The 56370-nt window shown below is 69.1% G+C and carries 55 protein-coding genes (2 of these 55 only partly in view); 30 read left to right on the plus strand and 25 right to left on the minus strand.

Going from position 1 to position 56370, the window contains the following annotated elements; translation table 11 throughout:
* From RIN18_RS05025 to RIN18_RS05050, 6 genes are all read right to left on the minus strand, one after another.
* Positions 1–584, minus strand: partial view of a GMP synthase gene (locus RIN18_RS05025; RefSeq protein WP_309102854.1) — the 5' portion only. Its footprint begins 133 nt before the window's first position; the window shows 584 of its 717 coding nt (coding positions 1–584); the start codon lies at positions 582–584; its stop codon lies beyond the left edge, outside the window.
* A gap of 62 nt (positions 585–646) precedes the next feature.
* Positions 647–1384, minus strand: a complete 738-nt coding sequence (locus tag RIN18_RS05030; RefSeq protein ID WP_309102855.1) for a LysR substrate-binding domain-containing protein — start codon at positions 1382–1384, stop codon at positions 647–649.
* Positions 1385–1414: 30 nt separating this feature from the next.
* Positions 1415–1822: a DapH/DapD/GlmU-related protein gene (locus RIN18_RS05035; protein WP_309102856.1), complete on the minus strand. Its 408-nt coding sequence runs from the start codon at positions 1820–1822 to the stop codon at positions 1415–1417.
* 80 nt (positions 1823–1902) lie between these two features.
* On the minus strand, positions 1903–2676 hold the full coding sequence (locus RIN18_RS05040; RefSeq protein WP_309102857.1) for a DNA-formamidopyrimidine glycosylase family protein: 774 nt from the start codon (positions 2674–2676) through the stop codon (positions 1903–1905).
* Entirely contained in the window at positions 2676–3479 is an 804-nt protein-coding gene (locus tag RIN18_RS05045) for an EI24 domain-containing protein (protein WP_309102858.1), read from the minus strand. The genes RIN18_RS05040 and RIN18_RS05045 overlap by 1 nt, the downstream gene beginning before the upstream one ends.
* Positions 3480–3498: 19 nt before the next feature.
* Complete coding sequence (locus RIN18_RS05050) at positions 3499–8097, minus strand: ATP-dependent helicase (protein ID WP_309102859.1); 4599 nt, start codon at positions 8095–8097, stop codon at positions 3499–3501.
* Between the two features lie 69 nt (positions 8098–8166).
* On the opposite strand from RIN18_RS05050, the gene RIN18_RS05055 reads away from it, so the two are divergent.
* The gene (locus RIN18_RS05055) at positions 8167–8577 is read left to right on the plus strand and encodes a DUF6157 family protein (protein WP_309102860.1); all 411 of its coding nucleotides are present in this window, start codon (positions 8167–8169) and stop codon (positions 8575–8577) included.
* Between the two features lie 16 nt (positions 8578–8593).
* Here RIN18_RS05055 and RIN18_RS05060 read toward each other — a convergent pair whose 3' ends face one another.
* Positions 8594–10285 (minus strand): ABC-F family ATP-binding cassette domain-containing protein, encoded by a 1692-nt coding sequence (locus RIN18_RS05060; RefSeq protein WP_309102861.1) that lies wholly within the window; start codon positions 10283–10285, stop codon positions 8594–8596.
* Between the two features lie 325 nt (positions 10286–10610).
* Between RIN18_RS05060 and RIN18_RS05065 the strand changes: the two genes are divergently transcribed.
* Complete coding sequence (locus RIN18_RS05065) at positions 10611–11093, plus strand: hypothetical protein (RefSeq protein ID WP_309102862.1); 483 nt, start codon at positions 10611–10613, stop codon at positions 11091–11093.
* Here the strand turns inward: RIN18_RS05065 and RIN18_RS05070 are convergent, their stop codons facing one another.
* The gene (locus tag RIN18_RS05070) at positions 11094–11759 is read right to left on the minus strand and encodes an alpha/beta fold hydrolase (protein ID WP_309102863.1); all 666 of its coding nucleotides are present in this window, start codon (positions 11757–11759) and stop codon (positions 11094–11096) included. It abuts the gene before it with no gap.
* A 96-nt stretch (positions 11760–11855) separates the two neighbouring features.
* Between RIN18_RS05070 and RIN18_RS05075 the strand changes: the two genes are divergently transcribed.
* Positions 11856–12455, plus strand: coding sequence for an NUDIX hydrolase family protein (locus RIN18_RS05075; protein WP_309102864.1), 600 nt, complete (start codon positions 11856–11858; stop codon positions 12453–12455).
* Here the strand turns inward: RIN18_RS05075 and RIN18_RS05080 are convergent.
* Both RIN18_RS05080 and RIN18_RS05085 read right to left on the minus strand, forming a co-directional pair.
* Entirely contained in the window at positions 12452–13201 is a 750-nt protein-coding gene (locus RIN18_RS05080; protein WP_309102865.1) for a tyrosine-protein phosphatase, read from the minus strand. The genes RIN18_RS05075 and RIN18_RS05080 overlap by 4 nt on opposite strands.
* 2 nt (positions 13202–13203) lie before the next feature.
* Positions 13204–14271 (minus strand): low specificity L-threonine aldolase, encoded by a 1068-nt coding sequence (locus RIN18_RS05085; RefSeq protein WP_309102866.1) that lies wholly within the window; start codon positions 14269–14271, stop codon positions 13204–13206.
* A 223-nt stretch (positions 14272–14494) separates the two neighbouring features.
* Between RIN18_RS05085 and RIN18_RS05090 the strand changes: the two genes are divergently transcribed.
* Complete coding sequence (locus RIN18_RS05090; protein WP_375163491.1) at positions 14495–16036, plus strand: MFS transporter; 1542 nt, start codon at positions 14495–14497, stop codon at positions 16034–16036.
* Between the two features lie 22 nt (positions 16037–16058).
* Here RIN18_RS05090 and RIN18_RS05095 read toward each other — a convergent pair whose 3' ends face one another.
* The gene (locus tag RIN18_RS05095; protein WP_309102867.1) at positions 16059–16700 is read right to left on the minus strand and encodes an SDR family oxidoreductase; all 642 of its coding nucleotides are present in this window, start codon (positions 16698–16700) and stop codon (positions 16059–16061) included.
* Positions 16701–16797: 97 nt separating this feature from the next.
* Positions 16798–18249: a DUF6421 family protein gene (locus RIN18_RS05100; RefSeq protein ID WP_309102868.1), complete on the minus strand. Its 1452-nt coding sequence runs from the start codon at positions 18247–18249 to the stop codon at positions 16798–16800.
* Positions 18250–18321: 72 nt separating this feature from the next.
* On the opposite strand from RIN18_RS05100, the gene RIN18_RS05105 reads away from it, so the two are divergent.
* Positions 18322–18771, plus strand: coding sequence for an Lrp/AsnC family transcriptional regulator (locus RIN18_RS05105; RefSeq protein WP_375163492.1), 450 nt, complete (start codon positions 18322–18324; stop codon positions 18769–18771).
* Between the two features lie 9 nt (positions 18772–18780).
* On the opposite strand, the gene RIN18_RS05110 is transcribed toward RIN18_RS05105, so the two are convergent.
* Positions 18781–19806 carry a DUF5937 family protein gene (locus RIN18_RS05110; protein ID WP_309102869.1) on the minus strand — a complete coding sequence of 342 codons (1026 nt, stop codon included), beginning with the start codon at positions 19804–19806 and terminating at the stop codon, positions 18781–18783.
* 93 nt (positions 19807–19899) lie between these two features.
* Between RIN18_RS05110 and RIN18_RS05115 the strand changes: the two genes are divergently transcribed.
* The 3 genes from RIN18_RS05115 to RIN18_RS05125 are packed head-to-tail and all read left to right on the plus strand — an operon-like array spanning position 19900 to position 21613.
* On the plus strand, positions 19900–20262 hold the full coding sequence (locus tag RIN18_RS05115; RefSeq protein ID WP_309102870.1) for a cupin domain-containing protein: 363 nt from the start codon (positions 19900–19902) through the stop codon (positions 20260–20262).
* A 39-nt stretch (positions 20263–20301) separates the two neighbouring features.
* Entirely contained in the window at positions 20302–20592 is a 291-nt protein-coding gene (locus RIN18_RS05120) for a DUF4287 domain-containing protein (protein ID WP_309102871.1), read from the plus strand.
* A 52-nt stretch (positions 20593–20644) separates the two neighbouring features.
* Complete coding sequence (locus RIN18_RS05125; RefSeq protein WP_309102872.1) at positions 20645–21613, plus strand: 1,4-dihydroxy-2-naphthoate polyprenyltransferase; 969 nt, start codon at positions 20645–20647, stop codon at positions 21611–21613.
* Positions 21614–21637: 24 nt separating this feature from the next.
* Here the strand turns inward: RIN18_RS05125 and RIN18_RS05130 are convergent, their stop codons facing one another.
* Entirely contained in the window at positions 21638–21919 is a 282-nt protein-coding gene (locus RIN18_RS05130) for a DUF4229 domain-containing protein (protein WP_309102873.1), read from the minus strand.
* Between the two features lie 9 nt (positions 21920–21928).
* Complete coding sequence (locus RIN18_RS05135; RefSeq protein WP_309102874.1) at positions 21929–22834, minus strand: hypothetical protein; 906 nt, start codon at positions 22832–22834, stop codon at positions 21929–21931.
* Positions 22835–22955: 121 nt separating this feature from the next.
* Here RIN18_RS05135 and RIN18_RS05140 point away from each other — a divergent pair, with 121 nt between their 5' ends.
* The 5 genes from RIN18_RS05140 (at position 22956) to RIN18_RS05160 (ending at position 28851) form a co-directional block, all read left to right on the plus strand.
* Complete coding sequence (locus RIN18_RS05140; protein WP_309102875.1) at positions 22956–23936, plus strand: glycosyltransferase; 981 nt, start codon at positions 22956–22958, stop codon at positions 23934–23936.
* Complete coding sequence (locus RIN18_RS05145; protein WP_309102876.1) at positions 23933–25306, plus strand: polysialyltransferase family glycosyltransferase; 1374 nt, start codon at positions 23933–23935, stop codon at positions 25304–25306. The genes RIN18_RS05140 and RIN18_RS05145 overlap by 4 nt, the downstream gene beginning before the upstream one ends.
* Before the next feature lie 2 nt (positions 25307–25308).
* Entirely contained in the window at positions 25309–26469 is a 1161-nt protein-coding gene (locus tag RIN18_RS05150; protein WP_375163493.1) for a cytidylyltransferase domain-containing protein, read from the plus strand.
* 94 nt (positions 26470–26563) lie between these two features.
* Positions 26564–27436, plus strand: coding sequence for an N-acetylneuraminate synthase family protein (locus tag RIN18_RS05155; RefSeq protein WP_309102878.1), 873 nt, complete (start codon positions 26564–26566; stop codon positions 27434–27436).
* Positions 27433–28851 carry a DUF6716 putative glycosyltransferase gene (locus RIN18_RS05160; protein ID WP_309102879.1) on the plus strand — a complete coding sequence of 473 codons (1419 nt, stop codon included), beginning with the start codon at positions 27433–27435 and terminating at the stop codon, positions 28849–28851. The genes RIN18_RS05155 and RIN18_RS05160 overlap by 4 nt, the downstream gene beginning before the upstream one ends.
* 144 nt (positions 28852–28995) lie before the next feature.
* On the opposite strand, the gene RIN18_RS05165 is transcribed toward RIN18_RS05160, so the two are convergent.
* Both RIN18_RS05165 and RIN18_RS05170 read right to left on the minus strand, forming a co-directional pair.
* The gene (locus RIN18_RS05165) at positions 28996–29775 is read right to left on the minus strand and encodes an ABC transporter permease (RefSeq protein ID WP_309102880.1); all 780 of its coding nucleotides are present in this window, start codon (positions 29773–29775) and stop codon (positions 28996–28998) included.
* Positions 29772–30815, minus strand: a complete 1044-nt coding sequence (locus RIN18_RS05170; RefSeq protein WP_309102881.1) for an ATP-binding cassette domain-containing protein — start codon at positions 30813–30815, stop codon at positions 29772–29774. Before RIN18_RS05170 ends, RIN18_RS05165 begins: the two co-directional genes overlap by 4 nt.
* Before the next feature lie 61 nt (positions 30816–30876).
* Here RIN18_RS05170 and RIN18_RS05175 point away from each other — a divergent pair, with 61 nt between their 5' ends.
* Complete coding sequence (locus RIN18_RS05175) at positions 30877–31887, plus strand: WYL domain-containing protein (protein ID WP_309102882.1); 1011 nt, start codon at positions 30877–30879, stop codon at positions 31885–31887.
* Between the two features lie 132 nt (positions 31888–32019).
* Here RIN18_RS05175 and RIN18_RS05180 read toward each other — a convergent pair whose 3' ends face one another.
* A complete protein-coding gene (locus RIN18_RS05180; protein ID WP_309102883.1) occupies positions 32020–32628 on the minus strand; it encodes a response regulator transcription factor in 609 nt (202 codons plus the stop codon).
* Complete coding sequence (locus RIN18_RS05185) at positions 32625–33773, minus strand: histidine kinase (RefSeq protein WP_309102884.1); 1149 nt, start codon at positions 33771–33773, stop codon at positions 32625–32627. Before RIN18_RS05185 ends, RIN18_RS05180 begins: the two co-directional genes overlap by 4 nt.
* A 109-nt stretch (positions 33774–33882) precedes the next feature.
* On the opposite strand from RIN18_RS05185, the gene RIN18_RS05190 reads away from it, so the two are divergent.
* The gene (locus RIN18_RS05190) at positions 33883–34773 is read left to right on the plus strand and encodes a hypothetical protein (RefSeq protein ID WP_309102885.1); all 891 of its coding nucleotides are present in this window, start codon (positions 33883–33885) and stop codon (positions 34771–34773) included.
* A 27-nt stretch (positions 34774–34800) separates the two neighbouring features.
* Here RIN18_RS05190 and RIN18_RS05195 read toward each other — a convergent pair whose 3' ends face one another.
* Positions 34801–35745: a phosphotransferase gene (locus tag RIN18_RS05195; RefSeq protein WP_309102886.1), complete on the minus strand. Its 945-nt coding sequence runs from the start codon at positions 35743–35745 to the stop codon at positions 34801–34803.
* Between the two features lie 8 nt (positions 35746–35753).
* A complete protein-coding gene (locus RIN18_RS05200; protein WP_309102887.1) occupies positions 35754–36224 on the minus strand; it encodes a helix-turn-helix domain-containing protein in 471 nt (156 codons plus the stop codon).
* 95 nt (positions 36225–36319) lie between these two features.
* Here RIN18_RS05200 and RIN18_RS05205 point away from each other — a divergent pair, with 95 nt between their 5' ends.
* The 3 genes from RIN18_RS05205 (at position 36320) to RIN18_RS05215 (ending at position 39166) form a co-directional block, all read left to right on the plus strand.
* Positions 36320–37291 carry an NAD(P)/FAD-dependent oxidoreductase gene (locus tag RIN18_RS05205; protein WP_309102888.1) on the plus strand — a complete coding sequence of 324 codons (972 nt, stop codon included), beginning with the start codon at positions 36320–36322 and terminating at the stop codon, positions 37289–37291.
* A 52-nt stretch (positions 37292–37343) separates the two neighbouring features.
* The gene (locus RIN18_RS05210) at positions 37344–37778 is read left to right on the plus strand and encodes an SRPBCC domain-containing protein (RefSeq protein ID WP_309102889.1); all 435 of its coding nucleotides are present in this window, start codon (positions 37344–37346) and stop codon (positions 37776–37778) included.
* A gap of 80 nt (positions 37779–37858) precedes the next feature.
* Positions 37859–39166 carry an MFS transporter gene (locus tag RIN18_RS05215; RefSeq protein WP_309102890.1) on the plus strand — a complete coding sequence of 436 codons (1308 nt, stop codon included), beginning with the start codon at positions 37859–37861 and terminating at the stop codon, positions 39164–39166.
* Positions 39167–39270: 104 nt separating this feature from the next.
* Here RIN18_RS05215 and RIN18_RS05220 read toward each other — a convergent pair whose 3' ends face one another.
* Positions 39271–40653 (minus strand): hypothetical protein, encoded by a 1383-nt coding sequence (locus RIN18_RS05220; RefSeq protein WP_309102891.1) that lies wholly within the window; start codon positions 40651–40653, stop codon positions 39271–39273.
* A 209-nt stretch (positions 40654–40862) separates the two neighbouring features.
* Between RIN18_RS05220 and arfB the strand changes: the two genes are divergently transcribed.
* The 4 genes from arfB (at position 40863) to RIN18_RS05240 (ending at position 44304) form a co-directional block, all read left to right on the plus strand.
* Entirely contained in the window at positions 40863–41303 is a 441-nt protein-coding gene (gene arfB, locus RIN18_RS05225; protein WP_309102892.1) for an alternative ribosome rescue aminoacyl-tRNA hydrolase ArfB, read from the plus strand.
* A gap of 81 nt (positions 41304–41384) precedes the next feature.
* Positions 41385–41735, plus strand: coding sequence for a PLD nuclease N-terminal domain-containing protein (locus RIN18_RS05230; RefSeq protein ID WP_309102893.1), 351 nt, complete (start codon positions 41385–41387; stop codon positions 41733–41735).
* Positions 41732–43396 (plus strand): 2-succinyl-5-enolpyruvyl-6-hydroxy-3-cyclohexene-1-carboxylic-acid synthase, encoded by a 1665-nt coding sequence (menD, locus tag RIN18_RS05235; protein WP_309102894.1) that lies wholly within the window; start codon positions 41732–41734, stop codon positions 43394–43396. Before RIN18_RS05230 ends, menD begins: the two co-directional genes overlap by 4 nt.
* 53 nt (positions 43397–43449) lie before the next feature.
* Positions 43450–44304 carry a PPK2 family polyphosphate kinase gene (locus RIN18_RS05240; RefSeq protein WP_309102895.1) on the plus strand — a complete coding sequence of 285 codons (855 nt, stop codon included), beginning with the start codon at positions 43450–43452 and terminating at the stop codon, positions 44302–44304.
* 19 nt (positions 44305–44323) lie between these two features.
* On the opposite strand, the gene RIN18_RS05245 is transcribed toward RIN18_RS05240, so the two are convergent.
* Complete coding sequence (locus RIN18_RS05245; RefSeq protein ID WP_309102916.1) at positions 44324–45592, minus strand: isochorismate synthase; 1269 nt, start codon at positions 45590–45592, stop codon at positions 44324–44326.
* Between the two features lie 361 nt (positions 45593–45953).
* Here RIN18_RS05245 and RIN18_RS05250 point away from each other — a divergent pair, with 361 nt between their 5' ends.
* The 6 genes from RIN18_RS05250 (at position 45954) to RIN18_RS05275 (ending at position 51911) form a co-directional block, all read left to right on the plus strand.
* Positions 45954–46523 carry a hypothetical protein gene (locus tag RIN18_RS05250; RefSeq protein WP_309102896.1) on the plus strand — a complete coding sequence of 190 codons (570 nt, stop codon included), beginning with the start codon at positions 45954–45956 and terminating at the stop codon, positions 46521–46523.
* On the plus strand, positions 46520–47254 hold the full coding sequence (locus RIN18_RS05255) for a class I SAM-dependent methyltransferase (RefSeq protein WP_309102897.1): 735 nt from the start codon (positions 46520–46522) through the stop codon (positions 47252–47254). Before RIN18_RS05250 ends, RIN18_RS05255 begins: the two co-directional genes overlap by 4 nt.
* Positions 47255–47300: 46 nt before the next feature.
* On the plus strand, positions 47301–48362 hold the full coding sequence (locus tag RIN18_RS05260; RefSeq protein ID WP_309102898.1) for a polyprenyl synthetase family protein: 1062 nt from the start codon (positions 47301–47303) through the stop codon (positions 48360–48362).
* A 24-nt stretch (positions 48363–48386) separates the two neighbouring features.
* Positions 48387–49760 (plus strand): FAD-dependent oxidoreductase, encoded by a 1374-nt coding sequence (locus RIN18_RS05265; RefSeq protein ID WP_309102899.1) that lies wholly within the window; start codon positions 48387–48389, stop codon positions 49758–49760.
* 69 nt (positions 49761–49829) lie between these two features.
* Complete coding sequence (locus RIN18_RS05270; protein WP_309102900.1) at positions 49830–50882, plus strand: hypothetical protein; 1053 nt, start codon at positions 49830–49832, stop codon at positions 50880–50882.
* 21 nt (positions 50883–50903) lie between these two features.
* Positions 50904–51911, plus strand: a complete 1008-nt coding sequence (locus RIN18_RS05275; RefSeq protein ID WP_309102901.1) for an alpha/beta hydrolase — start codon at positions 50904–50906, stop codon at positions 51909–51911.
* A gap of 4 nt (positions 51912–51915) precedes the next feature.
* Here RIN18_RS05275 and RIN18_RS05280 read toward each other — a convergent pair whose 3' ends face one another.
* Positions 51916–52545 (minus strand): GntR family transcriptional regulator, encoded by a 630-nt coding sequence (locus tag RIN18_RS05280; protein ID WP_309102902.1) that lies wholly within the window; start codon positions 52543–52545, stop codon positions 51916–51918.
* A 528-nt stretch (positions 52546–53073) separates the two neighbouring features.
* Here RIN18_RS05280 and aspS point away from each other — a divergent pair.
* Positions 53074–54375: an aspartate--tRNA(Asn) ligase gene (gene aspS, locus RIN18_RS05285; protein ID WP_309102903.1), complete on the plus strand. Its 1302-nt coding sequence runs from the start codon at positions 53074–53076 to the stop codon at positions 54373–54375.
* 58 nt (positions 54376–54433) lie between these two features.
* Here the strand turns inward: aspS and RIN18_RS05290 are convergent, their stop codons facing one another.
* On the minus strand, positions 54434–54922 hold the full coding sequence (locus tag RIN18_RS05290; RefSeq protein WP_309102904.1) for a YajQ family cyclic di-GMP-binding protein: 489 nt from the start codon (positions 54920–54922) through the stop codon (positions 54434–54436).
* 213 nt (positions 54923–55135) lie between these two features.
* Here RIN18_RS05290 and RIN18_RS05295 point away from each other — a divergent pair, with 213 nt between their 5' ends.
* Positions 55136–56370 carry the 5' portion of a maltose ABC transporter substrate-binding protein gene (locus tag RIN18_RS05295; RefSeq protein WP_309102905.1) on the plus strand. The gene runs 4 nt beyond the window's last position, so only the first 1235 of its 1239 coding nucleotides appear in the window; the start codon lies at positions 55136–55138; the stop codon falls past the right edge of the window.

The following is a 56370-nucleotide window of genomic DNA, read 5'->3' on the forward strand; positions in this document are numbered from 1 at the left end:
TCGGCGAAGTCGCGCGGCGTCGGCTCGGGGTGGAACTGCACCGCGTACAGGTGCGTTCCGACGCGATACGCCTGCACGGGGCACACCGCGTTGGACGCGAGCAGCACCGCCCCCGGAGGAACGGCGACGGCGCTCTCCTTATGGGCCGTGAGCACGGTCAGCGCAGGGGCGCTCGGACCGAACACAGGGTCGCTCGCTGCCGCCGGAGTCGTCTGGATCGCAGTGGCGCTCGTACTCTCGGGTGTGGCAGTGGTCACCTCGCCCCCCAGCATCCGCGTGATGACGCCGATGCCGTAGCAGGTGAAGAACGCGGCCGTCTCGCCGGCGATCGCCGCGCGCGCGATCTGCTCGAGGTCCGATTCAACGGCTCGCTGCACCGGGGTCTTGGCGCCGTCGGTCACATTGAAGGGCGACCCGCCGACGACGATGGCGCTGTAGTGCCCCAGGCGCGCCGGGTCGAGTCGCTCGGAAAGCAGGTCGAGCCGGTCCACGACGTCGACGCCCAGAGCACGCCGGAAGGAGGCATGTTCGGCATCGGCCGCTCCTCGTTCCGGGCGCACGCAGACGTAGAGAAGCGAGGCCACCCGGCGATTCTAACGAGCGCGGCTGGCAGGCGCCCATTCGGCGACGCATGAGGACGCGGCCGTCAGCGGGACGAGTTGGCCGTCCGCCCGCGCACGATCCCGATGAACGTCTCGACATCGGCGGTGGTGCCCTCGCGCCGCCACGCCAGGGCCACGGTCGAGACGGGCCCGTCGATGAGGGGCCGGTGATCGGCATCCTTTCGCTGATGCAGTCGTGCGAGCGACATCGGCACGACGACGAAGCCGACGCCGGCGGCCACGGTGGCGATCGCGTCGGCCGTCGTCGGCAGCGCGGGGAAGGCCGGGCTGAGCGTCCCCGGCAGATCGAGTAGCGCCAGCGTGTCGTCCATCGGGGTGATCTGGACCTCACCCGCGAGGTCGGCGGCTGTCAGTTCGTCGACAGCCATCAAATGCGAGTCGGAGGACGCGACGACGACCGGCATCTCGTCGTAGAGCGTGATGACATGCGCATCGGCGTCATCGAGCGGCAGACGGACGAGGGCGGCGTCGACGCTGTCGATCGCGGAGCGCTGGTCGGCGACCTCGATGGGGACGAGTTCGACGGGCACATCCGGCATCCGCTGCTTCCAGGCGTCGACCCACTTGCCGGGTGTCGCGCCCGGGATCACGCCGAGCCGGAAGGTCCGGGGCGCCTCGGCGACGGGATCGGCGTCGAAGACGACCTTCGACCGCTTCGCCTCGCGTGGCTTGGCTTGGCCACGCGGACCGCCATTCGAGGCGCGCTTGGCACCACGTCGGGGAACGGGCTTGCGACCCGCTGCCCCGCCTGGTTTCGCCATGCGTCCAGGGTACTCGCGGACCGGCGTCGATCAGGCGGCGAGCCAGAGACCCTTCTGATCGGTCGCGACGGTGAGCCCGGCCGCGACCGTCTCATCGTCGCCGATCTTGGCACCTCGCGCGATCCGCGCACCGGCCCCGACATCCGTCCGGACGCCGATGTGGGCGTTGTCGCCGACCGCGGCGCCCTCACCGATGTGCGCATGAGCATCGATGTGCGCGCCTTCGCCGATCACGGCATCCGGTTCGATCCACGCGCCCCGGGCGATGGTGGCCCCGGCGCCGACGCGTGCGCCGGGTTCGATGTACGCCCCGGCTTCGATGACCGCTTTCGGATGCACCTTCGCGCCGTGCGCGACGAGACCTCGGCCATTGGCGTGCTTGCGATAGCGCAGAGTCGCTCCGTGGTCGTTCTCGATGTCGACGTAGTTCTTGCCCACGATTCCTCCCGTGCCCGGAGTTGTCCGGATATATCAATAACCGCAGGTGGACTCGATTCATTCCCGCCGGGAGATGGGTTTCACCGCTGACAGAAAGGGCACCAGAACGTGATCCGCTCGCGGGTGGGATCGGCCCCCAGTTCGCCGCGACGGATGGGGGTTCCGCAGCGTCGGCACGGGCGACCGGCACGTCCGTACACCCACGTCGCCTGTCCAGGGCGGTTGATTCCGGTGAAGGTCCGGTTGGAGCGTTCGAGGTTCGCGCGGATCGTGCGCACGCCCAGGTCGAGGAGGGCAGGCACATCCACCTCGGGCGTCGGCGTCGTCGGCAGTACGCCGCGCAGAAACAGCAGTTCGGCCGCGTACTCGTTGCCGAAACCGGCGACGTTGCGCTGGTCGAGGAGCGAGACATGGATGCTGCGCGCATCAGCGCTCAGCCGCCGGACGGCCTCCACCGCATCCCAGTCATCTCCCAGTGGGTCCGGGCCCAGGTATCCCACGAGCTCGTCCTCCTCGCGCGTCGGCACGATCTCGACCTCGGCCAAGTCGATCCCGACAGCTTCGCGCTCTCGGGTGCCGACGATCGCACGCACCTTGAACGCCGGATGGCGCCACTTCTCTCCGGGCCGATAGATGAGCCAGGCGCCATCCATCCGCAGGTGCGAATGCAGCGTGCTGTCGCCGATGCGCAGCAGCAGGTGCTTGCCGCGCGCCACCGCACCGTGAATCGGCTGGCCGCGGAGATCGACGGTCGCGGCGCGCGGGACGCGGATGTCGAAACGCGCGGTCTCGTGACCGGCGAGCGCTTCGTCGAGACGCCGAGCGGTGCGGTGAGCGGTGTCGCCCTCCGGCATCACGCCCGCCTGGCGGAGGGTGGCGGAGGGGGAGGCGTCGCGCCGGCGGGCGGCGCCGTCGGCGCCGCGCGGCGGGAGCGTTCCATCATCGTGCGCGCCAGCATGGTGGATCCTGCGACGGCCGCCGGCATGACGGCGATGGCGCCTCCGGGGACGAGGAAGAACAGTTGCGTGGCGACGCCGAAACCGAGCACCCGAGCCCTGCTGCCGGCGAACAGAGCGGCGCGATCGGCGGGGCTGAGGTCTCTGGCATCGAAGGCGCGGCCGGTGAGCTCGCGCGCGAGCAGTCGTCCGTTGAGCAGCACCCCGGTGCAGGCGCCGAGAATCCCGCCGATGAGCGGGACGAACCCGGCGAGCAGCACGATCACGGCGATGAGGATGCCGAGGACGACGAGCCGGAGTCCCTCGGCGACGCTCGTCCAGAACCCACCACCACCGGGCGGCGGAGGGTCACCGAGGTCCTTCTCGACGGCGTCCCAGATCCGCTGGTAGAAGGGGTCGCCGATCGTCAGGGTGAGTGCGGTGAACACGGTGCTGGCCAGAGCGATCGCCGCGACGACGATGACGACCGCGACGGCGCCGCGCAGCAGCTCCTTCCAAGGCGCCGGCCACTCCTCGGCGAACGGCGTCACCCAGGCGCTGATGTGGCCGATGCCGAGCAGCAGCGGGATCAGCGCCGCCGCCAGCACGACGAGTGAGATGACCGCGGGCAGGAGTCCGAGAGCCATCAGGCCGCGCCGAGTGCGCCACAGCGCGAACCCCTGCAGCAGGATGCGAACGCCGGCACCGAACTCGCGAAACATGTGTCCAGCGTAGAGGGCGCTACAGCGCCTTCCGCAGCGTGTAGCCGCGCGGTGTCACGACGAATCCCGACTCCTGCAGTGCCGTGGCGATCTCGGTGCCGTAGACGCCTTCGCCGTTGACCTTCTCGACCGTGAGCGTGTCGAGGCGTCGGGACCGGGCGGTGTCGGCAAGATCCGCGGCGGCCGCGCGGAGCACGTCGCCGTCGTCGGAGAACGACAGCACCGTGCGGCCGCCGCGCTCAAGGTACAGCACCAGCTCTCCGTCGACGAGCACGACCAGCCCGCCGGCCTTCCGCCCCGGACGATGCGTCACGCCCTCCCGCCGCGGCCAGCCGAGGGCTGCGCCGTACGGGTTCGCCGGGTCCGTCGCGGCGAGGGTGACCGCCTTTCGCGGCGGCGGGTCGGAGAGCGCCGCGAAGGTGCGCAGCCGGTCGACCGTGGCGGAGGCGGCGAACTGCGCGGCTCCGAGCTTCTCGATGACGTAGCCGCGGCGGCAGTGCCCCGCCTCCTCGAAGCCCGCCAGCACACGGTACGCCTGGGCGAAACCGCCGGGCACACCCTCGGCCTGCACCGCACCGCGGGTGACGACCCCGTAGCGGTCGAGGAGGAGACCTGCCGTCACGGTGGCCCGGCGGGCGGCATCGGTCTCGGCCGTCGGCAGGAGCGACCAGCGTCCGCCGACGGAGGCCGGACGCGGTGTGGATCGAGCGAGGGACATGCCGCGATACGTCTTGGTGCGAGGCGCTCGCCGGGTGACGCGGTGCGCCTGCGATCCGCCGCCCAGCAGGCTGCGGACCGGGGCGAAGGTGTCGTTCGTCACGCGGCCGGCCCACGTCAACGACCAGAGCGCCTCGAGGACCGACTGTTCGTTCTCGGCACCGGCCATTTCTCTGAGCTGGCCCGCGAAGTACGCACCGCCCGCGCCGAGAGCCTCGAGCAATCGCTCCTCGAGCGAGTCTGGCGCCGGTTCGTCGTCGGGCTCGGGGAGCGTGAAGGGGGCGAGGTCAGCCGGATGCAGGGAGACCCAGCCGTCGCGCCCCGGAAGCGTTCCGTGGCCCGACCAGATGACCTCGCCGCTGGTGGTGAGTTCATCGAGGAGCCCCGGCGTGTAGTCGCGGACGCGCGACGGCAGGATCAATGACTCCCACGCGCTGGCGGGGATGGGGACACCCGCGAGTTGTTCGATGACGGACATCACGCCGTCGAGCCCCTCCTGCGGCCGAGCCAGGTGCTGCCACTCCGGCAGGAATCGCGCGTACGCCGCCGGAGGCACCGGTTCCACGCTCCCGCGGATCGCGGCGAGAGAGCGCATCCGCAGGCGCCGCAGCACCTCGGTGTCGCACCACTCGATGTCGGAACCGCTTCCCGATGCCTCCGGCAGGAAGTACCCGCTGGTGATGCGTCCGGCGTGCTCGAGCCGCTGGAGCGTGTGGCGGGCGACGGCCGCTCCGATTCCGAAGCGGGTAGCGACGGCATCCGTGGTGAACGGCCCATGCGTGCGGGCGTGCCGCGCGACGAGATCCCCCAGGGGGTCGGCGACCGGCTCGAGAAACGCGACGGGAATGCCCGTCGGCAGCGCGACGCCGAGAGCGTCGCGCAGGCGCCCGGCATCCTCGATGGCGGCGACGCGGGCGACGCCGGCGATCGTGACCGGCACGGCCCGCCGCGCGGCGACGAGTGCGTCGAGGTGACCGGTCGCAACGGATGCGTCCGCGTTGTCGGCCAGCCGGGCGGCGACCTCGGTGGCATCCAGCGGTCCGAGCATGCGGAGCAGGTCGGCTGTTCCCTCGAGCCCACGCGCGCGACGCTCCGGATCGAGGCGCTGAGCCTCCTGCTCGAACTGGGTGATGACTGCCGGGTCGAGCAGTTCTCGCAGCTCGACGGTTCCGAGAAGCTCCCCCAGGAGAGCGGGATCGACAGACAGCGCCGCCGCCCGTCGTTCCGCGAGCGGAGAGTCGCCCTCGTACATGAACGCGCCGACGTAGCCGAACAGCAGATCGCGCGCATAAGGTGACGGCTGTGACGGCTGCGTCTCGACGAGGCGGATCCGCCGCTCTGCGATCGAGGTGGCGAGCTGGCGCAGCGAGGGCAGATCGTAGACATCCTGCAGCACCTCGCGCAGGGTCTCCAGGATCACCGGGAACGTCGGATGCCGTCGCGCGACCTCGAGCAACTGGGCCGAGCGCTGGCGCTGCTGCCAGAGCGGGGAGCGGCGGTTCGGGTTGGTGCGGGGCATGAGGAGGGCGCGGGCGGCGCACTCCCGGAACCGCGAGGCGAAGAGGGCGGAGCCCCCCACCTCCTCCGTGACGAGATGCTCGAGCTCTTCCGGATCGAACACGAACAGCTCGGCACCCGGGGGCTCGGCCTCGGCATCCGGGATCCGCACGATGATGCCGTCGTCGCTCGCCACCGCCGATCCCTCGACGCCCAAGCGCTCGCGTACCCGGGCGTTGATCGCCAGAGCCCAGGGCGCGTGCACCTTCATTCCGTAGGGGGAGTGCAGGATCACCCGCCAGTCGCCGACCTCGTCGCGCCCGCGCTCGACCGTGAGTGTGCGGTCGGTGGGGAGGGTGCCGGTCGCCTCTCGCTGTTCGGACAGGTGTGCGAGCAGGTTCATTCGCGCCTGCTCGTCGAGGCCGGCGTCGATGAGGCGCTTCGCCGCCTTCTCAGGGGTGGCCGCCGACACCTCTCGGGAGAACGCCCCGAGCGCCTCACCGAGCTCGAACGGCCGGCCGATGCCGTCGCCGTGCCAGAAGGGAACCTTGCCCGGCTGGCCGTACGCCGGGATGACGTTCACCCGGTCGTGGGTGATCTCGGCGATCCGCCAGCTCGTCGTGCCGAGGGTGAACACGTCTCCGACGCGGGACTCGTACACCATCTCCTCGTCGAGCTCTCCGACCCGAGCGCCCGTCGTCTCGCCGGCGACGAACACGCCGAACAGCCCGCGGTCGGGGATCGTGCCGCCGCTGGTCACCGCGATGCGCTGTGCGCCGGGCCGTCCGGTCAACGTGCCGGCATCCCGGTCCCAGACCAGTCGTGGGCGGAGCTCTGCGAACTCGTCGGAAGGGAAGCGGCCCGCGAGCAGGTCCAGGGTCGCTTCATACGCCGAGCGGGGGAGTGCCTGGAACGGCGCGCTGCGCCGAAGCGTCTCGAACCACTCCTCGACACTGATCGGACCGAGCGCGCACGCGGCGACCGTCTGCTGGGCGAGGATGTCGAGCGGGTTGCGCGGCACCCGGATCGCCTCGATCTTGCCCGCCAGCATCCGTTCGGTGACGATCGCCGTGTGCAGCACGTCGCCGCGGTGCTTCGGGAAGAGGGCGGCGCGGCTGATCTCGCCGACCTGGTGCCCGGCACGCCCGACGCGCTGCAAGCCGGATGCTGCGGACGGCGGCGCCTCGACCTGGATCACGAGGTCGACCGCGCCCATGTCGATGCCGAGTTCCAGGCTGCTGGTCGCGACGACGCAGCGCAGCACGCCCGACTTCAGTTCCTCCTCGACGACGGCGCGCTGCTCTTTCGACACCGAGCCGTGATGCGCTTTGGCGAGTACCGGATCGGCGCCCGCAGTCGATCCGGCCTGCGCCATCATCTGCGCCGGCGGCCCTGCGGGCTCGGGAATCGCCACGCCCGTCCGCTCGGAGTAGATCTCGTTGAGGCGGCCGGTGAGACGCTCGGCGAGCCGCCGCGAATTGGCGAACACGATGGTGGAGTTGTTCTGCAGGATGCGATCGACGATCGCTTCCTCGACGTGAGGCCAGATGGATCCCGTGACCTCGGTGTACTCGGCATCGGCGGTCTCGCCGGGCACACCGGGCGGCGGAGGAGGGTTGGTCATGTCGTCCATCGGGACGACCACCGAGAGTTCGAAGGTCTTCGAGGCGGGCGGAGCCACGATCTCGACGGGCGCGGACCCGCCGAGGAACCGGGCGACCTCGTCGATCGGCCGCACCGTGGCGGAGAGTCCGATGCGCTGGGCGGCTGTCTCGGCGCCCTCCGCGCGGCGCAGGGCATCCAGCCGCTCCAGGCTGACGGCGAGGTGCGCCCCGCGCTTGGTCGCCGCGACCGCATGCACCTCGTCGATGATGACGGTGTGCACGCCTCGAAGCGTCTCTCCGGCACGGCTCGTGAGCATGAGGTACAGCGACTCGGGCGTGGTGATGAGGATGTCGGGCGGGTCCGAGACGAGCTTGCGCCGATCGCTCGAGGTGGTGTCGCCGGAGCGGACGCCGACGGTGACGACGGGCGCGGCGAGCCCCAGGCGCCGGGCGGACTGACCGATGCCGACGAGCGGCGAGCGCAGGTTGCGCTCGACGTCGACGCCGAGGGCTTTGAGCGGGGAGATGTAGAGGATGCGCGTGCGCGGCTGGCCCTTCGGCTGCTTCGCGCCGTCGGCACCGGCTGCGGTCGCTGTCTCGAGACGTTCCCGGAAGACGCTGTCGATGGCCCAGAGGAAGGCGGACAGCGTCTTGCCCGACCCCGTCGGAGCCACGACGAGCGCGTGCTTGCCCGCCGAGATCGCGTCCCACGCACCCGCCTGAGCCGGCGTGGGCGCGTCGAAGGCACCTCGGAACCAGTCCTGCGTGGCCGGGGTGAAGCGGTCGAGCACGTCGCTCATCCCTCCATCTTCGCCGAGGCCGCCGACATCGGCTGGACGGATGTCTGCGGCGGGGTGGATGCTGGTGCCATGGCGCAGCACACGACGAACTACCGAAGCACTTTCATCGAGGTGGCGGAGGACTGCCCGATCGGTCATGCGGTCGAACCGCCGGTGACGGACACGCCGTCGATCGCGGCGCTGCATCACCGGCTGATCGCCGAAGAGCCGTACGCCCGTACCTCGGACGACGTGATCTTCGAGACCTATGCCCTTCGAAACGGCATCGCCGTCGACGATGCCGCGGCACGCGAGGCCTTCTTCTCGAAGGGACAGCCGTGCCTGCGCTCGTCACCCCTCGGGAAGCGCTACGGATGGGGAACCCATCATGACGCCGAGGGCCGCGTCGCGCTGGTGCCGCGCGACTCCGAGGAGTACGCGGTGCTGGCGGCCGACCCCGACCTCTCGCACACGAAGGCGATGCGCAGCCGGCGGGCCTGAGCCCGCCGGCTGAGCGTCACACGACCACCTCGGTCAGCGCCCCCTCCGCATCGATCTCGAGCGTGCGCGCGAGATCGAGCCGCCGCAGGAACGCATCGTCGTGGCTGACGACGAGCACCGCGCCCCGATAGGCGAGCAGCGCCTCGACGAGCTGGTCGACCGTGTCGAGGTCGAGATTGTTCGTCGGCTCATCGAGCACCACCAGGTGCGGAGCGGGATCAGCGAGCAGCACCCGGGCGAGGGCCACCCGGAAGCGCTCGCCGCCGGACAGGCTCGACACGGGCCGATCCGCGGTGCCTCCCCGGATCAGAAAGCGCGCCATGCGGTTGCGCAGCTCCTTCTCCGGCACACGAGGGGCGGCGTCGGCGATGTTCGCGAACACCGACCGGGTCTCGTCGAGCCCGTCGATGCGCTGCGGCAGGTAGCCGATCCGGTCCGTGTGGGCTTCTGCCGCAAGGCGAGGCCGGTCAGAGTTCAGGAGATCTGCGCCGGATCCTGCGGAATCCGGCCTTTCTGCCGATGTCCGGCTGATTCTTCCTGAATCATCGACCGCACCCTGCGCGCTCTCCACGAGCCGCCGCAGCAGTGTCGTCTTCCCGGCACCGTTGGGTCCGATCAGCGCCGTGCGCTCCGGTCCCTGGATGATCCAGGAGCGGTTCTCGTCGGCGATGGTGGCGATGCGGCGACTGCGCGAGACCTGCGGATCGGGCAGCTCGATCTTCATCGAGTCGTCATCGCGTATGCGTCGGCCGGCCTCGTCGAGAGCTGCGCGGGCGGCATCCTCTTTCTCGCCCATCTCGACGCGAAGTCGGCCGGCTGACACCTGGGCCTCGCTCCTGCGGCCGTGCGCGATGATCTTCGGAACGCGTTTCTCCACCTCGGCCTTGTGCGCGGTGCGAGCTCGATGGGCGAGCTTGACCTCAGCCTCGATGCGCTGCCGCTTCTCCTTGCGCATGGCCTGGGCGGCATCGCGCTCGGCTTGCCGGGCCGCATCCTGCTCGGCATCCAGCCAGGCGCGCCATTCGGAATACGGACCGCCGAACACGCTCAGGGTGTGAGCGTACAGCTCGGCGGTGTCATCCATGAGTTCGAGCAGCGAGAGGTCATGACTGACCACAATGAGGGCGCCCTTCCATGAGCGGATCATCGCGGCGAGCGTGGCGCGGGCACCTCGGTCGAGATTGTTCGTCGGCTCATCGAGAAGTGTGATCGGAGCCCGGCGGAGGCGGATGCCGGCGATCGCGACCAGGACAGCCTCGCCGCCGGAGAGCTCTCCGACCCTGCGGTCGAGAAACGTCGGGTCGAGGCCGGCTTCGGCGAGCGATGCTTCGGTGCGCGCCTCGATGTCCCAGTCATCGCCCACCGCGTCGAAGCGCGCGGGGTCGACGTCGCCTGCAGCGATCGCCCGTACCGCGTCGAGCGGTTCGGCGACGCCGAGCAGTTCGGCCACGCGACGATCGACGTCGAGAGTCAATTGCTGAGGCAGGTAGGCGACGTCGCCGCTGGCGAGAACCGCGCCGGCGGTCGGGCGGAGTTCCCCCGCCATCAGACGGAGGAGCGTGGATTTGCCCGAGCCGTTGCGGCCGACCAGGCCCGTGCGGCCGGTGCCGAACGAACCGGAGACGCCGTCGAGTGCGACGGAGCCGTCCGGCCAGGTGAACGAGAGGCGGTCGAGGGTGACCGATGCGTTGAGGGTCGGTGTTGACATGAGTGTCTCCCGGAGGTGTGCGGGTGCACTGACGCCGGGCATCCGGTTACGGAGGCGTCGGAAACCGACGCCGGAAGAGGCGGATGCGGGCCGTGTGAGTCGGCGATCGTCGGGTCAGCGCGCGGAAAGAGGAGCGCGGAGGCGACGAATCAGATCAAAGGACTTCCAGACACGGCGGACAGGACCACACGACTGTACCCGGGCGTGTCGGGTTCCCGCAACCCCGGGCGTGTCGCTGCTGTGCTCGATATCCGCCACGCGGCGCTTGCTCGATATCCGCCACGCGGGGGATGCGGCACCACCCCTCCCCGCGTAGCGTCGGAGCATGGCCGACGACAGGATGAGCAGCAGCGAAGCGCGGATGCGGACGGGGTGGGGCGTGGGGATCGCTCTCGGCATGGGCGTCGGAGTCGCCCTCGGCGTCTCGCTGGACAACATCGCCATGGGCATCGCACTGGGCCTCGCCGTCGGCATCGCCTTCGCCGCGGCGTTCAGCGCGAAGCCCGCCGCCGAAGACGGCGAGGAAAAGGACCCGGCGTCGGATCCCAGCAGCGGTACGGATGCTTCGGCTGAAGCCGATCCGGCGCTGGAGGTGGAAGCGGACGCGCCGCTGAAGGTCGAAGCCGATCCGGCGCTGGAGGTCGAGGCGGATGCTCCGCTGGCCGTCGAAGCGGATGCTGTGCGGGACGTCGAGGCGGACCCCCGGCTGGAGGTCGAAGCGGATGCTCCGCTGGGCGTTGAGGTGGATGGCACGACGGAATCGGATGCCACCACGAAACCGGAACCCGGCGACCGCCCCGCCCCCTGATCAGCCCGACGCTGCGACGTCTTCCGGCCGATCCCGCCATTTCTCCAGGAACAACCGCACGTCGGCGAGCTCCTCGTGAGAGATGCTGTGGGTGAGCCCCGGGTAGACGCGACCGGACAGTTCGGCGTGATCCGGCAGCCACTGCGCCGTCTGATCGATGAGCGCAGGGGGGATGACGTCGTCGTGCGATCCGCGTCCCCAGAACACCGGGGGCCTGCGCTCGCGCAACTCTTCGTCGCGCGGCAGCTCGCCCTGAGCCGCGTATCCGCTGAGGGCGACGACGGCGCCGAAGCGGCGCGGATCCAGCCGCATGGCCTGCAGCGACACCGCCGCACCCTGCGAGAAGCCGAGAAGGGCGATGTCGTCGACATCGGCGTGCGCATCGATCCACGCCAACAGCGCCTCGGCGGCCGCGGTCACCGCTTCCGGACTCCGCCCCTCCAGCCCCTCGATCGCGTACCAGGACCTGCCAGGCGTCGGCCAGGGGGGCATCAGTGGAGCGGCGACGGATGCCACCGCGATCCCGTCCGGAAGATAGGGCACCAGGCCGAACAGATCGTTCTCATCGGCGCCGTAGCCGTGCAGGAGCACGAGCAGCGGCATCCCCTCCCGCTCGTCGGGCGACCACCGGGTCGCCGCGGCGTCGATGACGACAGAAGCGCTCATGCGACCATCCTGCCAGCGCCCGACCGGCACCGAGAAGCCGAGCGCCCTGGCGTGAGGTCCATATCAGGATGCCGACGCGGCTGATAGAAATGAGACATGTCCGTGCGCACCCCTGATCCCGACCCGGAACCCGACGACGGTCTCGGCGGGTTCGACGACGCGCAGCCGGCCTCGCGTTCGAATCCCGGCTGGCTGAGTGACATCGAGCTCGAAGAGGCGAGACGCCGGCTGCCCATGCTCTACGTCGAGGCGATCCCGGTGCGCACCGACGGATCCGGCCAGGTCACCGAGATCGGCATCCTGTTGCGCTCGACGCCCATCGGCGAGATGACCCGCACGATCGTCTCGGGCCGCGTGCGGTTCGGCGAGACCATCCGCGATGCGCTGTTCCGCCACGTCGAGAACGACCTCGGACCGATGGCCTTCCCGCTGCTTCCACCGCAGCCCCTGCCCTTCACCGTCGCCGAGTACTTCCCGATCCCCGGTGTCAGCGCCTATCACGACGACCGCCAGCATGCGGTGTCGCTGGCGTTCGTCGTGCCCGTCACCGGTACCTGCGAACCCCGTCAGGACGCGCTCGAGGTCACCTGGTTCACGCCTGAGGAGGCCGGATCCGACGCCGTGGCCGCCGAGATGGAGGGCGGCCGGGGCACCCTCATCCGCTTGGCGCTCGCGAACCTCGGGCTGCTGCGTTAGAGAACGTCGCTCTGCAGGCGCGCAACCAGCGCGTCGATCCGTGCGCCCGAGACGCCCGCGTGCGACAGGTACGCCCTGACGTCGAAGTCGGCGATCCAATCGCGCAACACCGACACGCGCTCGGCGATCCGCTCCTCGATCTCGGCATCGCTGAACATGGGTTCGACGTAGCCGCCCTGGCCTGGCAGCGGCAGCGCGGGGAGGTCACGGGCATGGCGCCTGCTCGCCTCGCGGAACGCCGCGCCATAGTCGTCGGTAATCGCATCGATCTCGGCATCCGCGAGACGCAGCAGCGTCGCCGACACCAGGCCGGTGCGGTCTCGGCCGCCGGCACAGTGCACGAGCACCGAACCGGGTGCGTCCGCGATGGTGGTGAAGACAGCGGCGAGCTTCTCCGGGTACATGCGCAGGTTGCCGGCGAAGCCTCGGGGATGATCGAGCCACGGTCCGACGACGCGCATGAACTCCGGGTCGTCCGGGTCCTCGGTCGGCGCGTGCACGATGTCCACGCCCAGCGCGTGGCCGTCCGCGAGGACGGGGTCGGTCACACGGCGCGTGCGCTCGGGCGGGTTGCGCAGATCGATCACCGTCGTCACACCCGCCGCGCGGAGGGCTGCCCAGCCGGCATCCGTCAGGGTCTCGGGCCGCCCCGAGCGGAACACCTGACCGATGGCGGTGCTTCCGCCTGTGCGCAGTGGTATTCCGCCGAGGTCACGGAGGTTGAACGCTCCGTCCCAGTCGGTCATCGTCAGGCGCGGGTCAGCCGCGACAGCTCGGCGACGAACGCGTCGACGTCGTCTTCCTGCGTGTCGAAGCTGCACATCCAGCGCACCTCGTTGCGCGCGGCGTCCCAGTCGTAGAACCGGAAGGATTCGCGGAGGCGGTCGGCGACGCCGTCCGGCACCGTCGCGAAGACCCCGTTCGACTGGGTCGGCTGCGTGAACGCGACGCCGTTGATCGAGCCGTCGGCGATGCCCGCCTCGATGGCCGCCCGCAGGCGTCGTGCCATCGTGTTGGCGTGGCGGGCGTTGCGCAGCCAGAGGTCGCCCTCGAGCAGCGCGATCAGCTGCGCCGAGACGAAACGCATCTTCGACGAGAGCTGCATGTTGAACTTGCGCGCGTAGAGCAGGCCGTCGGCCGCCTCGGGGTTCAGCACGACGATCGCCTCGCCGAGCATGGCGCCGTTCTTGGTGCCGCCGAAGCTCAGCACATCCACGCCGGCGTCGCGCGTGAAGGCGCGAAGCGGCAGGTCGAGAGCCGCGGCGGCGTTGGAGAGCCGGGCACCGTCGAGATGCAGCTTCATGCCCCGCCCGTGCGCGTGGTCGGCGAGGGCGCGGATCTCGGCCGCCGAGTAGAGCGTGCCCAATTCGGTCGACTGGGTGATCGAGACCACCAGCGGCTGGGCGCGATGCTCATCGCCCCAGCCCCAGGCCTCGCGATCGACCAGCTCGGGGGTGAGCTTGCCGTCTGGCGTCGGTACGGTGAGGATCTTGAAGCCGCCGATCCGCTCGGGAGCGCCGCCCTCGTCGACGTTGATGTGAGCGGAGGATGCCGCGATCACGGCGCCCCATCGCGGCAGCATCGACTGCAGGCCGGTGACGTTCGCTCCGGTGCCGTTGAAGACCGGGAAGGCTTCCGTGCCCTCCCCGAAGTGCTGGCGGAACACCTCCTGCAGGCGCTCCGTGTACGCGTCGGCGCCGTACGCCCCCTGGTGGCCGTCGTTGGCGGCGCCGATCGCGGCGAGGACCTCGGGGTGGATGCCGGAGTAGTTGTCACTGGCGAAGCCCCGGATCGCGGGGTCATGCTGGATGCTCACCGCACAAGCCTATTGCCCGGGTGACGCGAGCCGTTCGGGCGGGTCGCCGGCGCCGGACGATTCGAGGTGCTCGTGACGATTCGAGGTGGGACTGCGGCGGAATCCACCGCGAATCGTCCGGCTCACCGCGAATCGTCGGGCCGGAGCGGCGCGGATGCCGCGACGGCGAGGCTGCAGGCAGCGAGGGGTTCCGGATGTCGGACGCCGGCCATACGATCAGACCGTGACCGACACCGCAGACTCCGCGCGCCCGCCAGGGCCGGCAGACGAAGCCTCTCCCGGCAGCCCCCGCGCCAAGAGGGCGTTCACCAACGTCCTCATCAACACGCTCATCGCCAACGTCACGACGAGCTTCCTCTGGTTCGCGCTGACGTTCTGGGTGTACATCGAGACGCAGTCGGTGCTGGCCACGGGAATCATCGGCGGCGCCTACATGCTGTTCGTCGCGTTCTTCGCGATGCTGTTCGGCACGATCGTCGACCGGCACCGCAAGCACAGGGTGATGCTGATCTCCAGCGTGATCTCGGCGATCGCCTTCCTCATCGCCGGGCTGCTCTACGCGTGGCAGCCCGAATCCGCCCTGCTCGATCTCGGCGGTCCGTGGTTCTGGCTCTTCTCTGGCGTCATCCTGTTCGGCGGTGTCATCGAGCAGCTGCGCAACATCGCGCTCTCCACGACCGTGACGCTGCTCATCGAGGAGGACAAGCGTGCGAACGCGAACGGTCTCGTCGGCACCGTGCAGGGCCTCGCCTTCCTGGTGACGAGCGTGTTCTCGGGCCTGTCCATCGGCTTCCTCGGAATGGGATGGACCCTCGTGATCGCCATCGTCGCGATGGCTCTGACGTTCGTGCACCTGCTGTTCGTGCGCATCCCCGAGAGTGCGCCGGTGCCCGACGAGAACGCGACCAGCGCCCTGGATTTCCGCGGCAGCGTGCAGGCGATCCGCCTCGCCCCCGGGCTGTTCGCCCTCATCATCTTCTCCACGTTCAACAACCTCATCGGCGGCGTCTACATGGCGCTGATGGACCCGTACGGTCTCACGCTGTTCGACGCGCAGACCTGGGGGTTCGCGCTCGCGTTCGCCTCGACGGGGTTCATCATCGGCGGCGGTCTCGTGGCCAAGTTCGGCCTGGGCAGGCTGCCGATGCGCACGATGCTGCTCGTCGTCATCGCCATGGGGCTTCTCGGTGCGGTGTTCATGCTGCGCGAATGGTGGCCGCTCTACGTCGTCGGCATGTGGCTCTACATGATGCTGGTGCCGCCGGTCGAGGCGGCCGAGCAGACGGTGATCCAGAAAGTCGTGCCGTTCACGCGACAGGGGAGGGTGTTCGGCGTCGCTGCGGCCATGGAGGCGGCCGCCGCGCCGGTCACGGCGTTCCTCATCGCCCCGATCGCCGAGTTCCTCATCATCCCGTACATGGACAGCTCGGCCGGCCAGCGGCAGTGGGGATGGCTGCTCGGCGAGGGCGAGGCACGCGGCATCGCGCTGATCTGCCTGTTCGCGGGTCTCATCATGGTCGTCGCCGCGATCGCTGCGTTCTTCACGCGCTCGTACCGTCAACTCGCCGAGCTGTACGCGGCAGCGCCCGAGCAGGCGCCCGACGGCGGCACCGACGGCGCGGACGACCCGGGCGTCGAGTCGTCGGATGCCGACGCGGAGGCCGCCGCGGATGCCGACGCCTCGAGGCCTGCCGATCATCGATCGTTCGATGCGCCGGCGCCGGTGCGCGGACAGCCGCCCGAGATCCCGGACCGACGCCGCTGACGCGGTCGCGGAGCGACGCGGCTCAGAGGAGGTCGATGATCCGGTCGTTGAGCTTCGCGGCATCCACGTCCCACAGCGACAGAACCGCGGGCACGAGCGCTGCGGTGTCGAGGGCTTTCGCTCGGAACACTACGGATGCCGTGCGCAGCGGCTCACCGGCATCCCGAGCCGACTTGGCGTAGCCCTGCGCGACCGCGAGAGTCCAGGCCTCGCTCCCGGCCTTGATCGCCGCATAGTTCGCGCCGCCGGCGAGCGGGCGGCCGACGGCCGTCGATGACACGATCGCGAACCTCCCGGCACCCGACGCACGAAGCCGCGCGTCGAAGGCACGGCTGGTCGCGCGGACCGCGGCGAGGGCGGGCAGCAGTGCGTCGAAGTCGTCATCCGACTGCCCGGCGAGGCCGCCGCCGCCGCGCCAGCCGCCGACCAGAGGGATCACGCCGTCCACGGACTCGAGGCGTGATGCGAGTGCGGTCATGTGATCGAGCGAGGTGGCGTCCGCGACCTCGATCTGCACGCCGGCATCCTTCAGCGGCGCGAGACGCTCCGCCGATCGGCCGGTGGCGACGACGCGCGCACCGGCGTCCTGAAGGGCCGAGGCGAGGGCGAGTCCCGACGCACTCGTGGCACCGGCGAGGACGACGGTGCGGTCAGTGACGCTCATATGCTCAACTTTCGCGGAGAGATCGAACTTCTGCGGCCGATCCGGGCCGGAATGGCCGCAGAAGATGCGATCGGCCGCAGAAGTCGCGAAGAGGGGATCAGTCGTCGGTGCCGCGGATGCCGACGGTCGACTCGATCACCGGCTTCATCTTCTTGTCGAGCGCCTCGAAGAACATCGACAGCGGGAACTCGTCGTCCAGCACCGCGTCGGTGTATCCCCTCGGCGAGCCGGAGAGGATCTCGTCCGAGAGGCCGCGGGCCCAGTTCGACGCCGGGTGCGGCGTCAGGACGCTCCGAACCAGGTCGTACGCGGCGAGCCAGTGCGCCGTCTTCGGGCGGTCGATCGAGCGCCAGTACAGCTCGTCGATCGCATCACCCAGCGCCACGACGGCGTCGGGTACGCCCTCCCAGTCGAAGGCGAGCCGCGTGTCGGTCCAGTGCAGCACGCCGCGCTGGTGCAGCCAGGCGAACAGCAGCTGACCGCCGAGACCGTCATAATTGCGCACACGAGAACCGGTGATCGCGAAGCGGAAGATCCGGTCGAAGATGACCGCGTACTGCACGAGGGCTGCGTGCTCGAGCATCTCCTGCTCGGAGCCCACGAGCACCTCGCCGGCGGCCGCGCGGGCCGACAGTGAACGCTCGATCTTCACGGACTCGCGGAACGCGGTCAGATCGCACCGCAGTTCTTCCAGCGAGTACAGGAAGAACGGCATCCGCTGCTTGATCATGAACGGGTCGAACGGCAGGTCTCCGCGCATGTGCGTGCGGTCGTGGATGATGTCCCACATGACGAAGGCGCGCTCGGTGAGTGCCTGGTCGTCGAGCATCGCGTTCGCGCGCTCCGGCAGCTCGAGTTTCGTGATCTCGGCAGCGGCGCGGGTGACGCGGCGGTAACGCGCGGCCTCGCGGTCCTGGAAGATCGCACCCCACGTGAAGGTCGGGATCTCCCGCATCGACACGGTCTCGGGGAACAGCACCGCCGAGTTCGTGTCGTAGCCGGGGGTGAAGTCGACGAGCCGCAGCGAGACGAAGAGCTTGTTGCCGTAGTCGCCGGCCTCGAGCGCCGCGATGAACTCGGGCCAGATGGTCTCGACGATGAGCGCCTCGACGAGCCGGTCGCTGGATCCGTTCTGCGTGTACATCGGGAAGACCACGAGGTGGCGGATGCCGTCGACACGATGCTGCTGAGGCTGGAACGCCACGAGGGAGTCGTGGAAGTCGGGCACACCGAAGTCCTCGGACGCCCAGCGATCGAAGTCGGTCACCGAAGCTGCGAGGTAGTTCGCGTCGTGCGGGAAGGCGGGGGCGAGTGCACGCACGCCGGCGGTGATCTCCGCGACGAACCCGCGCGCCGCGGCGTGGTGGGCGGCATCGGGGATCGAACCGTCCTTGACCTGGAGCTCGCGGAGCGCGATCGCTGCATCCTTGAGGCGCTTCCAGGCGGCGGTGGTCTCTGCGATCGACGCATCCTCGACGACCTCGGGTTCGCCGACGATGGCCTGACCGTTGCTGGTGGCAGCAGGGGTCTGAGCGGAAATGATGGACATCGGGACCTCCGATCGGGAAGTTGTTCGGAAAGTTTCCGGCGAAAGCCGACTACAGCCGATATTCTTTCATGTATGGATGATCCTGTCGAACGAGCCATCCTCGCCGCGATCTCTCTCGACGGCCGTGCCACGTTGTCTCAGCTGTCGGATGCGGTGGGGCTCTCAGTGTCGGCGGTGCAGTCCCGACTGCGGCGCCTGGAGACCCGCGGCGTCATCACCGGCTACCGGGCCATCCTCGACCCGGAGGAGGTGGGCGCTCCGCTGTCGGCGTTCATCGAGATCACCCCGCTCGACCCCGCTCAGCCCGACAACGCGCCGGAGCTGCTCGAGCATCTCAGCGCGATCGAGGCGTGCCATTCGATCGCGGGGGATGCGAGCTACATGCTCTTCGTGCGGGTGGCGTCTCCTCGTGCGCTCGAAGAACTCGTGCGCGATGTCCGCCTCGCGGCCAACGTGAGCACGCGCACGACCGTGGTGCTGCAGACCTATTACGAGCACCGGCCGATCATCTCGCCCGAGTAGGAGCGCCCCTCACAGCACCGCGCCCACCATCGCCTCGCCGAGCGGGGTGCGCAGGTGCAGCATGCGAGCGCCGTCGCGCTGGCTCGTCACGAGTCCGGCATCGCGGAGCACGGTGAGGTGGTGCGATGCCGTCGACACCGCGATGCCCGCATCCGCCGCGACCTCGGACGTCGTCCGCGCCGTGCCGGCACCGAGGAGGATTCCGGCGCGGGCGGGGCCGAGCAGGGAACCCAGCGCCTCGGAGATCTCGGTCCCGTCACGCGCCCACCCCGCAGTGACACCGCGGGCCGGGTAGAAGAGAGTCGGCTGTGCCGGCGGTTCGGTGAGCACCATGCAGCCCCACGACGACATGACGGAGGGCACCAGCACCAGGCCGACGCCCCGGCAGTCGACCTGTTCGCTGTGCCTGCGCAGCGACACGCGCACGGCGCCCTCGCCCCAGCTGACCTTCGAGTGCAGGCCGTCTGCCATGCCCGAGATGCCGGACGTGGCCATCGTCTGCGCGCGAACCGCGATGTCGGCTCGGAGCAGACGCTCGAGCTGCGGCCATACCGGCGAGAGCGCCGTGTTCCAGAAGTGCTCCCAGGCATCGGCGATCATGCTCCTCGCCCTCGCGGGGTTCTCCTGCATGTCACGCAGTGCCTGCTGGCGAGACCCGCTGGATCGCAGCACCATCTTGCCGAGGTCGACGCGCATCGGTTGGAGCGCGGCGCTGCGGAGCGCCTCGAGCTCGGCCTCCGGTGTCATCTCCCAGTGCGGGGTCGCCGTCAGGAAGTCGGGAAGGTAGCCGTCGTCGCCGATCACCGCGGCCAGGAGGGCGAAGCTCTCCCGAGGCAGGCGCTCCCGCACCGCACGCAACCAGCCCCACTGCAGCGGGTGCTGCGCCGGCCGGAGCAGGACGCGGACGGCGTGCGCCAGTTCGTGCCCTGGCGAGATGCCGAAGCGTACCGCCTGGATGTCGCCAGGGCTCAGATGGAACTCGACGCGGTGATCCGGGTGCTCGATCCCCTCGATCGGCAACGAGTTTCGATCCACATCGAAACTCTATGGGAGCGTGGAGCAGGTGTCGAGACTGAGGACCGTCGGGCCGCGGAGGCGGCCGAGGACACCGGAGAAAGGACCATCGTCATGCTCACCGCTGACATCCCCGAGGGCGTCGTCCGCGACGCCGACATCCGCATCGGCCCCGGCAGGAGCCGCAAGTTCGTCGGCTCCGAGCACGCCGCCGACATCTCGTACTTCTACGTCGAGAATCAGCCGGGCGAGGGCCCAGGGCTTCACCGGCACCCCTACTCGGAGACCTGGGTCGTGCTCGAGGGCACGGCGCGGATCACTCGCGGTGACGAGACGTTCCTGGCTGAGCCGGGCGACACCGCCACCGTCGCCGCCCACGTGCCGCACGGGTTCGTCAACGCCGGCGCCGGACTCCTGCGCATCCTGTGCATTCACGCGTCCGCCACAATGATCCAGACATTCCTCGACGAAGACTGAACACCGACAGAAGACGGAACACACCGAAAAGGAGAACCGATGTCATTCCAGGCTTACCTCGACAAGGTCGAGACCCAGACCGGGCTCACCCCGCGGCAGTTCATCGAACTCGCCAGGGAACAGGGGTTCGATGAGACCACCAAGGCGACTCCCGTCCTGAACTGGTTGAAGCAGGAGTACGGACTCGGCCACGGTCACGCGCAGGCGATGGTGCACGTGATCCTCAAGGGCCCGAAGATTAGCGCCAAGCACGTCGGCACGGGCGGCTCCCACGGCGACGCGTCCGACACGCTGTGGCTGGACGGCAAGGCAAGCAACCCGAACGCCTGAGGTCGGAGCCTGCTCAGCGGCAGGCATCGATGCTGCCACTAGGATTCCCTGCGTGGCAGCATCCTCGAAGCAAAAGAAGCGCACGAACCAGACGAAGCCCAAGCAGACCAGCGGCAACCCCGCGAAGCGTCCCGCCGTCGAGGCCGGGCCCGTCACCGCCGGCGACTGGATCGGCGCCGCGCGACTGCGCACCCTGCCGCTGGCGGCGGCCCCGGTCCTGATCGGCACGGGCGCCGCGCGGTCGACGGGGCCGGAATTTCACTGGGTCATCGCGCTCGCATGCCTCGCGGTGGCCCTGCTGCTGCAGATCGGCGTCAACTTCGCCAACGACTACAGCGACGGCATCCGCGGCACGGACGCACACCGGGTCGGACCGGCTCGGCTGACCGCGTCCGGCAGGGTGAGGCCCCGCACCGTCCTCCTTGTCGGTCTCGTCTTCTTCGCGCTCGCCGCGGCCGTCGGGCTCGCGATCGTGGTGCGTACCGGACAGTGGTGGATGCTGGCGGTCGGCGCCGTCTGCATCGTCGCCGCTTGGTTCTACACCGGCGGCAAGCGGCCCTACGGCTACTACGGCCTCGGTGAGGTCTTCGTCTTCGTGTTCTTCGGGCTCGTCGCCACCCTCGGCACGACCTGGGTGCAGGTGTTCGCGCTGCCGCAGCAGGCCTGGCTGGGCGCAGTGGCCGCCGGCCTGTTCGCCTGCGCGGTGCTGCTGGCCAACAACCTGCGCGACATCGACCAGGACCGCGCCGTCGGCAAGCGCACGCTGAGCGTCCTGATCGGGCGACGGGCGACGCAGGTGCTGTACACGCTCTTCGTGCTCGCACCGTTCGCGATCTCGAGCTTCCTCGCGCTGCTGTTCCCCATCGCGTGGCTGGCGCTCATGGCGCTGCTCGCGGCCCTTCCCGCCGTCCTCATCGTGTGGACGTACCGGCGGGCGCAGGAACTCGTCGTCGCTCTCGCCCTCACGTCACTGTCGTCGTTGCTCTACGCGGGCGCCCTGTTCTGGGCCTTCGTCGGCTGATCGGGCGCTGACGACCGGTCGCCGTCAGCGCCTGTCGTCGCCGTCGATCGCCTGGTCCTCCGCCTCGGCATCCGTCTGACCGGCGGAGGTGCGTTGCCGCCTTCGCTCGTGCAGTTGCGTCGATGCACCGGACAGCGGTGCGCGCAGGAAGAGCAGCGAGATGCTGGCGCCGATGAGAGCGGCGAAGATGGCGGCGAGCCACCAGAACTCCCGGAAGATCGGGAAGAAGAACCACAGGATCGCCAGCGGAACCAGGAAGGCCAGCAGCCGCAGCACGGTGTAGACGAGGAGGGGTGCAGGCTTCACCCTTCCAGTCTATGGTCGCCGTTCTGGGAGCCCGATGCGTGCGAACGGGATCCCCCGCACCACCCGACGCCACGGGTGTTCGCCGAGCGACCACAGCACGCCGGCCTCGGGGTCGAGCGCGAGATCCTCCGGGCCGACGGGAAGTGTCACATCGTGGCGCCGAAGATCCTCACGCGGTCCGCTCCACAGTTTCCCGGGAAGCATCAGGTCCGACTGCGAGATGAAATGCTGCGCGCCCCAGCGGACAGCCCCCTGCATACGTGGGATTCCGGGGGAGAACTCGAGACGGCCTACGAAGCCGCCAGCCCCGTCCTCGGGGATCGAGAACTCCCCGATCCGTCCGCGGTCGTCGGTCCGGTACTCGCCGATGAGGACGCGCCCCAGCGGCCGACCTGCGTCATCGAACACGCGCCCGATGAAGGAGCAGCGCAGCGGCACGGCGTGCACGCGGGAGCGCACGGCGACGAGCGCCGCAGCCGGCAGCCCTCGATCGCTCCCGCCGCGAAGCCGGCGAGCGAGTCCACCGCTGACCCGGCGCAGATCCGAGAGGTCGAACTCCCAGATCCCCTGCCCGGTCGCGGCGACGAAGAGCCGATGCTCGAACCAGGCAAGTCCTCCGGCGTGGATCCGCGCCGGCACCAGCGCGCCGTCATCGTCCTCGATCGAGAGGGCGACGTCGAGATGGCTCGAGCGCTTCGGGTCGATGAGAGCGATGCGCGATGCGAGATGGTTTCCGCGGCGATCCTGCCGGAACCAGCTGACGGCCAGCGCCGGGCGGCCGTCCCAGATCCCCGTGTCGATTCCCTGCGGATACCAGCTCGTGGTCCACGACCGCCGGGTGAACCACCGCAGGTCGACGGTGTCTCGGCGCTTGCGCCGCATCGGGCGCCAGATCGGTCCGAAGGGCCAGAGCATCCTCCCATCGTCGCCGATGCCGCCGCCGCCCGAGGCGAAGACACCCCGCGTTCACCTCTGCGTCCCCGACCGGCAACGACCGTCTGCGACCATGCCCGACACATCCACCACCAGGAGTTCCGTGCCTACACCCCTCGTCACCGTCATCCTGCCCGCGAAGGACGCCGGTCCGTACATCGGAACGACGCTCGAGACGCTGACCCGGCAGTTCGACGACCCGGCAGCCCTCAAGCTCGTCGCGATCGACGACGGCTCCCGCGACGACACCGGGACGATCATGCGGCGGTACGCCGAGCGGTTCCCCTATGCCGAGGTCATCAGCAACGATCGGCCTCGCGGACTGTCGGACGCCCGCAATCAGGGGCTGGCCCACGTCGAAGGCGAGGCGTTCTGCTTCCTCGACGGGGATGACTGGATGCAGCCGCGCCGGCTCGACGTGCTGGTGTCGCGTCTTCACGACCTGGGCTGCGACTACCTGCGCACGGACCACGTGACCGACAAGGGCGGTCGCCGCACTCTCGTTCGCGCTCCTCATCCGTGGCGGGAACAGGTCGCAGACCCGCGCGATGCGATCCTTCCCGAGAACGAGCCCACGATGGTCGACTACCCGTTCGCCTGGGCCGGGATCTTCCATCGGCGCCTCATCGACCGCGGGCTGGCGACATTCCCGCCCGGTCTGTTCACCGCCGAGGACAGACCGTGGATCTGGCGCCTGCATCTGCAGGCGGAGTCCTTCGCCGTGGTGGATGCTCCGGCGCTGCTCTACCGGAGGGGCGTCACGACATCTCTCACACAGGTCCGTGATCGGCGTCAACTCGACTTCGCCCGTGCCATGGCTGAGGTGCTCGACATCGTCCGCGCCGATCCGGAGGGCGAGCGCTTCCTGCCCAAGGTCGTCTGGACAGCCCTCGCCCTCAGCTCCCGGCATCTCGTGCGCTCGCGGCGGATGACTCCGGCCCTGCGTGCCGAGATGCGCGCCGGCATCCTTGGCGTGATCCGGCGTCTTCCCGAGGCGCAGGTCGCCGGAGTCCTGCGGCGTCTGGACGGCTCGCGTCGCCGTGTTCTCGCGCCGGTGCTGCGTCAGGCGAGGAAAGCGGCATGACCCAGGTCTTCGCGCTGCACAGCACGTACGGTCTCGCCACGGCGGTCGCCGCGATCGACGCCGGTCTCCTGGGCGATGAGGAGCGGGTGCTGGTGCCCTTCACGTCATCGCGAGTGCCGGAGACGAGCGTCGGCATCGCGGCCGATCCTGCTCTGAACACGCTTCGCGACCGCTTCGACCGCATCGAGGATCTCGATGCCGTGCTCGGCCCGCTTCACCCGTCGTTCTGGGAGCCGCGTGATGTCGATCTGCCGGTGTTGGAGCGCCTGCTCGCGCGCGCCTGGAACGTCGATGCTCGTGACCTCGAGCTCATGGTGCAGAGTCCGCAGGTGGCGCCGGCGCGCACCCTGCTGTCGGTCTTCCCTTCCGCCCGTGTCACGATCATCGGCGACGGGCTGATGACGTACTCGCCCATGCGGGTGAAGCTGCCGCACATCGTGTCGGCGCGCATTCGACGCGTCGTGTACGCCGATGTGGTGCCTGGTGTCCAGCCGCTCGTCGGCGGTACGGCCGCGCTCGCCGTCCCCGTCGCACCTGAGACGTTCAAGGAAGCGCTCCTCGAGACGGCTGCGAGCGCGTTGCGCGACGACGCCGCGATCTCGACACTGGATGACGGCACGCCGACGGTGCTGGTGCTCGGGCAGTACCTCTCGGCGCTCGGCCTCGTGAAGCCGGAAGAGGAGATCGCGCTGCAGGCGGACATGATCGACCGGGCCGTGCAGTGGTCGCCGGAGCGCGTCGTCTTCAAACCTCACCCGTCTGCTCCGCCTCTCCTCGCCGACGCCGTCCGCGAGCGGGCGATCGCGCTCGGTCTGGAGTTCGTCGAGTACCGGGGTTCGATTGCCGCAGAAGTCCTCGCCGACCGGCTGGACGTGCGAGGCGTGGTGGCGGGATTCTCGACGGCGCTCCCCACCGTGCGAGAGCTCTTCGGCCGAGAGATCGGCTCCGCAGGCACGGAGACGGTGATGAAGAGGCTGACGCCGTTCGAGAACAGCAATCGCATCCCGGCGACGATCGTCGACGCGCTCACCCGCGCGGATTCGCCCTATCAGGATCCGCTCCGACTGCAGTTGCTGATCGACGCCGTCGGCTTCGTCATGCAGCCGGTGATCGCCGGACACCTGCGCTCTCGAGCCGAGCAGCTGCTGACGGAGCTTGACCCGGCCGAGCGCGAGCGGTATTTCTCGGCGAAGCGGCTGTCGGTGCTGGGTCTTCCCGGGTCCGCGGGGGAGACTCTGCTCGGCCGGGTGATCCGGGCCGCCGACGGAAGCTCCGCCGACGGCGTCGGGCGGATCGAGGAATGGCGACTCACGGTCAGCGGCGCGCGCCGTCGCGCCGGACGCGCATGGCGAGCGATTCGAGGACGATGACGATGACGATGACGACGGGGCTCACAGCGGCGATCATTCCCGCGCGCGGCGGGTCGAAGCAGGTGCCGAGGAAGAACCTGCAGCGCGTCGGCGGGGTGCCGCTGGTGGAGCGGGCGATCCGCGCTGCGGCGGCATCGCCCGGGATCGATCTCGTCGTCGTGTCGACCGATGATGCGGAGATCGCAGCGGTGAGCGCGGACGCGGGGGCGCGAGTGATCCGGCGCCCTGCGGAGATCTCCGGCGACACCGCTTCTTCGGAGAGCGCGATCCTGCATGCCCTGGACGAGCTCAGAGCCGACGGTCTCGAATGCGATGTCGTCGCCTTCCTGCAGGCGACATCCCCGTTCATCGATGTCGAGTCGCTCGCCGCGGCGGTGGCCGATGTGCGCTCCGACCGCGCCGACAGCGTGTTCTCGGCCTACGAGACCTATGGGTTCCTGTGGCGACGAGGTGACGAGGGCGGCGCGATCGCCCTCAACCATGACGCCGCCCGACGCCCGCGCCGGCAGGACCGCGAGCCCCACCACCTCGAGACCGGAGCGTTCTACGTGTTCCGCGCAGACGGGTTCCGCGAGAGCCGGCACCGCTTCTTCGGACGGACACGGATCGCCGAGGTGCCGGAGTGGACCGCCATCGAGATCGATGACGAACAGCAGCTGCGCATGGCGCGAGCGCTCGCCGCAGTCCACGAGAGCCTGGGACCGATTCCGGTGCGCGCGATCGTCACGGACTTCGACGGCGTGCACACCGACGACACCGCGATCATCGACGCCGACGGCGGGGAACGGGTGCGCGTGAGCCGGGAAGACGGCATGGGCGTGGCACTCCTGCGCAGAGCCGGCGTGCCGATGCTGATCCTCTCGACCGAGGTCAACGCGGTCGTGCGCGCCAGGGCGGAGAAGCTCCGGGTGCCGGTGCTGCACGGCATCGACGACAAGGAATCGGCGCTTCGCACGTGGGCGCAGGAGAATGCCATCCCCCTCACCGACATCGCCTACCTCGGCAACGACGTCAACGACCTCGCCGCGATGCGCATCGTCGGGTGGCCCGTCGCGGTCGCGAACGCGCATCCGCTCGTGCTCGAGGAGGCTCGGGTGGTGCTGAGCCGGCGGGGCGGAAACGGCGCGGTGCGCGAGCTGATCGAACGAGTGTTGGCCAGCTGACCGATCCCGGTAACCCTCCGGTCGCCCGATGTTCACAATCGGCGCGTAGCCAGGACTGAGGGGATTCGAACAGCTCCCGACGACCGGAGGAACCATGACTGTCAGCATCGGCTCGCGAGTGATCGGAGGAGGCCGACCCGCATACGTCATCGCGGAGATCGGTCTGAACCACAACGGCGACGTGGAGATCGCCAAGCGCCTCATCGACGTCGCCGCCAAGAGCGGTGCGGACGCGGTGAAGTTCCAGAAGCGCACGCCCGAGATCTCCACACCGGAGCACATGCGCGACGTCCCGCGCGAGACGCCGTGGGGCACGATGAGCTACCTCGAATACCGCCGTCGCGTCGAGTTCGGCCGTGACGAGTACATCGCCATCGGCGACCACGCCACCATGCAGGGCCTCGACTGGTTCGCCTCGCCGTGGGACGTGCCGAGCGTGCAGTTCCTCGAGGACCTCAACGTGGTCGCACACAAGGTGGCCTCGGCCAGCCTGACCGACACCGAACTGCTGGTCGCGCTGCGCGAGACCGGCAAGCCGGTCATCCTTTCCACGGGCATGTCGACGATCGAGCAGATCGACCGTGCGCTCGACACCCTCGGCACCGACCGGGTGGTCTTGATGCACGCCACGTCGACCTACCCTCTCGAGCCCGAAGAGGCGAACCTGCGAGCGATCGCGACGCTCCGCGACCGCTACCCCGGTGTGCCCGTCGGCTACTCCGGCCACGAGCGCGGCCTGCAGATCTCCCTGGCTGCCGTCGCCATCGGCGCCGTCGCCGTCGAGCGCCACATCACGCTCGACCGCACGATGTGGGGCTCCGATCACGCCGCGTCTCTCGAGCCGACCGGTCTCGAGCACCTCGTGCGCGACATCCGGGTGATCGAGAAGGCTCTGGGTGACGGCGTGAAGCGCGTCTTCGAGAGTGAGCGGGCCCCGATGGCGAAGCTGCGTCGCGTTCCGGCATGACCAGCGCATCCGGCCTGCGCGTCGTCGCGATCGCCGACGCGGACTCGTTCGTGAAGTGGGCGGCGTCGCTCCTCGGGGCCGTGCCCGGCATCCGTTCGCATCTGCTGCTCGTGCGAACCCCGCTGAGTGCGAGCGCCGAGCAGGAGCGCACGGCGCTCGCGGGCGCGGGTCTGGATGCCGGCGCCGTCTCGCGCGTCAGGTTCGGCGAGACCGCTGCCTGGCTCGAGGCGCAGCGGCCTGACGTGGTGCTGCTGGCCGGTCGCGGTCCGTTCGTGCGGCTGATGGGCAAGGTCATCGACTCCCTGACCCACCGCCCGGTCACCGTCTCTGGCCTTCCCGGAATGGCGATCCCGGCGCAGCGCGGGGCGCTGGAGTATCGCAGACACACCGACCTGCTCGTGCTCCATTCGCATCGCGAGCAGCGGGCGTTCGCAGAACTCGGACGCCGCATCGGGGTCGAGGTGCCGACGGCTCTGGCCACCCTCCCGTTCGCCGTGCCGAAGGGCGCCTCGCGACGCACCGAACAGCGGCGGATGCTGTCGCCGGACCATGTCGTGGAGCAGAAGCGTGTCATGGGCGGGCGGACCGCCGTCGCCGAGCGCCCGCGGACCGGGTCGGAGCTTGCCGTGAGCTCGCCGCGGACGGATCTGGTGTTCGCGGCTCAGGCTCTCGTGCCGGTCGGTCGACAGGAGCGCGCCGAGATCGCCGCGACGCTGGTGCGGGCGGCGGAAGCGAACCCGGATCGCCGCGTGGTGGTGAAGCTGCGGTCGCGGCCCGGCGAATCGGAGACCCACCTCGAGCGCGACGCGTATGCGGACCTGCTGCCGAGCCGGCATCCCGACAATCTCGTGTTCTCGTACGAATCGATGGCCGCCGCGCTGCAGACGGCCGCGGGCCTGGTGACCGTGAGCTCGACGGCGGCGATCGAGGCGGTCGCGCAGGGAATCCCGGTGATCGCGCTCGATTCCTTCGGCGTCAGCAAATCCCTGCTGAACACCGTGTTCGTCGGCAGCGGTCTGCTCGGCGGGCGGAGCGAGGTCGTCGCCGGCCGGTTCCGGCATCCGCACCCGGACTGGCTGCGCGACAACTACTTCCACCCCGGCGCAGAGTCGACGTGGTGGGAGCGTGTCGAGCGGCTCGTCGCGCTGCGCCGCGCCGGATCTCTGCCCGCCAGGCGGGTGCCGCCGGCACGAGGCGGCGCGATGCACGAGGCGTGGCACCGGGCCAGCGTGCTCGGACGCGAGGACCGGAGCCTTTCGGGAGCGGCCGCGCTGGCCCTCGGGGTTCCGGCCACGAAGGTCATCGCCACGCTGCGACGGCGGCGGGGACGGTCGGCGGGGGAGGACACCTGGGCCGACGCGTCAACCGACTACACGCTCGAGCCGAATCCGTTCCACGACTCCATCCGGCGCTGAACGGGTCCGGTCGTGCGCGGACGTTCCGAATCCCGGACGATCCGTGACGGCACCGGCGTGCCCCCACCGAAACAGGCCCGACACGCCGGAAGTGCGCCGCCCCGTCCGGAATCCGGAACTCCGGCGGCGCACTCAGGAGCGGTGTCAGCTGCTGCGGCGGATGCCGCGCACGCCCACCACGAGGCCCACGACGGCGACGGCCACGGCCGACACCCACCCCCACAGCACGGCAGAGTCTCCCAGGTCGCCGGCGAACAGGGCGCGTTCGGCCTGCACCACCCAGTTCACCGGATTCACCGACGCCACCGCCCGCATCCAGTCCGGGCCGTCGTCGAGCGGCAGGAGCATGCCCGACAGGATCAGCAGCGGGAAGATGAGCGCCTGCTGCACGCCCCAGAACAACCACTCGCGGTCTTTGGTCGCCAGGGCCAGCGCGTACGAGAGTGAGCCGAGTCCGACGCCGAACACCGCCAGCAGCGTGAGGCCGATCAGGAGTCCGCCGATGTGCGCGGCAAACCCGAACGGCCAGGCGATGAGGACGATGACCAGGGCCTGGATGACGATCGGCGCGATCTCCTTGAGGGCGCGACCGGTGAGGAGAGATGAGCGCGCGAGCGGCGCGACGAGCGTCCGCTCGTGCGAGCCCGTCATCATCTCGTACTGCAGGTTGGATCCGGTGGCACCTGTTCCGAACAGCACGATCATCACCAGCACCCCGGGAACGAACCACGCCAGTGTCTCGCCCGCCGGCTGCCCCGATCCCCCCACGAGCAGGGGCGCGAACAGCCCGAGGAAGACCAGCGGCTGCAACAGGCTGAAGATCAGCGTGAACGGATCTCGCATCACCGGCCTGAGCTCCCGCGTCAGCACGTTGCGCGTGTCGCGGGCGAGGTTGGGCCTGACGAGGGTTTCATTGACGGTCATCGGAGTGCTCCGGTCTTCTCTGCGGTCGGTGCATCCGCCACCGCCGGTGATTCGGATTCGGGTTCGGCTGCGCCCTCGCCGGCCTCGCGCAGGGTGCGCCCGGTGAGCGCGAGGAAGACGTCATCGAGCGTGGGCGGCACTCCCGTCGCACTGCGGACGAGGATGCCGGCGGCATCCAGCTCTCGGATCACGACGGGAAGCAGCCGGTCGCCCTCGGGCACCGCGAGCGAGAGCGATGCGCCGTCGACAGTGACCTCGGCGTCGCTCAGCCGGGCGACGGTGGCCTCCGCGCGTGTCGCGTCCGCGGCATCCGCGAAGCCGAAGGTGAGCACGTCGCCCGCCAGCGTCGCCTTGAGTGCGGCGGCATCGTCGTCGGCGATGATGCGTCCCTTGTCCATCACCATCACCCGTTCCGCGTAGCGGTCGGCCTCGTCGAGGTAGTGGGTGCTGAGGAAGACCGTCGTGCCGTGCTGCGTGCGCAGGGAGAGGATGTGATCCCAGAGGTTCGCCCTGCTCTGCGGATCGAGCCCGGTGGAGGGCTCGTCCAGGAAGATCAGCGGAGGCGCGTGCATGAGACCGAGAGCGATGTCGAGTCTGCGCTTCTGGCCGCCGCTCAGCTGCTGCACGGAGCGCTTCGCGAAGCTGCCGAGGTCGAGGGACTCGATGAGCTCGTCGGCCCGGCGACCACTGTCGCGTTTGGACATCCCGTAGAACGCGCCCTGGCTGAGCAGCTCGTCGCGCACCCGTTGCGAGAAGCTGCCGCTGGTGAGCTGACCGACGTAACCGATGCGGGAGCGGACGCCGGCGGCATCCGTTCGGATGTCGCGTCCGACGACTCTCGCCGTCCCGGAGGTGGGCGGGATGAGCGTCGTCAGCATCCTCAGACTCGTGGACTTACCGGCGCCGTTGGGCCCGAGGAAAGCGACGAGCTCGCCGCGCGCCGCGGTGAAGGAGAGATCGGTGACGGCGTGCACCGGCGTCTTCTTGACGGTGAAGACCTTCGTCAGGCCTTCGGTTTCGATGATGGGTTGGTTCGGCATGGATCGAGAGTAGGAACCAACCAGGACAGATCCTGTCCTCGATGTCTGGCAATCTGAGGTCATGTCGGACACCACCTCTCGGGCCCTGGCGCTGCTGAACCTGCTGCAGACACATCGCCACTGGCCGGGCACTGAACTCGCGAACCGTCTCGGCGTCACCGAGCGGACCGTGCGGCGAGACGTCGATCGGCTCCGAGACCTCGGCTATCGCGTCGAGTCGACCTCGGGCGCCGCCGGAGGCTATCGTCTGGAGGCCGGCAGTGCGGTGCCGCCGCTGCTTCTCACCGATGATGAGGCGGTGACGATGGCCATCGGTCTTCGCGTGGCAGCGACCCAACAGCTCGTGGGCGGACCCGAAGTCACCCTCACCGCGCTGGCGAAGCTCGAGCAGGTGCTGCCGTCGGCGCTGCGACGGCGCGTGAACGCGCTTGCGGCGTCTGTGCAGCCGCCTCGCTTCGGAGAAGGCGCAGCCGTCTCGCCGGTGGTACTCGGAGAACTGGCCCTGGCTTCTCGCGACCATGAGCGGGTGCGTCTGCGATACACCGACGGCGCGGGGGTCGAGAGCATCAGGCGTGTCGAGCCGCACGCCCTCGCGCCGGCCGATCGCCGCTGGTACCTGTTGTGCTGGGATCTCGGCCGGGATGACTGGCGCACCCTCCGCGTCGACCGGATCGCCGCGCTCGAGCACACGGGTGTGCTGTTCACCCCGCGCGAGATCAGCGAAGAAGAGATCGCCGAGCGGGTGCTGATCGCCACATCGTGGTCGCCGAAGAAGATCGAGGCCGACGTCGTGATGCAGCTTGCGATCTCCGAGATGGAGGGCTATTTCGGCAACTGGGCCCAGGGGGCGACGGCCGAAGGGGCGACGGCGACGCGGTGGCCGATCGGTGGATCGGACTGGCGCGAGGCCCTGTACGGGATGCTGTGGATCCCTGCGGGCGTGGAGTACGCGACCGACTTCCCCGAGCCGCAGCGCGCGGAGTTGCGCGAGGCCCTCGAGCGCGCGCTGCGGGCGTTGAGCGCGCCTCTTCCGCCGGCGCGCCGAAACTCTCCGTCATTCGATGACGCATAGCGCAACGCCGGGGGCAGAGCTCTGGCCATCGGCACCTTGGCACGGTAGCGTCGATGCCATCGCGGCGATCCGGGCGGTCCCGGGCCTCAGCTCATATCTGACGGCGTTGCGGGTTCGACTCCCGCCGTCGCGTCAACGGATCCACCCGGCGTCCCGTGCGATGCGGGCAGCGTCGAGAGATGTCGCGGCGTCGAGCTTCACTCGAATCCCGATGAGGAGATTGCGGACAGTTCCGCGCGCGAGGTGCAGTCGCGAGGCGATCGCCGCCGTGTCGAGGCCGTCTGACGCGAGCTGGAGCACATCGCTTTCGCGCTGAGTGAGCGGCGACGACGGGATCGTGAGCGCATCGGCGGCCAGCACGGGGTCGACGTAACGGCCGCCTTCGTGGACGCGCCTGATCACGTCCGCCAGGGTCGAAGCGCGCGCTCCCTTGACGACGAAGGCCTGTGCTCCGGCCGCCAGGGCGGCACTCATGTGAACGGGCCGACCGCGTCCGGTGAGGATGATGCAGGCGCAGTCCGGCAGTGCACGGGCCAGTTCGGCCGCCGTCTGGATGCCGTCGAGCCGAGGCATCTCGAGGTCGAGCACCGCGACGTCGGGCCGGTGCAGGCGTGCCGCCTCGATGGCCGCTCGTCCGTCTCCGACATGGGCGACGATCTGGATGTCGGGCTCGAGTTCGAGAAGATGACCGAGCGCGGTCCGGATCATCTCCTCGTCATCGGCGAGCAGCACTCGGATCATGCTCGGCTCCCGCTGTACGCGCGCAGTTCGAACACATCACCGGACGCGTCGATCGAGACGGTGCCGCCGATGTCTCGCAGTCGATCCCGGATGCCGTCGATACCGCCGCTTGACGGATCGTGCCCGAGCGGTTGATCGGTGACACCGTCGTTACGCACCATCAGTTCGATGCCGTCCTCGTCGCCGCGTACGGCGATTTCGCACCAGGAGGCTCGACTGTGCCGGAGGACGTTCGTCACCGCTTCCCGAGCGATCGGACCGAATGCCGCGGGAGCGGTGGTGGGATCCGCGTCGATCCGGACCGTGCAATCGACTCCCGATGCCTCCAGCACACGTCGCAGAGCGTCGATCTCTTCCGCGAGTGGCACGTGGCGATATCCGGCCACCGCCATGCGCATCTCCTCGAGTGCAGACGAGGCGAGCGCGCGGATCTCGGCCGGCTCCTTCGCTCGCTCAGGCGAATCCGCAGAGCGGCGATCGAGGAGTTCGGCCTTGAGTGCGATCACCGACAGCGAGTGGCCCAGGATGTCGTGAACCTCTCGCGCGAAACGCAGTCTCTCCTCGCTGACCGCGAGGGCGGCGACCGCCTCGCGACCGGCGTGCGCATCCGCGATGAGGTTCCACAGCCAGAGCGCGCTCATGTTGATCAGCGCGATGCCCGCGCCGACGAACACGACGACGGCGAGCATGTGTGCGACATCACCGTTTACGACGGCAGCGATGATCGCGCCGCAGACGCAGACGGCCAAGGCGCCGACCACCGACCAGGCCACGCGCAGCACCACCGGAAGGCTCCCGACGATCGCGGCGCCGATCCATGCCCAGGACTGCCAGGTGCCGGCCGCCGCCGGGCCGACGAGCACGATCGACAGTGCGCTCGCCGCAGTGAATGCGACCGCCCAGCGGCGCGGTACTCCGCGAGCGGATCTCATCACCACCGCATGGAACAGACCCGCCTGAGCGGTCGCGAAGCACACGATGCCGACAGAACCCAGCGCGACCCAGAGTGGCCGCGGTTCTCGGAAGAGCCCCACCGCCGGCATGAGCAGACCGGTGATGACGGTGCTGGAGAGCCAGGCGAGGATGAGCAGGCGCGCCCGTTCGATGCGACGGTCGTCGGATGCTGCGCCCGTGAGGATGCTCATGCTCACGGAGTCTAGGGGCGGCACGCGCACGTCGCGATCGTGCGAATCGCACGGATATCCGTGCACGCCGCCTGTAGGTCGCGCCGCCGACCGACGTGACGCTGGACTCATGTCCACACATACTTCTTCCAGCCCCAGGTACTCGCAGCCCGCCACTTCGCGCCGCGGCGGCGCCTCCGTGTCCACGGTCCTCGGCGCCTTGGAACTTCTCGCCGTGGCGGCAGCGTCGATGTTCCTCGTCGATCCGGTCCTCGCCGCAGCACTGAACGCGCTCGGTTGGTCTGCGGTGGGCTTCCACCCGGCTGGGGCGGCGGTCGCGATGACCATCGACATCTGCATCGGAACCGCGGTGTGGATGCTCGCCCGCAACCGGTCCACTCGCTCCATCATCGGTTTCGTCATCGCCGTCGCCGTGGCCTTCGCGTTGCCGTTGCCGCTGTTCTGGTCCGGGGCTCTCTCCGGGATGGCGGCGGTGCTGCTCGGGCATGTGCTCGTCATTCCCGCTATCGTGCTCCTGGTCGCACTGCTCCCCGGCGACCTGGGTACAGGGCGCGGCCGCGCCACCCGAGATGCCGACAGCGGCCGCATCCGCCTCATCCTCGAGCGGATCGCCCGGCGCTGGCCGACGCTGCTGGCGCTGCTGCTCACCTTCGGCAAGATGCTCGATCCGAGCATCACCCCGGCCTGGGCGCTCGTCGTCCTCGGGGCCGAGTATGTCGTCATCGGCCTGATCCGACGACAGTTCCGTGACCGCCGGCTTCTTCACCTGCACGTCATCGGTGCCGTCGCATACGCCGCTCTCGCCGTCCTGGCGATGGTCGTCGACCCGATGTGGGCCGGCGTCCTCATCGGATTCGGCTGGCTGCTGCACGCGGGATGGGATATCGCGCTGCATCGGGCGAACGTGGTGGTGTGGCGCTGGTATGCCGAAGCGTGCGCGGTGTTCGACATCGTCGTCGGGGTGGCGGCGATCGTGGCGAGCCTCGCGCTTCGCGCCTGATGTCTGGTGCCGCGGCCGGTGAACCGTTCACCCACCGTCATCGCGAGACAGCGCGGCACAGTGCCGCGCGACATACGCCTCCCACCCGTCGCGGCGCAGGAAGAGCGAAAGGTTCACCATCGCGATGCGACGAGCGACGAACAGCCGACGCAGCTCCTGCGCTCCGGCGCGGGGCCAGTCGGCTGTTCGTTCGTACCCCGCGCGAAACTGGTTCAGCACCCTCGGCGAGAATTCTCCGCGGGTGAGGCCATAGAGCGAGTTGGCGATGTCCTGGACTCGGTGCCCCCACGCGATGTCCTGGAAATCGATGGGCGTCATGGAGCCCTCCGCCTCGATGACGACGTTCCGAGGCGTGAGATCCATATGCAGCAGCCGGGGAGGCTCGTCTGCCGATCGCCACAGCTCCTCGAGCCACCGGCTGACCCGCTCAGAGGTCCGAAGCAGCACGTCGCGGTGCGCCGGAGGTGCGGTCCCCAGGGCGTGCGGTACAGCGAACAGGCGGGGATCCCTGGCGTCGAGCGCTCCGACTCGGCGATGGGCCGAGGGTGGCGAGGCTCGATGCAGACGGGCGCTCAGGTCGCCGAGACCGGTCACTGTATGAGAGGTGGGAGGCATACGGGGCTCCACGCCATGCCGCCAGGTGAGCATCGAACCGATCCATCGAGCTGCGGCGGAACAGCGCACAGTGAGACGGTCGTCGACGGTCCGCACCAGCCGTGGCACGTGCACTCCCGCCAGATGGAGTCGCTCGGTGAAGTATTCCTCCGCGTCGACGGCGCCCTGCTCGTGGATGCCTCGCGCCGGGCTCACGCGGAACGCGAAGTGTCCCTCGGCTGCGCGCACACGGTAGACGGTGTTGAAGGATTCGGCGACGAAGTGGGCCGCGGGCTTCGACAGCGCATAGTGTGCGAGCGCTTGTCTCACGAACTCACCGACGTCCGCGGCGGGGCGCCCCTGGAGCTGTTGTTGCATGAGGCCTGCTAGTGCGTGATCGGTTCGCGAACGGCGGCGCCAGGACCGGCGAGCACGTCGACATCCCGCGCATGCATCGGTTCCCCGCAGTGGGCGCAACGGAGATCGACCGCGCTGATCTCTCCGCAGGCGTGGTGCCGATAGAGCACCGGTGGGCCGGCCTCGCCAGCGAGCCAGGTGTCGCCCCACCGCACCATGACCATCAGCAGGTCGACGAGTTCGGTTCCCTTCTGCGTCAGCACGTACTCGAAACGCGGCCGCTGGTCGTAGGGCTCCCGGCGGAGCACGCCGTGCGCGACGAGATGGTTGAGCCTTTCGGTGAGCACCTTGCGAGAGATGCCGAGGTCGGCCTGAATCTGTTCGAACCGCGTGAGCCCGACGTACACGTCGCGGAGGACGAGAGGCGACCAACTGTCCCCGATCACTTCGAGTGTTCTCGCGATCGAGCAGGCCATGGCTCCGAAGTCAGTCCGTTGCATGACAGCATCCTATCGTTTGGGGTTCCCCGAAGGAACTCCGTCTGCTACTCTCGCAGAGTCTCTTGAAGAAACTGACGTGCGGGAAGGAACCGCCGATGCCGCAGCCACGATCGGACGCACCGGCGAACACGTATGACGTGGCGGTCGTCGGCGGCGGGCCGGCGGGTCTCAGCGCGGCCCTGTCGCTTGCTCGCGCCCGGCGCCGCGTCATCGTGCTCGATGCCGGTGAGCCCCGGAACGCCGTCGCGGCGCACATGCACGGAGTGCTCGGCCACGACGGCATACCGCCGGAACTGCTGCGGCAGCGAGGGCGCGAGGAGGTGACCCGCTTCGGCGGCGTGTTCGTGGACGAACAGGTCGCGGCGCTCGCCCTCGTCGACGACGGGCGAGGTGTTCACGTGCGCGGCTCAGCGGTGGCGGTGACGGCGAGGCGGGTCGTCATCGCGACGGGACTTCGCGACGGACTTCCCGAGATCGACGGCATCCGCGAGCAGTGGGGGCGCGGTGTCCTGGTCTGCCCGCACTGCGACGGGTGGGAGCACCGGGATGACATCATCGGCGTCGTGGCCACCGGGCCCGGCGGGATCGATCAGGCGCACCAGGTTCGGCAATGGTCCGAGCGCGTTGTGTACTTCCCCAACGACGTCGGCGAGCCCTCGTCGAGGATGCGGCGGTCGCTGGAGGTTCGCGGCATCCGCATCGACCCGGGACGCGTCGCGCGCGTGGTGTCACGGAACGGCAGGCTTGCAGGAGTCGACGTCGCCGGGCGGCGCGTCGCCGTGGACTGCGTCTTCACTTCCACTCGCCTGCGTCCTCGCGACGGTCTGCTGCGTGGTCTCGGAGCTCGTGTGTCTCAACCCGACGGGGAATGGACCGTCGTCGACGAGCAGGGACGAACCTCCATCGCTCATGTCTGGGCCGTCGGGAACGTCGTCGACCCTCGCTCCAACGTCTCGGTCTCCCTCGGTGCCGGCTCGCTTCTGGCCGGAGCCGTCAATGCAGATCTCACGGCCGAGGACATCGACCTGGCACTCGTCACCGCCCCCGTCGTCTCGACGACTCCGTGACTCGCCTCACAGCCACATCTCGACCATCAGCACACCGATAGAAAGGAACATCATGACCGACAACCGCTCGTTCACCCTCGTCCGAACCCTCCCCGCCACGCCTGACCGCGTGTGGCGAGCCTGGACCGACCCGGCAGTGATGTCGCAGTGGATGCATCCCGGCGGCGTCGTGACCCCGCGCGAGTCGGTATCCGCCGAGCCGGTCGTGGGCGGGCGCTACACGTACACGATGGTCAACGAAGCCACACGGAAGGAGTACCCCACCGGTGGGCGATACCTCGAACTCGACGAGCCGCGCCGTCTGGTGTGCACCTGGGGCGCACCGGACGCGGATGTCGAGAGCACACCCCGGGTGTCCGTAGACCTCGAGGCATACGACGGGGGCACGAGGATGACCTTCACCTGCGGCATCGACGCCGGCCCCGGCGACGAGATCCATGACGCCTGGGCGGAGGCGCTCGACAACCTTGAGGCAGCCCTGCAGTGAATGCGGAGCGCACGCGAGCGGCCGGTCAGGCAGCGGATGCTGCACCGGCCGCTCCGGCGGATGCAGTTCCGCGAGGCGGAATGAGGACGTTCCTGCACCTGCTCGCGAACACCCTGGTCGCGAATGTGTCGGCGGGCTATCTCTGGTTCGCGTTCACCTTCTGGGTCTATCTCGAGACGAAGAATGTCATGGCGACCGGGATCATCGGCGGCACCTATCTGCTGATGGTCGCGGGGTTCGCCACCATATTCGGTGCCTTCGTCGACCGCACCCGGAAGCGGCGGGTCTTTCTCCTGTCCGCGGCCGTGACGGCTGCATCTTTCGCGGTGGCGGCGACCCTTTTCACAGTGCGGTCGACATCGGACTTCCTCGACATGGGCGGGCCCTGGTTCTGGCTGCTGGCCGCTGTCATCCTGTGTGGTGCGGTCGTCGCGCAGCTGCGAAGCATCGCGCTCTCCACGACGGTCACCATCCTGGTTCCGCCGCACGGCAGAGCCAAGGCCAACGGGCTGGTGGGAACCGTGCAGGGCGTCGCGCTGATCGTGACGAGCGTGCTGAGCGGATTGTCCGTGGGACTGCTGGGCATGCAGACGACGCTGTTCATCGCGACGGTCGCGGTGAGCGCGACACTCGTGCACGTCTGGACGGTGAGGATCGACGAACCCGATCCTGCCCGCGATGAGCGGACGGGTTTCTTCGCAGACCTCGGTGAGAGCATCCTCACGATTCGTGCGATCCGGGGACTGGGGGCGCTCCTCGCCTTCTCCACACTGAACAATCTCTTCAGCGGCGTCTATGTGACGCTCATCGACCCATACGGGCTGACACTGATGCCCGTCGAGTGGTGGGGTGTCGCCTTCGCGATCGCGTCGACCGGGATGGTGGTCGGAGGGCTGGTGATCGCGCGGGTGGGTCTCGGCCCGAATCCGCTGCGCACGATGTTGGCGGCGACCACCGTCATGGGCATCCTCGGTGCGATCTTCACGCTTCGAGAATGGTGGCCGCTCTACCTCGTCGGCATCTGGGCATACATGGCTCTCATGCCGGTCGTGGAAGCGGCCGAGCAGACGACGATCCAGACCCTGGTTCCGTATGGTCGCCAGGGGCGGGTGTTCGGCATCAGCACCGCGTTGGAATCGGCGGCCGCGCCGGTGGCCGCGTTCCTCGTGGCACCTCTCGCCGAGTACGTGACCGTGCCCGCTTTCGACAGAGGCACGGCGGCTGAAGCATGGTCGTGGATGCTGGGAGAAGGCGACGCGCGGGGACTCGCGATCATCTTCGTGGCGACAGGACTGGCGACGGTGATCCTGAGCGTCATCGCACTGACGAGTCGCGCGTATCGCAGGCTCGCCGCCGAGACCAGGGGGCACGCCTCGACCCCCGCGTGAGGCGGCGGATGTTCGCCACCGTCGCGTGTGCGCGAGGAGAGCCGCGATCCCCACACCTCGGGGGGATCGCGGCTCTCTGTGTGCGTGACGGCGTCGAGCCGAGCTCAGTTCAGTGTGAACGTGACCGTCTGCGTGTTGCCGGCGACGTCGTGCACGACCATCGTGTTCTCACCCGCAACGGCGCCGAAGGTGCCTGGCTTGATGAAGTTGACATCGGACCAGGCGTTGTTCGAGAGGTCCTTCACCGTGCCGTTGATCGAGACCTTGTCGATCTTGCCGGCATCCGACAGCTTGAAGCTGACGAGGTCATACGTGCCTTCCTCGCCGACGGTGAAGTGCTTGCCGTTCTTCACCGTCGCCTTCGGCGCTGTCGCGTCGAGTGAGAACGCGAAGGTCCGCGTCTCCGAGATCTTGCCGGTGACGTCCTCGGCGTTGTACTTGACGGTGTAGTCGCCGTCGGGCAGCGTGACGGTCGCCGTGTGCGAGCCACTCGTGCCCGTGACGGCGGTCTGGGTGCTCTTGACCAGCTTGCCGTTGCGGTAGATGTTGGCGACGATGCGCTTCAGGCCGGTGTCGTCGGTCGCGTCGACCTGCACCGACAGTGCCTGGAAGGGGCCGGCCGCCGTCGGGGAGACGAGCGTGACCTGCGGCTTCTGCGTGTCGGGGATCGGTTCGAGGGTGACGGTGAAGGCCGGGTTCCAGAAGTAGTTCAGCACCTCGCTCGACGAGAACCAGTAGGCACCGTCTCGCTCGGTCACGGTGAACGGGTTGACGTCGCCGGCCGTGACGTCGGCGATGCGGTACCCGGCGGGGGCCGCGACGCGAACCCCGAGGTCGCCCGGAAGATGGCGGACGTACGACGAGGGCTGGAACGCCTCGTAGGTGCCCGGGCGGAAGTCGTACTCGGTGGCGGGGTACCAGTCGTCGCCGGATCCGAGTTCGACCGTGGCGAGGCCCGCGGCGGGAGTGCCGTCGGAGAAGATCACGTTCGCCACCAGGCGAAGGGCGGACATGCCGATCAGGCGCTGCTCGCCGTCCTCATCGATCACGATGTCGAGCACGCCCTGCGGCCCGAAGTACTCGGCCGTGGCCAGCCGGGTGATGTCAGCGGCGCTGGTCGCGCCGGTCGCGTCGAACAGTACCTCGCCGGGGGGATTGTTGGGGTAGCCGAGGTGAAGCCTGGCAGGGCCCACCGGGACGTCGGTGAAGCGGTAGATCCCGTCCTCGTCGGCGCTCTTGTAGTGCCGGGTGCCGTTGACGTCGATGAGCTGAGCGGCATGCGAGGTGTTCAGCCGGTCGACGTCGCCGCTCGGGGCCGTCTTGGTCGTGTCGAACAGTCCGTCCGCGTAGCGGTCGTCGAACCGCGTGACCTCGAGTGTGCCGGTGGCCGCGTCGGTGGTCTCCTCGGCGGATGCCGGCAACGGCGCGGCGATCAATGCGGCGGCCAGTCCCGCAGCCGCCCAGCCGGTGGTCTTGCTGATCTTCATGTGCGTCCCCAGTGTTGAAATGGCGTGGTCGGAGGGGGCGATCGCCCCGCCCACACCGAACCTAGGGGGACGTCGATCGCCGCTCCACGGCAATCCCCGGATGTTCACCGAGGTTTCAGCTGCCCTCTGCCGTCATTCACCTGTTGGTCATCGTCGGCAGACCAGAACCTGCGGGCGCGACCGCCGGATCGACAGGGGATGATGGTGGCATGGCCGCTCCTCATCGCCCAGGACTCCGGGTCACGGCGACCGTCACGATCCCCGAATCCGAGCTGACGTGGCGCTTCTCCCGCTCCTCGGGGCCCGGCGGACAGGGCGTGAACACCGCGGACTCGCGCGTCGAGCTCGTCTGGGATGCCGCGACCTCCGTCGCCCTCTCGGCAATGCAGCGCGAAGTCTTGCTCGAGCGGCTGAGCGGTCGACTCGTCGACGGAGTGCTCACGATCACCGCCTCCGAGCATCGTGCGCAGTTGCGCAACCGCGACGCCGCACGAGCGCGGTTGGCGGCGTTGGTCGCCGAAGCGCTGCGTCCGCCGTCGCCGCCGCGGCGCCCGACGAAGCCGACCCGCGGTTCGAAGGAGCGGCGGTTGACGTCCAAGCAGCGTCGAACAGATATCAAGCAGCTCCGCCGCCCGCCTCGCGACATCTGAAAGGTCGGCGGCCGCGCCCGTCGCGGCCGCTTCGGCCGTCTCGCTCAGCCCGCTCACTGCTGACACACCTACACTGGAGGGGTGGTGAGACTACTGATCATCGGCGGCGTTCTGGCCGCTGTGTTCTGGGTGTTCAGCATCGTCGACTGCGCTGTGCAACCGGCGACGCGGCACCGCGGCGTCTCGAAGGCCGCGTGGATGGCCATCGTCATCATCCTCCCCGTCATCGGCGGTGTGCTGTGGTTCGCGATCGGTCGCCGCCGCGCGAACGACAAAGGGCAGATGCGTTTCATCGCGCCCGACGACGACCCCATGTTCCTCAAGGGCATCAGCAAGTCCGAGCAGGATGCCCGCATCCAGCGTCTCGAAGAAGAGCTCGCGCGCCTGAACGACGAGACCGACGAGGGTCCGACGCCGGAACCGCGCAAGTGACCGCGGCGCCCGCGACGGATGCCGCTGCGGCTCTGCTCGCGGAGCTCATCGCGAACGGGGTGCGCGATCTCGTGCTGTCGCCGGGTTCGCGTTCGCAGGCGCTCGCGCTCGCGGCCATGCAGCTCGCCCGTGAAGGGGCGCTTCGGGTGCACGTACGCATCGACGAGCGAGTCGCCGGCTTCACCGCCCTCGGCATCTCTCGCGAGCAGGGCGTGCCGACCGCGGTGCTCTGCACGTCGGGAACCGCTGTCGGCAACCTGCTTCCCGCCGCGATGGAGGCCTTCCACTCCGGCATCCCGCTGCTGCTGCTGACCGCTGATCGGCCGCCCGAGCTGCGCGGGGTCGGCGCCAATCAGGCCACTCGCCAAGACGGACTCTTCGCGCCGTGGGCGAGAGAGCAGATCGATGCCCCCGTGCCCGGGGACGGCGAGTGGTCAGGCCTCGGCATCCGTGCGGTCGCCACCGCCATGGGGGCGCAGGCGACGAACGGGATCGCCGGGGTCGCAGGCCCCGTGCATCTGAACCTTCCGGCACGGGAGCCGCTGTCGGGCGCCGTCCCCGACATCGCCGTCGCTCCCGGGCCCGCCCCTCGTCCGCGCGAGGATCAGCCGTTTCTGCTCGAGCGCGGACCGCGGACGGTCGTCATCGCCGGTGCCGACGCGGGCCCGGCGGCCGAGGAGGTCGCGCACGCGGGTTCCTGGCCTCTCATCGCCGAGATCGTCAGCGGCGCCCGGTTCGGACGTCTCCTCGTTCACGGGTATCGCGAACTGCTGCGCCAAGACGAGCTCGGTGGCCGTGTCGAGCGCGCCGTCGTCTTCGGGCATCCGACGCTCAGCCGCGAGGTCGCGCGCCTGCTCTCGCGGGCAGACGTCGACGTGATCGCCGTGAGCCGCGGTGGCGAGGCGCTGAACCTCAACCACCGGTCCCGCCCGGTGCGGGCCGTGGCGGTGGCGGAGGGCACCGCCGATCGCGCATGGCTCGGTGCGTGGCTGGAAGCATCGGCCGCCGCGGCCGTCGACCTCAGCGAACGGGCGCCGGATCACCTCGGCCTCGCCTCGACGGATCCCGCTGCCCGCCGTGATGCCGTGAAGGCGGAGCTCGACGCCGTGCGCCGGCCCCTGGACAGGGAACTCCTCGCCGACGCCGTTTGGCGGGCGACCTGGCCGCATGATCGGCTCATGTTCGGATCGTCACGGCTCGTGCGGGTCGCCGACGCGGTGCTGGGCGGAAAGAAGATTCCCGTCCATTCCAACCGGGGACTCGCCGGGATCGATGGCACCGTCGCGACGGCGACGGGGATCGCGCTGGCGAGCCAGGCAGACGGGTCGCCGGGGATCACCCGGGTGCTGCTGGGAGATCTGGCGCTCCTGCACGACGTCGGGGCCCTCCTGCTGCCGCCCGACGAGGCGGAGCCGCGCCTGCAGGTGATCGTCGGCAACGATGGCGGCGGCACGATCTTCGACGGTCTCGAGGTGGCGGCATCCGCCCCTCGGGCGGATCTCGATCGCGCGTTCTACACGCCGCACGCCGTGCAGCTCGAGCAGCTCGCCCGCGCCTACGGCTGGGAGTACCGGCGCGTGACGACGCGGACGGCGCTCGATCAGGCGCTGACCACCCCCAGCGGGGGCCGCCAGCTCATCGAAGTGCCGCTGCCCCGCTGACGGATCCGGCCGCGGGGGTGCCGCGCCGGGCCGGAAATAGGCAGGATGAGCTCATGACAGTGCACACGTGGACTGCCCAGCCTTCCGACATCCTGCGGGTGGGCGACGGCTTCCTCCTCGCCGACGTCGATCCGGGCGGTACGCCGGGATTCGAGGGCGACAAGGCTCGGGGCAAGGCCGAGCTCGCCGTCCGCGTCCGCGAGCTCGATGCTCTTCAGGAGCGGTTGTACGCGCAGAGTCGTGCCGGAGAGGCGGCTGACTCGGTGCTGCTCGTGCTCCAGGCGATGGACTCGGCGGGCAAGGGTGGAATCGTGCGGCACGTCGTGGGCGGAGTGGACCCGCAGGGCATCCTGCTCAGCGCCTTCAAGACGCCCACTGAGCAGGAGCGAGCGCACGACTTCCTGTGGCGCATCGAGCGCCGCCTCCCTGCGCCGGGCATCATCGGAGTGTTCGACCGCTCGCACTATGAGGACGTGCTGATCGCCCGCGTGCGGGATCTGGCTTCCGTGGCGGAAATCGAGCGCAGGTACGACGCCATCAACGAATTCGAGCGGAAGGTCGCCGAGGCCGGCACACACGTCATCAAGGTCATGCTGCACATCTCGCCCGAGGAGCAGAAGAGTCGCCTGATGGAACGGCTCGAGCGACCGGACAAGCACTGGAAGTACAACCCGGGCGATGTAGCCGAGCGGATCCGCTGGCCCGACTACATGGCGGCTTATCAGACCGTGTTCGACCGCACGTCCACGGAGCGGGCGCCGTGGTTCGTGGTGCCGGCCGATCACAAGTGGTACGCGCGGCTCGCCGTTCAGGAACTGCTTCTCGCCGCGCTGCAGGACATCGACCCGCAGTGGCCGGCCGCGGATTTCGACGTCGAGGCCGAGAAGAAGCGCCTCGCCGCCAGCTGACTATCCCGGCTGAGGGCCCTCAGGCGAGCGCGTCGACCAGCGGGCGGAACTTGATCCTGGTCTCCAGCAGCTCGGTCTCAGGGTCCGAACCATCGACGATGCCGGCGCCGGCATAGGCCGTCACGGGGATCGAATCCGTGTACTCGGCGAATCTCCGGGCCGGGGGAGTCCCGAACTGCGCACACCGCAGCGCGATCGCCCACTCGCCGTTGCCGGCCGCGTCCACCCAGCCGACCGGCCCCGCGTAGCGCCCGCGGTCGAAGGGCTCGAGCTCCCGGATCGCCGCGATGGCCGCGGGAGTGGGCGTGCCGGCGACGGCGGCGGTCGGATGCAGCGCGCCCACCAGATCCAGCGCGGAACCGTCGTCAGCCAGCTCTCCCTCGACATCGGTGGCGAGATGGAACAGGTTCGGCAGCTTCAGCAGGAACGGCGCTTCGCTCGCGGCGAGTGTGCGAGTGTGCGGTCGCAGCGAGGCGAGCACGCTCTGCACCGCGTACTGGTGCTCGTCGAGATCCTTGGTGCTCGAGGCGAGCGACGACGAGGCGGCCGTGTCGGCATCCGCATCGGCGCCGCGGCCGATCGTGCCGGCGAGCACCCGGGCGGTCACCGTGCGGTTCTGCACCGTGACCAGGGTCTCGGGGCTCGCTCCGATGAGACCGTCGACCGCGAACGTCCACGTGTCGGGGTACCCGGTCGAGAGGGCTCTCACCAGCCGGCGGAGGTCGGACGCCGCCGGGATGCTGCCACTGAGGTCTCGGGCGAGGACGACCTTGCTCAGCTCGCCGCCGGCGATCCGGGCGAGCGCCTGGCGGACCGAATCCTGATACCCCTGGGTGCTCTGCCGGCCGGGGCCCACGGTTCCTGCCCAGTGCGGCCCGTACTCGCGCGGCTCGAACGTCGTGTCCGGAGAGTATGAGCTCGAGCGGATGCGGGTGAGCCAGGTGCGGCCCCGGTGCCGACCGATGATGGCGGCGGGGACGATCAGCACACTCTCGGCCGAAGACTCTTCGTCGAACGTGAGGGCGCCGAAGGCCACCAGCCCCGACCCGGGAAGCCCGACAGGATCGTCGATGGCGGCATCCGCTGTCGCGCGTCGCCAGGCGGCCGCGATGGTCGATGCGCGTGGTTCGCCCGTCCCTGACGGCACCTGGATCGACGCGACCGTCTGGCCACCCACCGCGACGACGCCGTCGCCTCGACGCAGCCAGGCGAGAGGCGCGTCCGGGTCCGCGAAGGCGAGAAGGTCGTCGACGGGATCGATCTCGCGGGTCTCGACGACCAGGCTCATGCTCACGTCTCCAGCCTAGATCGCGCGGGCCCAGTGCCAGACACCCGCCCGAGACCTCTGTTGCTGCTCGAGACCCCAATCCTCGCGTGAGACATCACGTGCGGCATGGTGTCTCGTGCCGACTCTGTCGTCTCGCGAGAAATGTGGCGTCTCGCGAGCGACATCGTGGTGACACACCGGTTTCGTCGCGAGCCGTCAGACGCTGCCCGAGACACCAGCCGCCGCATGAGACACCACGTGAGCTGTGATGTCTCACGCGCGAGGTGGGGTCTCACGACGAAAGTCGTGTCTCGCGTGCCCCTGGCAGAGAGGCGGATGCCGGACGCAACGCCGCGTCGCTGGCGCGTCCTAGGCTGAGACGATGAGCGACACGCGTCCTGCAGTGGGGTCCGAGATGGTGTTCCAGTGGCGCAAGTGGGACGGCTCGCCGCACTGGCGTCACCAGTGCGTCTACCTCGGCGCCGATGAATGGGGCGACTGGCTCGGGCAGCCCGTGGGATGGCACAGCGCGCGCCCCAGTGCGTCCTTCACCGCACACGGGTCGAACGTGACATTGGTTCCGCCGTCGGGCGACCACGCACTCACGGTGAATCGCGATCACCCCAAGGCGATGCGCATCTACATCGACATCGCCTGGGACGTCCGCTGGTCCGACGACCCGCTGCTCGCCACCGGGATCGATATGGACCTCGACGTGGTCAGGGTGGACGGCGAGCGTGGCACCTGGGTCGACGACCGTGACGAGTGGGCGGAACACAGCATCCGCTACGGCTATCCGGCCGATATCATGGCCCATCTCGAGGCGCTCGCGCTCGACCTCGAGAACCGTGTTCGGGCCCAGCATCCGCCGTTCGACGACGCCGTACCGGACTTCTGGCTCGACCGCCTCGAGGGGCTGGGTCTGGGAGCTGCGCCTACACTCATCTCATGACCCCGAACGAGCCGAACCGCGCCGATCTCGGCAAGGACCCCGCCCGCGTCAGCGGCATGTTCGATCAGGTCGCCGCGGGCTACGACCGCACGAACACCGCGATGACGTTCGGCAACGACGCGCTGTGGCGGGCAGCGACCACGCGCGCCGTCGCTCCGAAGCCGGGGGAGCGCATCCTCGACCTCGGCGCCGGAACGGCGTCGTCGTCGGCATCGCTCGCTCGGAGCGGCGCCGCTGTCGTGGCCGCCGACTTCTCACCCGGGATGCTGGCCGAAGCGCAGCGGCGGCACGGGAGCATGCGCAACCTCTCCTTCGTCGAGGCGGATGCCACGAATCTGCCGTTCGCGGACGCGGAGTTCGATGCGGTGACGATGTCGTACGCGCTGCGCAACGTCAACGAGCCGAAGAAGGCACTGGCCGAGTTGTTCCGCGTCACCAAGCCGGGTGGACGCCTGGTGATCAACGAGTTCTCCACCCCTCCGGCCAAGCTGTTCCGCAGCGCCTACCGCTTCTACAACGACCAGGTCCTGCCGCGCGTCGCCAGGGTGGCGGGAACCAACGGCGACGCCTACGACTACCTCAACGAGTCGATCCGCGACTGGCCCGACCAGAAGCGGTTGTCGGCATGGATCAGAGACGCCGGCTGGACGAACGTCGCCTACCGGAACCTCTCCTTCGGGATCGTGGCACTGCACCGCGCGACGAAGCCGCAGACGCCGGCGTCCGCTTGACGGCGCTCGCGCGAACCGTGACACCGGACGCAGGTAGGCTGGAGTCGTGACTTCGAGCCCCGCCGCCCCGGGTTCGCGCCTGGCGAGCCGTCTCGGCTTCAGCGACCGCGTGTTCGTCGGCCCCGCAGCGCGCCGGGTGGCTCGTGAGATCGAAGAAGGACTGGAGCGGGTCGAGACAGGCCTCGCCGACGAGGTGAGGGTCGCCGATCCCCTGGCGGACGCTGCGAGCCGCTACCTCTACGAAGCGGGCGGCAAGCGCATCCGTCCGGTGCTGACACTGCTGGCGGCACAGCTGGGCGACGGCAACACGGATGCCGTCATCGATGTCGCCACGGCGCTGGAGATGACGCATCTCGGCTCGCTGTATCACGACGACGTCATGGACGGCGCCGACCGCCGCCGCGGTGTACCGGCAGCCCACGCGGTCTGGGGCAACAGCATCGCGATCCTCACCGGAGACATCCTGTTCTCGCGCGCCAGCCAGCTCATGGCCCGCCACGGCGAGCGAGCGATCCGCCTCCAGGCCGACACCTTCGAGCGCCTCGTGCTCGGCCAGATGCACGAGACGATCGGCGCGCAGCCCGACGACGACCCCATCGGGTTCTACATCCAGGTGCTCGCCGACAAGACGGGCTCTCTCATCGCCGCAGCGACGCAGTCCGGGGTCATCTTCTCCAACGCTCCGACTGCTCTCGAGGAACCGATGCGCATCTACGGCGAGAAGATTGGCGTCGCCTTCCAGCTTCTCGACGACGTGATCGACCTGTCCGCGAAGCCCGAGGACACCGGCAAAGTGCCGGGCACCGACCTGCGCGCAGGGGTTCCGACCATGCCGTACCTGCTTCTGAAGGCGGAGCGCGATGCTGCGTCGGGCGTGCTGGCGCAGCGCATCGACGACGGCGTCACCCGGATCGCCGCGGGCGACGACCCCGCGATCCTCGACGCAGCCCTTGCAGACCTCCGCGATCACGTCGTGACCCAGAAGACCCTCGAGCTCGCGCACACCTGGACCGGCGACGCTGTCACGGCCCTTGAGCCGCTGCCGAGGGGGGCAGTGCGCGATGCGCTGACACGATTCGCCGAAACCCTCGCGGAACGCTCGAGCTGACGCAGCTGCTGACGAAAGGATCCCATGACCAAGCTCAGGCTGGCCATCGTCGGGGCGGGACCGGCAGGCATCTACGCCGCCGACATCCTGCTCAAGGCCGAACGCAAGTTCGACGTCTCGATCGATCTGTTCGAGCAGCTTCCGGCGCCGTACGGACTGGTGCGCTACGGCGTCGCCCCGGACCATCCGCGGATCAAGGGCATCATCAACGCCCTCCGCGATGTGCTCGACCGGGGCGACATCCGCCTGTTCGGCAATGTCCGCTTCGGCGAGGACATCACTCTCGAAGACCTCAAGCGCCACTACAACGCCGTGATCTTCGCCACCGGCGCGATCCGCGACACCACCATGAACATCCCCGGGATCGACGCGATCGGTGCGTACGGCGCGGCCGACTACGTCAGTTGGTTCGACGGACACCCTGACGTGCCGAGGGAATGGCCGCTGGATGCGGAGTCCGTGGCCGTCATCGGCAACGGCAACGTCGCCCTGGACGTTGCCCGGATGCTGGCGAAGCATGCCGAGGATCTCCTCGTCACCGAAGTCCCGGCGAACGTGTACGAGGGGCTCAAGGCCAGTCGTGTCACCGACGTCCACGTGTTCGGACGGCGCGGGCCCGCCCAGGTGAAGTTCACCCCGCTGGAGCTGCGCGAACTCGGCGAGCTGCGCGACGTCGACATGGTCGTGTACGACGAGGACTTCGACTACGACGAGGCGTCCAAGGACGCGGTCGCCAGCAACAAGCAGGTCATGGTGATCGACCGCATCCTGCAGTCGTGGCGCAAGCGCGAATCGGTGAACAACGCCGGGGGCACTGCCTCGCGGCGGCTCCACCTGCACTTCTGGGCGCGACCGGTCGAGGTGCGCAAGGACGACGAGGGTCGCGTCGCGGCTCTCGTGTACGAGCGCACCGAGCCCGACGGCCAGGGCGGCGCCATCGGCACCGGCGAGATGCGCGAGGTTCCCATTCAGGCGTTGTATCGCGCGATCGGCTACTTCGGCTCGCCGCTGCCCGGTGTGCCCTTCGACAAGAAGCACGGCGTGATCCCGAACCGCGAAGGGCAGGTGCTCGCCAAGGACTCCAACGAGCGAGTCCCCGGCATCTATGCGACCGGCTGGATCAAACGGGGCCCCGTCGGACTCATCGGCCACACCAAGTCGGATGCGATGGAGACCGTTCGCCACATCATCAACGATCAGGGCTCCTGGTGGCATCCGGAGGATCCGTCGGAGTCGGCGATCCCCGCGCTCCTCGAGCAGCGCGGTGTGCGCTGGACCGATCTCGAAGGCTGGCACCGCCTCGACGAGCACGAGATCGCGCTCGGGGCTCCCCAGGAGCGCGCGCGTGTGAAGGTCGTCCCGCGCGAGGAGATGGTGCGCGTCTCTCGCGGCGAGTAGCCGCAGAACGTCGCCGGATCGTTGCATCCGGCAGCATGCGGGCGATGCGCGCGATCCTATGCTGAGGGCATGCGACCGCGCCTGCTCTTTCTCGCTGTGATGACGGCTTCGCTTCTGGTCGCCGGGTGCGCCGCGACGCCGATCCCGCAACCGACGATCGCGCATCCCTCCGCCTCACCGTCGGCCTCGCCGACGCCCACTGCATCGCCGGCCGTCGCGCCGGAGATCGCGTTCGACGTGACGTGCACCGACGTGGCGGCCGAGATGGCGGGCCTGACCGACGCCGTGGATGCTCCGGTGCGAGAGCTTCTGTCCACCGTGTCAGGCCCGAACTGGTATCCGGGACCCGCGCAGTACATGTTCCCCCGCAGTGGTGGTCTGGCGTGCTCCCAGGACGACGGCGAACAGCTGATCTGGGAGATCGCCATCATCCCAGGGGCTCAACTCGCGCTGGATGGACTCGCGAGGGAGGGGTACGAGCCGTTTTCGTACTGCGACATCGGGGGCTGCCAGGCGATCGTCCAGGAGGGCGATGTGCTCGTGAGCGGTTCGGCGTCCGGTCCGACGCTCAGCGCAGCCGACACCGAGCGCGTCGATGCGGCGTTGCGGCGACTCGCTGTTCTGGCCGCGGACTCACAGCGAGACATCGAGTTCCAGGACAGCGAGCTCGCCGGAGTCGGATGCGAGCGACTGCTCACGGCAGCGGAACTGTCGGCGGCGTGGGGAGTCCGCGCCGAGATGGAGACGGGATTCAGCTTCGGAGGTTGGGGGGTGCCCGCCCATACCTACCTCGTCGTCGATGAGGCCCCGCTGTGCTACTACAGCTCGGCGGCCGGCTCCTACGAGGCCGATCCCTATCTGACCATCACGGGACTTCCGGCCGGTGCGTGGGCGTTCGATCTCATCGAGGGCCGCACCCCGGTCGACGTCCCCGGCGTCGACGTCGCCTTCGCCGGAATCGAGAGCACGCCGCCGTTCTCGCGCCCGTTCCTGGATCTTCTCGTCGGCGCGGACTGGATTCGCCTCACCACCTACGACGAGGGTGACGGGAGCTACGACCTGATGGCCATCGCCCCGCAGATCGTCGAGCATCTGGCCACGGGCCGCCCCGCCCCTCAGTGACCGCTCGGCTAGCCTGACGGCATGGCCGAATGGATCCCGGACGTTCTCGGCGACGAGTTCGAGCAGTTGACGCTGGACCTCGGCGACGACACCGAGGGGCCGGTCGTCGCGACGCTCATCCGGGCGCTGCCCGCAGAGGTCACCTGGTGGGAGCGCCTTCAGGGGCAGCGGCGGCCCCTCGACGACGTGGATGTCCTCTACGTGCATGGCTGGTCCGACTACTTCTTCCAGAAGCGCCTCGCCCGATTCTGGACTGCCCGCGGAGCCCGCTTCCACGCCCTCGACCTGCGCAAGTACGGCCGGAGCCTTCGCGACGGCCAGACACCGGGCTACATCGCCGATCTCGCCACCTACGACGAAGACATCGACGCCGCGCTCGAGGCGATGGGTCGTGGCATCGGGCGTCGCGACACACCCCGCAAGCTCGTGCTGCTGGGCCACTCGACGGGCGGCCTCACCCTGAGCCTGTGGGCGTCGCGGCACGAAGAGGCGGTGGATGCCGTCATCCTGAACAGTCCCTGGCTCGAGTTCCAGGTCGCGCCGGCCAGAGTCGCGATCGCCCCGATGGTGGAACTGCAGGCCCGCCTGCGACCGCTCGACGTCGCGCCCCAGGTCGATCTCGGGTTCTACACCAGGGCGCAGCAGGAAGTCGCCGATCCGGACGATCCGATGGTCGTCAATCCGCTGTGGCGGCCGGCGCAGACCATGCCGGTGCACGCCGGGTGGTTCCATGCGATCCTCTCCGGCCATCGTGCGGTCGCCGCGGGGCTCGCGATCGACACCCCGATCTGCGTACTGCTGTCGGCTCGAACGGTCCCACCCACCCGATGGTCGGACGATCTCACCTCCGCCGACAGTGTGCTCGTGGTCGACGACATCGCGAGAGCCGCACTCAGGCTCGGCTCCTCAGTGACGGTGGAGCGGATCGACGGCGCGCTGCATGACGTGTTCCTCTCCCGGCGAGAGGCTCGCGAAGAGGCGTATCACCGGCTCGACCGTTGGGTCGGGGGATGGGCCGCAACCCGATGAGGCATCATACGTAGTGCATCTCGCGAACGAGCCGCTCGGCCTCGTCGCCATCGGCGCGCAGCACCGCAGCCCGGAACTCGGCGTAGATCCGCCGCATCCGCTCCCTGTCCTCTTCCGGCACGCGCCAGTCACCCAGGTTCCGGAACAGCGCGATGCTTGCGTCCTCGATCAGCGCCCGGTGCTGAGCGTTGCCGCTATGGCAGCTCAGGTAGGAGAACACAGCCCAGCGAGAGTTCGAGATGCGCGAGTCGTCCTCCCCCGAGGTGAGGAGTTCGTCGACGAGTCCTGCCGCGTGAGCTCGTTGCTCGTCCGTCATACGCGGCAAGCTCATGCGGGCGGCAGCTCCGGCCTGATATCCCGCGAACTCCAGCGTCTGTTCGACGACAGTGGGGGTGACCTCGGTCACCTCGGTGTAGCGACTGGGGTACATGGTCACCAGTCCGAGGCGCTCAAGTCGCTGCAGCGCCTCTCGCACCGGAGTACGTGAGACGTGCAACTCCTCGGCGACCTCGGTGTCGCGTATGCGCTGCCCCGGCCTCAGCGTCCCGTCGACGATCTGCGCGCCGATGTGACGGAAAACCTCTTCGCCCAGCAGTTTCTTGCTGTCGCCGATGTTCGTCGAACGTCCGTTCATGAAACTGCCCCCCAGCTGCACGTCTCTCCAGGCGCCCCAAACAGCCCAGAACGCCACTACATCACGAACCCGAGCTCGATGCCAACACGGTGACGCGCAGATCGACCCGGCGGGTGCGCCCCCTCGAAGTCTGCGGCCGGCGAGCGAAGTGCGCTCGCCGGCCGCAGGCGACGCGACGGATGGAACCGTCGCCGTGCCGGGTCCCCACGGCTGGCGTCGTGATCCGGAGTGCGCGAGCGCCAGGGGCGGCCGCGCAGCACGCGCCATCGCGTCGTCGGCTGCATCGGAGCGCAACCGATTCCAGTCTTCGGGATCCCAACCCATATATCAGTATGCGATCGAGAAACGCCGACCCCCACTACGATGGTCGGGTGGCTGCGAGGCGTGACGACCCTCGGCTCAGGCGAGCGAGCAGCCCGCGCGCGTCCGGCGTACCGACGAGAGGCCGGTGAGACATCGGCGAAGGTGTGGTGGCACCGCGACATAGCCCCCGCCCGCACCTCCAGGGCTTTCACAACTGGAGGAATGATGCGTTCACCGACCCCTGCCCGCACGCTCGCGACACATCTGTCCGAGGTCGTCCCCGGCGACGACGTCACGCTGATGGGACACGTCCACCGTCGTCGCGAGCTCGCAAGAGTGGCATTCCTGATCATCCGCGACCGCACCGGACTCGCGCAGGTGGTGCTGCGGCCGGAAGAGGTGCCTGACGGCGGGCTCCCGCCGGAGGAGACGGTGGTCCGCATCTCGGGCATCGCCTCGGCCAACGCGCAAGCACCGGGTGGACGGGAGGTCACCGCGCCCGAGATCGAGCTGCTTTCGGAACCTGCGCGCCCGCCGGTCGTGGAGCTGTGGCGTCCTTCCCTCGAGGCGGCCCTGCCGACACTCCTCGACAACGCAGCGGTGACGTGGCGCCATCTGACGCAGCGGGCGAAGTGGGACATCGCGGCCGCGAGCCTTCGCGGCTTCCGCCAGACGCTGGATCGGGCCGGCTTCACCGAGGTGCAGACGCCAAAACTCGTCGACAGCGCGACCGAGTCGGGCGCGAACGTCTTTCCCGTGGACTTCTTCGGACGAGAGGCCTTCCTGGCGCAGAGTCCGCAGTTCTACAAGCAGCAGCTCGTCGGCGTCTTCGAGCGGGTCTACGAGATCGGACCCGTCTTCCGTGCCGAGCCGCACGACACGGTGCGCCACCTGGCCCAGTACGTCTCGCTCGACGTCGAGTTCGGGTTCATCCAGAGCCATCGGGATGTGCTTGCGCTGCTCGGCGAGGTACTCCGCGGGATGCTGGAAAACATCCGCACCGAGAGCGTGGACTCTCTGTCCTTGCTCAACGTCGCGCTTCCGGTGATTCCCGACGAGATCCCCACGATCCACTTCCGTGATGCGCTGCGTCGCGTCGGGGCGCCCGATGACGAACCGGACCTCTCTCCCGCCCATGAGCGGGCGCTCGGGAACTGGGCGAAGGAGGAGTTCGGCAGTGACGTCCTCGCGGTGGAGGGGTACCCGATGAGCAAGCGACCGTTCTACACGCACCCTCAGCCCGACGACGAGCGATGGAGCAACAGCTTCGATCTGCTCTTCCGAGGGCTCGAGCTCGTCACCGGCGGGCAGAGACTGCACCGCCACTCTGAGTACGTCGCTGCCATCGAGGCCCGAGGCGAGTCGCCGGAGGCATATGAGGCGTACCTGCAGGCCTTCGCGCACGGGATGCCGCCGCACGGCGGGTTCGCGATCGGACTCGAACGCTGGGTGGCGCGGCTGATCGAGGCGGCGAACGTCCGCGAGGTGGCGCTCTTTCCCCGCGACCTGCACCGCCTCACTCCCTGAGAGCCGCCGCACAGACGAGGGGACGGATGCCGCGGCATCCGTCCCCTTCGATCGGCGCTCAGCGGTAGTTGATGAACTGCAGATCGATGTCGAGGTCTGAGCCCTTGAGAAGTGCGATCACGGCCTGCAGGTCATCGCGGCTCTTGGACTGCACGCGCAGCTCGTCGCCCTGGATCTGGCTCTTCACGCCCTTCGGGCCCTCATCGCGGATGATCTTGCCGATCTTCTTGGCGTTCTCGGAGGAGATGCCGTCCTTGAGCGACGACACGATGCGGAACTCCTTGCCGCTGGCGAAAGGCTCGCCCGACTCGAGGCTCTTCAGCGAGATCCCCCGCTTGATGAGCTTCGACTGGAACACGTCGAGGACGGCCTTGGCGCGCTCCTCGGTGTTGGCGACGATCAGGATCTGCTCGCCGCTCCACGCGATGGAGGCGCCGGTGCCCTTGAAGTCATAGCGCTGCTCCACCTCCTTGCGGGCCTGGTTCAGGGCGTTCTCGGCCTCCTGATGATCCACTTTCGAGACGATGTCAAAGGAACTGTCAGCCATAGAGGCAGTGTAGCGAGAGCGCCTTGTGCGCGAAGTGTTGGAAGCGCTTCCACCCGACTCGACGGCGAGGTGCCGGTCACAGCCTGGTATCGAAGTCGCGTTGCGTTGTGATTCCCGGCCGCGTCGATGCATACTGTAAGCGCTTGCAGTAACGCTCAGGGAACGTCGGCGCCGTTGGCGCCCGCCCGAACTCACGTACAGAGAGGTACACCGATGAAGGTGAACAGGAAGACCGCGCTCGGAATGGGAGCGCTCGTCGCCACCGCGGCACTCGCACTCAGCGGTTGCGCGGGCGGAGACGGCGGCGGCAACGAGAGCGGCGGGGGAGAGAGCGACACCACCCTCACCGTCTGGGTCGACGCGAACCGCGCCACCGCGCTGAAGGACGTCGCCGCCCAGTTCGAGGAGGAGAAGGGCATCAAGGTCGAGCTCGTCAACAAGGACTTCACCAAGATCCAGGAGCAGTTCGCCGCGCAGGTTCCGACCGGGAAGGGTCCAGACATCACGGTGGGCGCGCACGACTGGCTCGGCGGCTTCGTCCAGAACGGCCTCGTCGCTCCCATCGAGCTCGGCGACAAGGCCGCCGATTTCCAGGAGGTGGCCGTTTCGGCGTTCACCGACGACGGCAAGGTCTACGGACTGCCGTACGCCATCGAGAACATCGCGCTCATGCGCAACGCCGATCTCGTCCCCGAGGCTCCGACCTCCTTCGACGACATGATCGCCAAGGGCGCGGCCTCGGGTGCGGAGTACCCGTTCGTCGTGGGGCTGGACCCGGCCAACGCCGACCCGTATCACCTCTACCCCTTCCAGACGTCATTCGGCAATGCGGTCTTCGCGCAGAACGCCGACGGCACGTACGACGGCTCGCAGCTGACCGTCGGCGACGAGGCCGGTCTCGCGTTCGCGAGCTGGCTCGGCGCGCAGGGAGCGGCCGGCACCATCAACCTCAACCTCACGCAGGACCTCTCGAAGGAGGCCTTCAACGCTGGCAGGGCGGCCTTCATCCTGACCGGGCCGTGGAACGTCGCCGACGCCGAGGCGAAGGGCATCAACCTCGCCGTGGACGCGATCCCGTCGGCCGGCGGCCAGACGGCTCGCCCGTTCGTCGGTGTGCAGGGCTTCTACGTCAACGCGAAGTCCGAGAACACGCTGGTGGCCAATGAGTTCCTCGTCAACTACATCGCCACCGAGGACGTGCAGACCGCCATCTACGAGGCGGACAAGCGCACCCCCGCCCTGACCGCATCGTTCGAGAAGGCGTCCGACGACCCGATCGTCGCCGGATTCGGTGCCGTGGGTGCCGAGGGCGTGCCGATGCCGACCATCCCCGAGATGGGCTCGGTGTGGGAGTTCTGGGGCGTGTCGGAGGCCGCGATCATCAAGGGCGAGGACCCGGCGGCGACCTGGTCCAAGATGGCTGCTGACATCCAGGCCAAGATCGGCGG

The organism is Microbacterium sp. (assembly GCF_031179285.1).
GTDB lineage: Bacteria > Actinomycetota > Actinomycetes > Actinomycetales > Microbacteriaceae > Microbacterium.

Bases quoted from the DNA above. Each gene is read 5' to 3' on its own strand.
- RIN18_RS05045 (WP_309102858.1), bottom strand. From the start codon at position 3,479: ATGTTTCGCGAGTTCGGTGCCGGCGTTCGCATCCTGCTGCAGGGGTTC.
- RIN18_RS05240 (WP_309102895.1), top strand. From the start codon at position 43,450: ATGACAGTGCACACGTGGACTGCCCAGCCTTCCGACATCCTGCGGGTG.
- RIN18_RS05275 (WP_309102901.1), top strand. From the start codon at position 50,904: ATGGCCGAATGGATCCCGGACGTTCTCGGCGACGAGTTCGAGCAGTTG.
- RIN18_RS05095 (WP_309102867.1), bottom strand. From the start codon at position 16,700: ATGAGCGTCACTGACCGCACCGTCGTCCTCGCCGGTGCCACGAGTGCG.
- RIN18_RS05070 (WP_309102863.1), bottom strand. From the start codon at position 11,759: ATGAGCGCTTCTGTCGTCATCGACGCCGCGGCGACCCGGTGGTCGCCC.
- RIN18_RS05065 (WP_309102862.1), top strand. From the start codon at position 10,611: ATGGCCGACGACAGGATGAGCAGCAGCGAAGCGCGGATGCGGACGGGG.
- RIN18_RS05030 (WP_309102855.1), bottom strand. From the start codon at position 1,384: ATGGCGAAACCAGGCGGGGCAGCGGGTCGCAAGCCCGTTCCCCGACGT.
- RIN18_RS05210 (WP_309102889.1), top strand. From the start codon at position 37,344: ATGACCGACAACCGCTCGTTCACCCTCGTCCGAACCCTCCCCGCCACG.
- RIN18_RS05215 (WP_309102890.1), top strand. From the start codon at position 37,859: ATGAGGACGTTCCTGCACCTGCTCGCGAACACCCTGGTCGCGAATGTG.
- RIN18_RS05175 (WP_309102882.1), top strand. From the start codon at position 30,877: ATGTCGGACACCACCTCTCGGGCCCTGGCGCTGCTGAACCTGCTGCAG.
- RIN18_RS05165 (WP_309102880.1), bottom strand. From the start codon at position 29,775: ATGACCGTCAATGAAACCCTCGTCAGGCCCAACCTCGCCCGCGACACG.
- RIN18_RS05155 (WP_309102878.1), top strand. From the start codon at position 26,564: ATGACTGTCAGCATCGGCTCGCGAGTGATCGGAGGAGGCCGACCCGCA.
- RIN18_RS05145 (WP_309102876.1), top strand. From the start codon at position 23,933: ATGACCCAGGTCTTCGCGCTGCACAGCACGTACGGTCTCGCCACGGCG.
- RIN18_RS05200 (WP_309102887.1), bottom strand. From the start codon at position 36,224: ATGCAACGGACTGACTTCGGAGCCATGGCCTGCTCGATCGCGAGAACA.
- RIN18_RS05280 (WP_309102902.1), bottom strand. From the start codon at position 52,545: ATGAACGGACGTTCGACGAACATCGGCGACAGCAAGAAACTGCTGGGC.
- RIN18_RS05255 (WP_309102897.1), top strand. From the start codon at position 46,520: ATGACCCCGAACGAGCCGAACCGCGCCGATCTCGGCAAGGACCCCGCC.
- RIN18_RS05105 (WP_375163492.1), top strand. From the start codon at position 18,322: ATGGATGATCCTGTCGAACGAGCCATCCTCGCCGCGATCTCTCTCGAC.
- RIN18_RS05055 (WP_309102860.1), top strand. From the start codon at position 8,167: ATGGCGCAGCACACGACGAACTACCGAAGCACTTTCATCGAGGTGGCG.
- RIN18_RS05195 (WP_309102886.1), bottom strand. From the start codon at position 35,745: ATGCAACAACAGCTCCAGGGGCGCCCCGCCGCGGACGTCGGTGAGTTC.
- RIN18_RS05150 (WP_375163493.1), top strand. From the start codon at position 25,309: ATGACGATGACGACGGGGCTCACAGCGGCGATCATTCCCGCGCGCGGC.
- RIN18_RS05100 (WP_309102868.1), bottom strand. From the start codon at position 18,249: ATGTCCATCATTTCCGCTCAGACCCCTGCTGCCACCAGCAACGGTCAG.
- RIN18_RS05060 (WP_309102861.1), bottom strand. From the start codon at position 10,285: ATGTCAACACCGACCCTCAACGCATCGGTCACCCTCGACCGCCTCTCG.
- aspS (WP_309102903.1), top strand. From the start codon at position 53,074: ATGCGTTCACCGACCCCTGCCCGCACGCTCGCGACACATCTGTCCGAG.
- RIN18_RS05245 (WP_309102916.1), bottom strand. From the start codon at position 45,592: ATGAGCCTGGTCGTCGAGACCCGCGAGATCGATCCCGTCGACGACCTT.
- RIN18_RS05190 (WP_309102885.1), top strand. From the start codon at position 33,883: ATGTCCACACATACTTCTTCCAGCCCCAGGTACTCGCAGCCCGCCACT.
- RIN18_RS05265 (WP_309102899.1), top strand. From the start codon at position 48,387: ATGACCAAGCTCAGGCTGGCCATCGTCGGGGCGGGACCGGCAGGCATC.
- RIN18_RS05050 (WP_309102859.1), bottom strand. From the start codon at position 8,097: ATGAGCGACGTGCTCGACCGCTTCACCCCGGCCACGCAGGACTGGTTC.
- RIN18_RS05250 (WP_309102896.1), top strand. From the start codon at position 45,954: ATGAGCGACACGCGTCCTGCAGTGGGGTCCGAGATGGTGTTCCAGTGG.
- RIN18_RS05120 (WP_309102871.1), top strand. From the start codon at position 20,302: ATGTCATTCCAGGCTTACCTCGACAAGGTCGAGACCCAGACCGGGCTC.
- RIN18_RS05220 (WP_309102891.1), bottom strand. From the start codon at position 40,653: ATGAAGATCAGCAAGACCACCGGCTGGGCGGCTGCGGGACTGGCCGCC.
- RIN18_RS05115 (WP_309102870.1), top strand. From the start codon at position 19,900: ATGCTCACCGCTGACATCCCCGAGGGCGTCGTCCGCGACGCCGACATC.
- RIN18_RS05075 (WP_309102864.1), top strand. From the start codon at position 11,856: ATGTCCGTGCGCACCCCTGATCCCGACCCGGAACCCGACGACGGTCTC.
- RIN18_RS05160 (WP_309102879.1), top strand. From the start codon at position 27,433: ATGACCAGCGCATCCGGCCTGCGCGTCGTCGCGATCGCCGACGCGGAC.
- arfB (WP_309102892.1), top strand. From the start codon at position 40,863: ATGGCCGCTCCTCATCGCCCAGGACTCCGGGTCACGGCGACCGTCACG.
- RIN18_RS05080 (WP_309102865.1), bottom strand. From the start codon at position 13,201: ATGACCGACTGGGACGGAGCGTTCAACCTCCGTGACCTCGGCGGAATA.
- RIN18_RS05135 (WP_309102874.1), bottom strand. From the start codon at position 22,834: ATGCTCTGGCCCTTCGGACCGATCTGGCGCCCGATGCGGCGCAAGCGC.
- RIN18_RS05040 (WP_309102857.1), bottom strand. From the start codon at position 2,676: ATGCCGGAGGGCGACACCGCTCACCGCACCGCTCGGCGTCTCGACGAA.
- RIN18_RS05180 (WP_309102883.1), bottom strand. From the start codon at position 32,628: ATGATCCGAGTGCTGCTCGCCGATGACGAGGAGATGATCCGGACCGCG.
- RIN18_RS05205 (WP_309102888.1), top strand. From the start codon at position 36,320: ATGCCGCAGCCACGATCGGACGCACCGGCGAACACGTATGACGTGGCG.
- RIN18_RS05185 (WP_309102884.1), bottom strand. From the start codon at position 33,773: ATGAGCATCCTCACGGGCGCAGCATCCGACGACCGTCGCATCGAACGG.
- RIN18_RS05290 (WP_309102904.1), bottom strand. From the start codon at position 54,922: ATGGCTGACAGTTCCTTTGACATCGTCTCGAAAGTGGATCATCAGGAG.
- RIN18_RS05270 (WP_309102900.1), top strand. From the start codon at position 49,830: ATGCGACCGCGCCTGCTCTTTCTCGCTGTGATGACGGCTTCGCTTCTG.
- RIN18_RS05170 (WP_309102881.1), bottom strand. From the start codon at position 30,815: ATGCCGAACCAACCCATCATCGAAACCGAAGGCCTGACGAAGGTCTTC.